The 57,088-nt window shown below is 56.8% G+C and carries 57 protein-coding genes (1 of these 57 cut by a window edge); 17 read left to right on the top strand and 40 right to left on the bottom strand.

Annotated elements, in window-relative coordinates; translation table 11 throughout:
• From KHU29_RS04225 to KHU29_RS04175, 11 genes are all read right to left on the bottom strand, one after another.
• Nucleotides 1-192: the 5' end (the start) of a MerR family transcriptional regulator gene (locus KHU29_RS04225; RefSeq protein ID WP_211451445.1), read on the bottom strand. Its footprint begins 216 nt before the window's first position; 192 of the gene's 408 nt are visible here — the first part of the coding sequence; it begins with the start codon at nt 190-192; its stop codon lies off the left edge, out of view.
• Nucleotides 189-572: an integration host factor subunit alpha gene (locus KHU29_RS04220; protein WP_484793070.1), complete on the bottom strand. Its 384-nt coding sequence runs from the start codon at nt 570-572 to the stop codon at nt 189-191. The genes KHU29_RS04225 and KHU29_RS04220 overlap by 4 nt, the downstream gene beginning before the upstream one ends.
• Nucleotides 573-746: 174 nt before the next feature.
• Complete coding sequence (gene pheT / locus KHU29_RS04215; protein ID WP_211451444.1) at nt 747-3,173, bottom strand: phenylalanine--tRNA ligase subunit beta; 2,427 nt, start codon at nt 3,171-3,173, stop codon at nt 747-749.
• A gap of 175 nt (nt 3,174-3,348) precedes the next feature.
• Nucleotides 3,349-4,365, bottom strand: a complete 1,017-nt coding sequence (gene pheS, locus KHU29_RS04210) for a phenylalanine--tRNA ligase subunit alpha (RefSeq protein WP_211451443.1) — start codon at nt 4,363-4,365, stop codon at nt 3,349-3,351.
• Between the two features lie 161 nt (nt 4,366-4,526).
• Nucleotides 4,527-4,886, bottom strand: a complete 360-nt coding sequence (gene rplT, locus KHU29_RS04205; RefSeq protein ID WP_014005489.1) for a 50S ribosomal protein L20 — start codon at nt 4,884-4,886, stop codon at nt 4,527-4,529.
• Between the two features lie 20 nt (nt 4,887-4,906).
• The gene (gene rpmI / locus KHU29_RS04200) at nt 4,907-5,104 is read right to left on the bottom strand and encodes a 50S ribosomal protein L35 (protein ID WP_061539612.1); all 198 of its coding nucleotides are present in this window, start codon (nt 5,102-5,104) and stop codon (nt 4,907-4,909) included.
• Nucleotides 5,105-5,309: 205 nt separating this feature from the next.
• Entirely contained in the window at nt 5,310-5,834 is a 525-nt protein-coding gene (gene infC, locus KHU29_RS04195) for a translation initiation factor IF-3 (protein ID WP_082814671.1), read from the bottom strand.
• 60 nt (nt 5,835-5,894) lie between these two features.
• Nucleotides 5,895-7,802: a threonine--tRNA ligase gene (gene thrS, locus KHU29_RS04190; protein ID WP_211451442.1), complete on the bottom strand. Its 1,908-nt coding sequence runs from the start codon at nt 7,800-7,802 to the stop codon at nt 5,895-5,897.
• A gap of 323 nt (nt 7,803-8,125) precedes the next feature.
• Nucleotides 8,126-9,610, bottom strand: a complete 1,485-nt coding sequence (locus tag KHU29_RS04185) for an efflux transporter outer membrane subunit (RefSeq protein ID WP_211451441.1) — start codon at nt 9,608-9,610, stop codon at nt 8,126-8,128.
• Nucleotides 9,611-9,646: 36 nt separating this feature from the next.
• Entirely contained in the window at nt 9,647-12,742 is a 3,096-nt protein-coding gene (locus KHU29_RS04180) for an efflux RND transporter permease subunit (protein WP_211451440.1), read from the bottom strand.
• Nucleotides 12,735-13,892 (bottom strand): efflux RND transporter periplasmic adaptor subunit, encoded by a 1,158-nt coding sequence (locus KHU29_RS04175; RefSeq protein ID WP_211451439.1) that lies wholly within the window; start codon nt 13,890-13,892, stop codon nt 12,735-12,737. Before KHU29_RS04175 ends, KHU29_RS04180 begins: the two co-directional genes overlap by 8 nt.
• A gap of 479 nt (nt 13,893-14,371) precedes the next feature.
• On the opposite strand from KHU29_RS04175, the gene KHU29_RS04170 reads away from it, so the two are divergent.
• The 10 genes from KHU29_RS04170 (at nt 14,372) to KHU29_RS04125 (ending at nt 22,810) form a co-directional block, all read left to right on the top strand.
• Nucleotides 14,372-14,803, top strand: coding sequence for a hypothetical protein (locus KHU29_RS04170; RefSeq protein ID WP_425514447.1), 432 nt, complete (start codon nt 14,372-14,374; stop codon nt 14,801-14,803).
• 88 nt (nt 14,804-14,891) lie between these two features.
• A complete protein-coding gene (locus KHU29_RS04165) occupies nt 14,892-15,176 on the top strand; it encodes a hypothetical protein (protein ID WP_211451437.1) in 285 nt (94 codons plus the stop codon).
• A gap of 132 nt (nt 15,177-15,308) precedes the next feature.
• The gene (gene soxR, locus KHU29_RS04160; protein WP_211451436.1) at nt 15,309-15,794 is read left to right on the top strand and encodes a redox-sensitive transcriptional activator SoxR; all 486 of its coding nucleotides are present in this window, start codon (nt 15,309-15,311) and stop codon (nt 15,792-15,794) included.
• A 385-nt stretch (nt 15,795-16,179) separates the two neighbouring features.
• Nucleotides 16,180-16,923, top strand: a complete 744-nt coding sequence (msrA, locus tag KHU29_RS04155; RefSeq protein WP_211451435.1) for a peptide-methionine (S)-S-oxide reductase MsrA — start codon at nt 16,180-16,182, stop codon at nt 16,921-16,923.
• A 125-nt stretch (nt 16,924-17,048) separates the two neighbouring features.
• A complete protein-coding gene (gene pssA, locus KHU29_RS04150) occupies nt 17,049-17,666 on the top strand; it encodes a CDP-diacylglycerol--serine O-phosphatidyltransferase (protein WP_211451434.1) in 618 nt (205 codons plus the stop codon).
• 131 nt (nt 17,667-17,797) lie between these two features.
• The gene (locus KHU29_RS04145) at nt 17,798-18,127 is read left to right on the top strand and encodes a hypothetical protein (RefSeq protein WP_211451433.1); all 330 of its coding nucleotides are present in this window, start codon (nt 17,798-17,800) and stop codon (nt 18,125-18,127) included.
• 129 nt (nt 18,128-18,256) lie between these two features.
• A complete protein-coding gene (gene otsB, locus KHU29_RS04140; protein WP_211451432.1) occupies nt 18,257-19,015 on the top strand; it encodes a trehalose-phosphatase in 759 nt (252 codons plus the stop codon).
• A gap of 33 nt (nt 19,016-19,048) precedes the next feature.
• Nucleotides 19,049-20,893: a glycoside hydrolase family 15 protein gene (locus KHU29_RS04135; protein WP_211451431.1), complete on the top strand. Its 1,845-nt coding sequence runs from the start codon at nt 19,049-19,051 to the stop codon at nt 20,891-20,893.
• A gap of 76 nt (nt 20,894-20,969) precedes the next feature.
• Nucleotides 20,970-22,346 carry an alpha,alpha-trehalose-phosphate synthase (UDP-forming) gene (gene otsA / locus KHU29_RS04130; RefSeq protein ID WP_211451430.1) on the top strand — a complete coding sequence of 459 codons (1,377 nt, stop codon included), beginning with the start codon at nt 20,970-20,972 and terminating at the stop codon, nt 22,344-22,346.
• Between the two features lie 260 nt (nt 22,347-22,606).
• Complete coding sequence (locus KHU29_RS04125; RefSeq protein ID WP_092357437.1) at nt 22,607-22,810, top strand: cold-shock protein; 204 nt, start codon at nt 22,607-22,609, stop codon at nt 22,808-22,810.
• A gap of 643 nt (nt 22,811-23,453) precedes the next feature.
• Here KHU29_RS04125 and KHU29_RS04120 read toward each other — a convergent pair.
• The 10 genes from KHU29_RS04120 to KHU29_RS04075 form a co-directional block, all read right to left on the bottom strand.
• Entirely contained in the window at nt 23,454-23,720 is a 267-nt protein-coding gene (locus KHU29_RS04120; protein ID WP_211451429.1) for a DUF1488 family protein, read from the bottom strand.
• A gap of 151 nt (nt 23,721-23,871) precedes the next feature.
• Nucleotides 23,872-24,291: a hypothetical protein gene (locus KHU29_RS04115; RefSeq protein ID WP_211451428.1), complete on the bottom strand. Its 420-nt coding sequence runs from the start codon at nt 24,289-24,291 to the stop codon at nt 23,872-23,874.
• Between the two features lie 118 nt (nt 24,292-24,409).
• A complete protein-coding gene (locus KHU29_RS04110; RefSeq protein ID WP_343216023.1) occupies nt 24,410-24,703 on the bottom strand; it encodes a DUF1294 domain-containing protein in 294 nt (97 codons plus the stop codon).
• Nucleotides 24,704-24,744: 41 nt separating this feature from the next.
• Nucleotides 24,745-25,932 (bottom strand): helix-turn-helix transcriptional regulator, encoded by a 1,188-nt coding sequence (locus tag KHU29_RS04105; protein ID WP_211451427.1) that lies wholly within the window; start codon nt 25,930-25,932, stop codon nt 24,745-24,747.
• A gap of 195 nt (nt 25,933-26,127) precedes the next feature.
• The gene (locus tag KHU29_RS04100) at nt 26,128-26,913 is read right to left on the bottom strand and encodes a sulfite exporter TauE/SafE family protein (protein WP_211451426.1); all 786 of its coding nucleotides are present in this window, start codon (nt 26,911-26,913) and stop codon (nt 26,128-26,130) included.
• Nucleotides 26,914-26,925: 12 nt separating this feature from the next.
• A complete protein-coding gene (locus KHU29_RS04095) occupies nt 26,926-27,897 on the bottom strand; it encodes an acetyltransferase (RefSeq protein WP_211451425.1) in 972 nt (323 codons plus the stop codon).
• Nucleotides 27,894-29,798: a sulfate adenylyltransferase subunit CysN gene (cysN, locus tag KHU29_RS04090; protein ID WP_211451424.1), complete on the bottom strand. Its 1,905-nt coding sequence runs from the start codon at nt 29,796-29,798 to the stop codon at nt 27,894-27,896. Before cysN ends, KHU29_RS04095 begins: the two co-directional genes overlap by 4 nt.
• Nucleotides 29,798-30,694 carry a sulfate adenylyltransferase subunit CysD gene (cysD, locus tag KHU29_RS04085; RefSeq protein ID WP_211451423.1) on the bottom strand — a complete coding sequence of 299 codons (897 nt, stop codon included), beginning with the start codon at nt 30,692-30,694 and terminating at the stop codon, nt 29,798-29,800. The genes cysN and cysD overlap by 1 nt, the downstream gene beginning before the upstream one ends.
• 150 nt (nt 30,695-30,844) lie before the next feature.
• Nucleotides 30,845-32,089, bottom strand: coding sequence for an NADH:flavin oxidoreductase (locus KHU29_RS04080; RefSeq protein WP_211451422.1), 1,245 nt, complete (start codon nt 32,087-32,089; stop codon nt 30,845-30,847).
• Nucleotides 32,076-32,576: an SRPBCC domain-containing protein gene (locus tag KHU29_RS04075; RefSeq protein WP_211451421.1), complete on the bottom strand. Its 501-nt coding sequence runs from the start codon at nt 32,574-32,576 to the stop codon at nt 32,076-32,078. Before KHU29_RS04075 ends, KHU29_RS04080 begins: the two co-directional genes overlap by 14 nt.
• A 293-nt stretch (nt 32,577-32,869) precedes the next feature.
• Here KHU29_RS04075 and KHU29_RS04070 point away from each other — a divergent pair, with 293 nt between their 5' ends.
• The 4 genes from KHU29_RS04070 (at nt 32,870) to KHU29_RS04055 (ending at nt 36,910) form a co-directional block, all read left to right on the top strand.
• Entirely contained in the window at nt 32,870-34,021 is a 1,152-nt protein-coding gene (locus tag KHU29_RS04070) for a DUF1214 domain-containing protein (protein WP_211451420.1), read from the top strand.
• Nucleotides 34,018-35,238, top strand: coding sequence for a sulfotransferase family protein (locus tag KHU29_RS04065; protein WP_211451419.1), 1,221 nt, complete (start codon nt 34,018-34,020; stop codon nt 35,236-35,238). Before KHU29_RS04070 ends, KHU29_RS04065 begins: the two co-directional genes overlap by 4 nt.
• Nucleotides 35,239-35,291: 53 nt before the next feature.
• On the top strand, nt 35,292-36,086 hold the full coding sequence (locus KHU29_RS04060; protein WP_211451418.1) for an SDR family oxidoreductase: 795 nt from the start codon (nt 35,292-35,294) through the stop codon (nt 36,084-36,086).
• 107 nt (nt 36,087-36,193) lie between these two features.
• Nucleotides 36,194-36,910 (top strand): EthD domain-containing protein, encoded by a 717-nt coding sequence (locus KHU29_RS04055; protein ID WP_211451417.1) that lies wholly within the window; start codon nt 36,194-36,196, stop codon nt 36,908-36,910.
• A gap of 156 nt (nt 36,911-37,066) precedes the next feature.
• On the opposite strand, the gene KHU29_RS04050 is transcribed toward KHU29_RS04055, so the two are convergent.
• From KHU29_RS04050 to KHU29_RS04035, 4 genes are all read right to left on the bottom strand, one after another.
• Nucleotides 37,067-38,104, bottom strand: coding sequence for an L-idonate 5-dehydrogenase (locus KHU29_RS04050; protein ID WP_211451416.1), 1,038 nt, complete (start codon nt 38,102-38,104; stop codon nt 37,067-37,069).
• 13 nt (nt 38,105-38,117) lie between these two features.
• Nucleotides 38,118-38,903 (bottom strand): SDR family NAD(P)-dependent oxidoreductase, encoded by a 786-nt coding sequence (locus KHU29_RS04045; RefSeq protein WP_211451415.1) that lies wholly within the window; start codon nt 38,901-38,903, stop codon nt 38,118-38,120.
• 93 nt (nt 38,904-38,996) lie between these two features.
• Entirely contained in the window at nt 38,997-40,556 is a 1,560-nt protein-coding gene (gntK, locus tag KHU29_RS04040; RefSeq protein WP_211451414.1) for a gluconokinase, read from the bottom strand.
• 38 nt (nt 40,557-40,594) lie between these two features.
• Nucleotides 40,595-41,947 carry a GntP family permease gene (locus KHU29_RS04035; RefSeq protein ID WP_211451413.1) on the bottom strand — a complete coding sequence of 451 codons (1,353 nt, stop codon included), beginning with the start codon at nt 41,945-41,947 and terminating at the stop codon, nt 40,595-40,597.
• A 365-nt stretch (nt 41,948-42,312) separates the two neighbouring features.
• Between KHU29_RS04035 and gntR the strand changes: the two genes are divergently transcribed.
• Nucleotides 42,313-43,362: an HTH-type transcriptional regulator GntR gene (gntR, locus tag KHU29_RS04030; RefSeq protein ID WP_211451412.1), complete on the top strand. Its 1,050-nt coding sequence runs from the start codon at nt 42,313-42,315 to the stop codon at nt 43,360-43,362.
• A gap of 26 nt (nt 43,363-43,388) precedes the next feature.
• On the opposite strand, the gene KHU29_RS04025 is transcribed toward gntR, so the two are convergent.
• From KHU29_RS04025 to KHU29_RS04015, 3 genes are read right to left on the bottom strand one after another with little or no spacing between them, the layout of a single operon-like run.
• Entirely contained in the window at nt 43,389-43,733 is a 345-nt protein-coding gene (locus KHU29_RS04025; RefSeq protein ID WP_211451411.1) for a DUF488 domain-containing protein, read from the bottom strand.
• A 45-nt stretch (nt 43,734-43,778) separates the two neighbouring features.
• The gene (locus KHU29_RS04020) at nt 43,779-44,144 is read right to left on the bottom strand and encodes a cupredoxin domain-containing protein (RefSeq protein ID WP_246541488.1); all 366 of its coding nucleotides are present in this window, start codon (nt 44,142-44,144) and stop codon (nt 43,779-43,781) included.
• A gap of 3 nt (nt 44,145-44,147) precedes the next feature.
• Nucleotides 44,148-44,696 (bottom strand): DUF4142 domain-containing protein, encoded by a 549-nt coding sequence (locus KHU29_RS04015; protein WP_211451410.1) that lies wholly within the window; start codon nt 44,694-44,696, stop codon nt 44,148-44,150.
• A 112-nt stretch (nt 44,697-44,808) separates the two neighbouring features.
• Between KHU29_RS04015 and KHU29_RS04010 the strand changes: the two genes are divergently transcribed.
• Nucleotides 44,809-45,501, top strand: coding sequence for a helix-turn-helix transcriptional regulator (locus tag KHU29_RS04010; RefSeq protein WP_211451409.1), 693 nt, complete (start codon nt 44,809-44,811; stop codon nt 45,499-45,501).
• Between the two features lie 32 nt (nt 45,502-45,533).
• On the opposite strand, the gene KHU29_RS04005 is transcribed toward KHU29_RS04010, so the two are convergent.
• The 6 genes from KHU29_RS04005 to KHU29_RS03980 all read right to left on the bottom strand — a co-directional run bounded on the left by KHU29_RS04005 (nt 45,534) and on the right by KHU29_RS03980 (nt 50,624).
• Nucleotides 45,534-46,583: a type II asparaginase gene (locus tag KHU29_RS04005; protein ID WP_211451408.1), complete on the bottom strand. Its 1,050-nt coding sequence runs from the start codon at nt 46,581-46,583 to the stop codon at nt 45,534-45,536.
• Between the two features lie 23 nt (nt 46,584-46,606).
• A complete protein-coding gene (locus tag KHU29_RS04000) occupies nt 46,607-47,341 on the bottom strand; it encodes an amino acid ABC transporter ATP-binding protein (RefSeq protein WP_211451407.1) in 735 nt (244 codons plus the stop codon).
• A 55-nt stretch (nt 47,342-47,396) separates the two neighbouring features.
• Nucleotides 47,397-48,356, bottom strand: a complete 960-nt coding sequence (locus tag KHU29_RS03995; RefSeq protein ID WP_211451406.1) for an agmatinase — start codon at nt 48,354-48,356, stop codon at nt 47,397-47,399.
• Between the two features lie 66 nt (nt 48,357-48,422).
• The gene (locus KHU29_RS03990; protein WP_211451405.1) at nt 48,423-49,085 is read right to left on the bottom strand and encodes an amino acid ABC transporter permease; all 663 of its coding nucleotides are present in this window, start codon (nt 49,083-49,085) and stop codon (nt 48,423-48,425) included.
• The gene (locus KHU29_RS03985; protein WP_211451618.1) at nt 49,075-49,755 is read right to left on the bottom strand and encodes an amino acid ABC transporter permease; all 681 of its coding nucleotides are present in this window, start codon (nt 49,753-49,755) and stop codon (nt 49,075-49,077) included. The genes KHU29_RS03990 and KHU29_RS03985 overlap by 11 nt, the downstream gene beginning before the upstream one ends.
• Nucleotides 49,756-49,769: 14 nt before the next feature.
• Nucleotides 49,770-50,624 (bottom strand): transporter substrate-binding domain-containing protein, encoded by an 855-nt coding sequence (locus KHU29_RS03980; RefSeq protein WP_211451404.1) that lies wholly within the window; start codon nt 50,622-50,624, stop codon nt 49,770-49,772.
• Between the two features lie 118 nt (nt 50,625-50,742).
• On the opposite strand from KHU29_RS03980, the gene KHU29_RS03975 reads away from it, so the two are divergent.
• Nucleotides 50,743-51,624: a LysR family transcriptional regulator gene (locus KHU29_RS03975; RefSeq protein WP_211451403.1), complete on the top strand. Its 882-nt coding sequence runs from the start codon at nt 50,743-50,745 to the stop codon at nt 51,622-51,624.
• Between the two features lie 24 nt (nt 51,625-51,648).
• Here the strand turns inward: KHU29_RS03975 and KHU29_RS03970 are convergent, their stop codons facing one another.
• The 6 genes from KHU29_RS03970 to KHU29_RS03945 form a co-directional block, all read right to left on the bottom strand.
• The gene (locus KHU29_RS03970) at nt 51,649-51,888 is read right to left on the bottom strand and encodes a CzcE family metal-binding protein (RefSeq protein WP_343216027.1); all 240 of its coding nucleotides are present in this window, start codon (nt 51,886-51,888) and stop codon (nt 51,649-51,651) included.
• A 142-nt stretch (nt 51,889-52,030) separates the two neighbouring features.
• Complete coding sequence (locus KHU29_RS03965; RefSeq protein WP_246541486.1) at nt 52,031-53,053, bottom strand: SIS domain-containing protein; 1,023 nt, start codon at nt 53,051-53,053, stop codon at nt 52,031-52,033.
• Nucleotides 53,034-54,146: an N-acetylglucosamine-6-phosphate deacetylase gene (gene nagA, locus KHU29_RS03960; RefSeq protein WP_211451401.1), complete on the bottom strand. Its 1,113-nt coding sequence runs from the start codon at nt 54,144-54,146 to the stop codon at nt 53,034-53,036. Before nagA ends, KHU29_RS03965 begins: the two co-directional genes overlap by 20 nt.
• Before the next feature lie 12 nt (nt 54,147-54,158).
• Nucleotides 54,159-55,292 carry a sialate O-acetylesterase family protein gene (locus KHU29_RS03955; protein WP_211451400.1) on the bottom strand — a complete coding sequence of 378 codons (1,134 nt, stop codon included), beginning with the start codon at nt 55,290-55,292 and terminating at the stop codon, nt 54,159-54,161.
• Nucleotides 55,293-55,339: 47 nt separating this feature from the next.
• Nucleotides 55,340-56,254, bottom strand: a complete 915-nt coding sequence (locus tag KHU29_RS03950) for an ROK family protein (protein WP_211451399.1) — start codon at nt 56,252-56,254, stop codon at nt 55,340-55,342.
• A gap of 5 nt (nt 56,255-56,259) precedes the next feature.
• Nucleotides 56,260-56,943: an N-acetylmannosamine-6-phosphate 2-epimerase gene (locus KHU29_RS03945; protein ID WP_211451398.1), complete on the bottom strand. Its 684-nt coding sequence runs from the start codon at nt 56,941-56,943 to the stop codon at nt 56,260-56,262.
• Nucleotides 56,944-57,088 lie beyond the last annotated feature (145 nt).

The following is a 57,088-nucleotide window of genomic DNA, read 5'->3' as shown; positions in this document are numbered from 1 at the left end:
CTCGTGGTGCTGGTAATAGCGACGGTTGCCACGCCGTTTAACCGGCTTAAGCTGGGTGAACTCCTGCTCCCAGTAGCGCAGCACATGCGGCTTGACGCCGCACAACTCGCTGACCTCGCCAATGGTGAAATAGCGCTTGGCCGGGATCGGCGGCAACACGACAAGCTCGGACTTACTCACTTTATCGTTCATGAATTAGTTTGGAGAACGGCGGCAAACTGCTGGATAGGCTGGATTGGTTGCAGGCTTGCGGCTTCAACCATGCCCTTGAGTTTTTGACTGGCGTGAAAAGTCACCACGCGACGCGCAGTGATAGGAATTTCTTCCCCGGTTTTTGGATTACGGCCCGGACGTTGCGGCTTGTCGCGCAATTGAAAATTGCCGAAACCCGATAATTTCACCGACTCGCCGCGTTCCAGCGCGTCGCGGATTTCATCGAAAAACGTTTCAACCATGTCTTTGGCTTCACGCTTGTTGAGGCCAACTTGTTCAAACAAAAGTTCAGCCAGTTCCGCCTTGGTTAATGTCGGCAAATTCTTTTCTGCCTGCGAACGGGCTTGCGCTTCACGCATCGCCCGATTCAGATCGGCGTCCAGAACGGATTGAAATTCTACAGTCTGCATATCATTCATTCTGTTGTTACGCCCCTGTCTTTTTGAGATTGCGGCCGCCGGTGCTGCGGGTATATCGCGTGCACCGGCATGTTGCTGCAGGTTTTATCATTACTAAAGCCATTCAATTACAGATCAGGTGCGCAGTTTTGCTGACGGCACCTTACCGACAGCCGCAATCAAAGCCGACATGGCGGCTTCTACGGTGTCTTCTTGAAGGGTATTTTCAGTATCTTGCAAGGTAAACCGGAAAGCAAGACTTTTTTCGTCATTTTCCAGCCCTTTGCCATGATATTCATCAAATAAAACAATGGCTTGCAGAATTCGGCAGGCAGGATTATGTTGCTGCTCAGCAGCAAAAACATCCAATAAATCCTGCGCATAAACCGCTTGTTTGACTACCACGGCGAGGTCGCGCACCACGGCCGGGAATTTCGAAATCTCGACATAAGCAGGCACTTGCCGTTGCTGCAACGCCAAGCCATCGACTTCGAACAAAACCGGCGCCAAAGGCAGTTCATATTTCTGTTGCAGACGCGGATGCAGCTCGCCGATGAAACCGACTACCTGGTCACCCAGCAGCACTTGCGCCGAACGGCCGGGGTGCAGCGCCGGGTGCTCGATTTTGGCAAAACGCAAAGCGGCAGGTGCAAACAAGGCTTCCAGGTCTGCCTTCACATCGAAGAAATCGACGGTACGGCTGGCCTGGCCCCATTGCTCGTCGGCTTGCGGACCGTAAGCCAAGCCTGTTACACGCTTAGGCTGATCGTATCCAGCCACCGCCAGCGGGCCGTTCTGAACTTCCTGGTTACGCATGTAGACGGCGCCGGTTTCAAAAATCCGGACCCGGTTCAGCTTGCGGTTGAGATTGTATTTGACGTTGGCAATCAGGCTTCCGACCAGCGTTGAACGCATTACGCCCATCTGGCTGGCGATCGGATTGACCACCTTGATCGGCGCCAGGTTGCCGGCAAAATCGGCTTCCCAGGCTTCTTCGACGAAGCTGAAATTGATCACTTCCTGATAATCCAGGTCGGCCAGCTGACGACGAATCGTAAACAGCGAACGCTGGTTTTCAGGCGCGATATACATGGCGTTAGGCGCCACCGGCGGCAAGGCCGGGATATTTTCAAAACCGTAGACGCGCGCGATTTCTTCGATCAGGTCTTCCTCGATCTCGATATCGAAACGATACGATGGCGGTGTCACGGAAAATACACCGCTCTCTTGCGTAAAGGCCAGGCCGAGGCGGGTGAAGATGTCGGCGATCTGGCTATCCGACAATGGCACGCCGATGACCCGGACCGCACGCGCGGTGCGGACCTTGACCGGATCGCGCTTGGGCAAATTGACGCTTTGATCGTCGACCGGGCCGACTTGCGTCTGCGGCGTACCGCAAATTTCAACCAGCAAGGCGGTGATGCGTTCGATGTGCTCAACCGTGGTCGCGAAATCGACGCCACGCTCGAAGCGATGACCGGCATCGGTCGAGAAATTGAAACGACGGGCGCGGCCCTGGATCGCTTGCGGCCACCAGAATGCGGCTTCCAGATAGATATTCTGCGTTTCCAGCGAGACCGCGGTAGCGTCGCCGCCCATGATGCCAGCCAGCGATTCGATTTGCCGGTCATCGGCGATCACGCCGATCCATTCGTCTACGCTGACGGTATTACCGTTCAACAGTTTGAGCGATTCACCTGGCTTGCCCCAACGAACATCGAGGCCGCCGTGGATCTTGTCGAGGTCGAACACGTGCGTCGGACGGCCGAGCTCCAGCATCACATAGTTGGAAATGTCGACCAGCGCCGAGATCGAACGCTGACCGCTGCGTTCCAGGCGCTGCTTCATCCAATGCGGGGTTGCTGCCTTGGCGTTCAAGCCGCGGATCACGCGGCCGGAAAAACGGCCGCACAAATCCGGCGCAGAAATCTTGACTGGCAAGGTTTCTGTGATGGTCGAAGCCACAGCCTTGAACACCGGTTGCTTCAGCGGGGTACCGGTCAGCGCCGATACTTCACGCGCCACACCCAGCACCGACAGGCAATCGGCCTTGTTCGGCGTCAGCTTGATGGTGAACTTGAGATCGTTCAGTTCGTAATAATCGCGGAAATTCTGGCCAACCGGCGCATCATCAGGCAACTCAAGCAAGCCGCCCTGGTCTTCCGACAATTTCAATTCACGCGCTGAACACAGCATGCCTTGCGACTCGACACCGCGCAACTGGCCGAGCTTGATCTCGAACGGCTTGCCATCCGCACCAGGCGGCAGGACGGCGCCGACCATGGCGCAAGGAACCTTGAGGCCGGGCCGTACATTCGGCGCGCCGCACACGATATTGAGCATGGTGCCGGTGCCGACGTCGACCTGGCAGACGTTCAGGCGATCGGCATTCGGATGTTTGGCGGTCTCGACCACCAGGCCGACCACGATATGGGTAAAGGGCGGCGCAACCGGCTCGACCTCTTCCACTTCGAGACCGGACATGGTCAGCAGATGGGACAATTCGTCCGAAGTCATCTTCGGATCGACCATGGAACGCAGCCAGCTTTCAGAGAATTGCATAGGTAAAACCTTCAAAAACCTGTATCAGGATTTTAGGTGACTATTCAGCGCTTGCAGAAAATCACCATCCGCGTCGTTCCCGCGAACGCGGGAATCCATCTTGCTTGGCAAACTGGATCCCCGCGTTCGCGGGGATGACGGAGTGGTGTTAGTGTTAGCACTGAACAGCGACAGTTTAATTAAATTGTTTCAGGAACCGCAGATCGCCTTCATAGAACAGGCGCAGATCGTTGATGCCATAACGCAGCATCGTCAGGCGTTCGATACCGGAGCCGAACGCGAAACCGATGAACTGTTCCGGATCCAGGCCCATGTTGCGCACCACGTTAGGATGCACCTGGCCGGCGCCGGATACTTCCAGCCAGCGCCCTTTCAGCGGACCGCTGCCGAAGGCAATGTCGATCTCGGCCGAAGGCTCGGTGAACGGGAAATAAGATGGACGGAAACGCACTTGCAAATCGTCGGTTTCAAAGAACGCCTTGACGAAATTCAGGTACACGCCCTTGAGGTCGGCGAAACTGATGTCTTCGGCGATCCACAAACCTTCAACCTGATGGAACATCGGCGAGTGGGTGGCGTCGCTGTCGACACGATAAGTGCGGCCCGGCGCGATAACCTTGATCGGCGGCTTGTTCATGCGCGCATAACGCACCTGCATCGGACTGGTATGAGTGCGCAGCAGCAGTTGCTTGCCGTCGCTGTCCTTGCCATCGATATAGAAAGTGTCCTGCATCGAGCGCGCCGGATGGTTCTCCGGGCTGTTCAATGCAGTAAAGTTGGTCCAGTCGGTTTCGATTTCGGGGCCGTCAGCCACATCGAAACCGATCGAACGGAAAATTTCTTCGATACGCTGCCACGAGCGCATCACCGGATGGATACCGCCTACGCCTCGGCCGCGGCCCGGCAAGGTGACATCGATCGCTTCGGCATTCAGACGCTCTTGCATCTGCGCGTTGGCCAATGCATCACGGCGCGCAGTCAGCGCGGCTTCGATCTGCTCTTTGGCCTGGTTGATGACTGCGCCCTGGACTTTGCGTTCATCTGCAGCCAGTTTGCCCAACCCCTTCATTTGCTCGGTGATCTGACCGGTCTTGCCGAGATACTTGGCCTTCGCATTTTCCAGCGCGGCGGCATCGGCAGCGGCAATGAAATCAGCTTGGGCTTGCGTTACTAATTGTTCTAGGGAGTTCATGCAGTTTTCCTGCTCCAGTGGAAGCCGAAATACGCCAATCTTTAAAAGACCGACGGTTAAAAACACAAACGGGGCACAAGGTGTTGACCTCTGCCCCGCTCGGGATTGCCACACTGCAGAATCAACCCTGCAGCGATGGCAAAACTACGTAAATAAATTACTTACGCAGCGATGTTGGCCTTGACTTGATTGACAATCGCAGCAAACGCTGGCTTGTCCATCACTGCCATATCAGCCAGAACCTTACGGTCCAGTTCGATCGAAGCACGCTTCAGACCGTTCATGAATACGCTGTATGTAACGCCATGCTCACGCGAAGCGGCGTTGATACGGGCGATCCACAATGCACGGAATACGCGCTTCTTGTTACGACGGTCACGGTATGCGTATTGACCAGCGCGCATAACCGCTTGCTTGGCTACGCGATAGACTTTACTGCGACGACCGCGGTAACCCTTGGCTTGCACCAAGATTTTTTTATGACGGGCACGAGCTGTAACCCCACGTTTTACTCTAGGCATAATAACTCCTTAGTATGAGGTTAAGCGTTCGGCAACATGCGCGAAACGGATACCATGTTGTGGTCATTGACCCCAACGGAACCGCGCAATTGACGTTTGTTTTTGGTGGTCTTCTTGGTCAGGATGTGGCGTTTGAACGCTTGACCGCGCTTGACTGTTCCACCCGGACGCACACGAAAGCGCTTTTTGGCGCTGCTTTTCGTCTTCATTTTTGGCATGACACTATCTGTCCTCTAGGGACAGCTCCTTTTTTAACATGATTGCAGGTGGCAACATATCGTTACGCTTGGATGCCTGCTCTCACTTGTTTAAACCCAGCTGAACGACAACCACAGCCAGATTTTGCAGGGTGGGCATTTTGCCCACGCGGAATTCCCATATTCGGGTACAACGCGTGGGCAAAAAACCTTGCCCACCCTACTACTACTTCTTCTTCTTGGGACCGATGATCATGATCATCTGGCGTCCTTCCATCTTCGGCCACTGCTCGACCTGTCCGTACGGCTCCAGGTCTTGCTTCAGACGTTCAAGCATGCGCACACCGATATCCTGATGCGCCATTTCACGACCGCGGAAACGCAGGGTGATTTTGACTTTATCGCCGTCCTCATCCAGGAACCGGGTCAAATTGCGCAGCTTGATGTTGTAATCCCCATCATCGGTACCCGGGCGGAATTTGACTTCCTTCACCAGAATGACCTTCTGCTTCAACTTGGCTTCGTGCGCCTTCTTCTGCTCCTGGTATTTGAACTTGCCGTAGTCCATCAGACGGGCTACCGGCGGCTGTGCCGTCGGCGCGATTTCCACCAGATCGACGTTTGCCTCTTCCGCCAGGCGGAAGGCCTCAGCCAGGCTGACGATACCGAGTGCTTCGTTCTCGACACCGGATAAGCGCAATTCTGGCGCAGTAATTTCGCCGTTGATGCGATGTGACTTGTCCGTAGCTATTGCAGTTTCCTTTAAAAATCAAATGATTAAGCCGTGCTCTGGCGCTTCGGGTTGCCCCGTTCAGGCTTTGGTGTCGACCTCGTTTTTGAGGCGCTCCACCAGTACGTCGATAGGCATTACACCCAGATCGACATTGCCCCGCGCTCGCACGGCCACTGTGTTTGCATCCCGCTCTTTATCACCGACAACCAGTATATAAGGCGGCTTCTGCAAAGAATGCTGCCGTATTTTATAGGTAATCTTCTCATTACGCAAATCGGTCTCTACTCTAAACCCTTGTTTTTTCAGCGTTTGTGCAACATTTTGAACATATTCCGACTGTGCGTCAGAGATATTCAAAACAACAACTTGCACAGGGGCAAGCCACAAAGGCATCGCACCGGCGTGGTTTTCGATCAGCATCCCGATAAAACGCTCCAGCGAACCGACGATGGCACGGTGCAGCATGACCGGTACTTTACGACCATTGTCTTCTGTTACATATTCTGAACCGAGACGGCCCGGCATCGAAAAATCGACCTGCATGGTACCGCACTGCCATGAACGGCCGATCGAATCCTTCAGGTGATACTCGATTTTCGGACCGTAGAAGGCGCCCTCGCCCGGCAATTCTTCCCACTCGGCGCCGGAAGCACGGATTGCTTCACGTAAGGAATTTTCAGCTTTGTCCCAGACGTCATCTTCGCCTACCCGCTTATCAGGGCGCAAAGCCAGCTTCACCGCCACTTCGGTAAAGCCGAAATCGAGATATACCTGGCGCACCAGCTTGTCAAAGGCGGCAACCTCGTCCTGCACTTGTTCTTCAGTACAGAAAATATGACCATCATCCTGGGTAAAGCCGCGCACCCGCATCATCCCGTGCAAGGCGCCAGACGGCTCATTACGATGGCACTGGCCGAATTCGCCGAAACGCAATGGCAAGTCGCGATAGCTATGCAAACTGGAATTGAAAATCTGGATGTGGCCAGGGCAGTTCATCGGCTTCAGCGCGTAGCTGCGGTTTTCCGACTCGGTTGTAAACATGCTTTCGCGGTAGTTCTCCCAGTGACCGGTCTTTTCCCACAACGAGCGATCCAGGATCTGCGGCGCCTTGACTTCCTGATAACCATTGTCGTTATATACTCGGCGCATGTACTGTTCGACCTGTTGCCAGATAGTCCAGCCCTTGGCATGCCAGAAAATCAGGCCCGGCGCCTCATCCTGGAAATGGAACAGATCCAGCGCACGTCCCAGCTTGCGATGGTCGCGCTTATCCGCCTCTTCCAGCATATGCAGATAAGCCTCTTGCTCATCCTTCTTGGCCCAGGCAGTACCATACACACGCTGCAACATTTCATTTTTTGCATCGCCACGCCAGTAGGCGCCGGCCAGCTTCATCAGCTTGAAGACCTTCAGCTTGCCGGTCGACGGCACGTGCGGGCCGCGGCACAAGTCGGTGAACTTGCCTTCTGTGTACAGCGAAACTTCCTGATCTTGCGGGATCGAGCCGATCAGCTCTGCCTTGTAGGCTTCGCCGATCGATTCGAAATAAGCGATCGCTTCGTCGCGCGCTACGACCTTACGGGTAACCGGCTCATCCTTCTTCGCCAGCTCAGCCATCTTCTTTTCAATTTCCAGCAAGTCTTCCGGTGTAAACGGGCGCTTGTAGGCAAAATCGTAGTAAAAGCCGTTTTCGATCACCGGCCCGATAGTTACCTGCGCATCCGGAAACAATTCCTTGACCGCGTACGCCAGCAAATGCGCCGTCGAATGACGAATCACTTCCAGGCCGTCGGCGTCCTTGTCGGTAACGATAGCCAGCTCGACATCGCGTTCGATCAGGAAAGAAGTATCCACCAGCTTGCCGTCGACCTTGCCGGCCAAAGCCGCCTTGGCCAGACCGGCGCCAATACTGGCGGCGACCTGCGCCACAGTCAGCGGCGCCTCGAATTGACGCTGTGAACCATCAGGAAGTTTGACTGCTATCATTTTGGGCCCCATATCGGCGGTCACTCTGGACGACGCCGGATTGAATTGAATTAAATTGAATTGACGCGTGCATTACAAAAATGCGGACGAAAAAAAACGCGGACCAGCCGCGCTTTTTTCATCATGCAGGTAGAAAAAGGCCTCGACTAGCGTCGCTCACAGATTGTGGTGGTAGTTCGCGGTGTCATAACCGGGATGCCTTTCTCGCTCTTACAGATGTTGAATTCGTTTTAATTGATCCGCCGCAAATAGTGACAACAGCGGCGACAACAGAATGCTACCGATCATACCAGAAAACGGGTGCAGCATGGCAAGTGAACGAGCTACTGTGTTGCTAATCTGCCTAAACTCTTATCGCCCCCGCGATTCCACCACCCTCCTCCCAAAGCTTGAAACAAGGCCGCCGTATCGGCAAACCGCGCCGCCTGCGCTTGCGCCAGATTGATTACCGCTTGCTGGTAGGTTTGTTGCGCCGCCAATAAAGTCTGCGGACTGGACGCCCCCAGCTGCACCGATTTTCGCGAGATATCAAGACTGTGCGCGGCAGCACGTTCGGCGATGGCCTGCGCCTGCAACGCATCGGCATCGTATTGCAAGGCGCGTAAACTGTCGGCAACGTTCTGGAAGGCAAGGATCACTGTACTTTTATACTGCGCCGCAGCCTGCTCCAGCAAGGCTTCCGAAGCGCGCTTCTTATGCAGCAACGCGCCGCCGGCAAACAAGGGTTGCGTCAGACCGCCAACCAGACTCCACAAACCGGTACCCGAAGTAAATAAATTCCCCATCTCCGCCGCCGCACTGCCGATATTTGCGCTCAGAGTAATCTGCGGCAGCATGTTTGCAGTAGCAACACCAACCGCGGCACTGGCAGCATGCAACTGCTCTTCCGCCGCACGCACGTCCGGCCGTTGCCGCACCAGGCTGGACGGCAGGCTGACCGGTAATTGCTGCGGCAGGCTGAGGCTGGCAAGATCGAACTTCTGCTCCAGCTCCTGGCTTGGGAAACGCCCGGCCAAAGCGGTCAAGCGATTCCGTTGTTGCGCCAGGGATTTCTGCAAGGGCGGCAAACTGGCCCGGGTCTGCGCCAGCGCCGCCTGTTGCGTCAGGACGTCGGCTTGGGCGACGTCGCCTAATGCATACTGACGCTGCAACAATTCAAGCAATTCCGCCTGGAGCTTAAGCACTTCCTGCGTCGCGGTTATCTGCGCTCGTAGTCCGGCTTCCTGTACTGCCGCAGCCACCACATTCGAGGTCAGCGTCAGGTAAGCCGCTTCCAGCAAAAACTTCTGCTGTTCAGCCTGCGCCTGCAAACCCTCTACCTGGCGCCGATTGCCGCCGAACGCATCCAGCGTGTAAGACACACTGACCTGCGCTGTGTGCAGATTGAATGGCGAAGTGCCCTGCCCGGCCGACTCCGGCTGCTTCTGCCGGGTCGGCGTCAGGCTGGCGTTGACGCTTGGGAAAAACGCCCCCTGCTGGACCGACACCTGTTCCTGCGCTGCACGCAGCGCCGCCTGGGCCGATTGCAAATCCGGGCTGGCCTTCAGTGCTTCTTCGATCACGGCATTCAATGCCGGCGAATTGAACAGCGTCCACCACTGGGCAGGAATGTCCATGCCATCGACAAACTGCTGTGTATCACCACCCACGGTAGCCGCGGCAGAGGTTTTTGCTTGCAGCGGCTCTTTGGTATATCCCTGCACCTGAGGCGCATCCGGCTGTTTAAAATCCGGCCCGGCCGCGCAGCCTGATAGTGCCATTAGCACCGCCAGCGCTGAAGCCTTGAGTTTAAAATCAATTGCGCTCATGTTTTCACCTGCTCAAGATTGGTTCGATCGTCCGCTCTAACGGCCGTCATTTTCTTTGCTTATCCCGCGACGTTTTTCAATCCAGCGCTCCAGCGAGTAATAGAAGGCAGGCAGGATGAACAGCGTCAGCAGGGTGGCGACAATCAGGCCGCCCACCACCACCGTTGCCAAACCGCGCTGGACATCGGTGCCGACACCGGTGGCCAGGGCCGCCGGCAGCATGCCTACCGAGGCCACGGTTGCCGTCATCAGCACCGGCCGGAAACGTTCGAAGGCGCCCGCCAGAACCGCTTCCAGCAACTCCACGCCTTGCCGCCGGACCCGATTGATATTGGATACCATGATGATGCCGTTCTGCACCGCCACGCCAAACAACGCAATGAAACCGACGCCGGTAGCGACGTTGATCGTGCCGCTGGTAACCCGCAACGCGATCAAGCCCCCTAGTGCAGCCAGCGGCACCACGCCCAGGATCAGCAATGCTTGCCGCAGCTTGCCGAAACCCGCATATAAAATTATCGCCATCAAACCCAATACCAGGCCGAATACCAGTATCAAGCGCGATTGCGCCCGCTCCTGGTTCTCGAATTGCCCGGCCCATTCGAGACGGTATCTGGTTTTATCGAATTGCACTTTCTGCGCCACCTGGGCTTGCGCGTCCTTGTAATACGACGACAAATCGCGATCCGCATAGTCCAGGCGAACGGTCAGCTGGCGATGCGTATTCTCATGGGCAATCGTGCTCTCGCCGGTGGTGGTGCGGATATGCGCCACCTGCGACAGCGGAATCCGCGCGCCGCCAGCAGTAGTCAACAACAAATTTCCCAGCGCTTCCGGATTATTGCGGCTGCTCTTGGGGAAGCGCACCGTGACGTTATGCACCTTGTCCGCCACAAACAACTGGGTGACTGGCGCGCCGCCGATACCGGTTTGAATCAGATTAGCGACATCGGCCACGTTAATCCCCAGGCGCGCGGTGGCAGCACGATCAATGTCGATCGACACCTGCGGCACCGGAGGCTCCTGGAAAATCGCCACGTCGGCAGAACCTTTCACGCCATGCAGCACCTCGACGATTTGATTGCCGATACGGCGCAGCTCCTTGAAATCGTCGCCATACACGCGAATTACCAGCGGACTGTGCGCACCGCCCACTGCATCGTTGACGCCATCGCTGATCGGCTGGCTGATACCGACTGAAAAACCAGGCAGCTGCGACAGACGCGCGTTGAGCCGGCGTACAAATTGTTCCTTGGTTTCACCGTCGGGCCAGGTGCTGTACGGTTTCAGGCCTACCGGCACTTCCATATGCGACGGCGTCCACGGATCGGTGCCGTCATCGCTGCGGCCGAGCTGGGTCACCGCATACGACACCTCAGGGAACTCCAGCAACGTGCGGCGCAATTCGCTAGCCATCTCGCTACCCTTTTCCAGCGACAGGCCCGATGGCATTTGTACCTGCAGCCAAAGCGTGCCCTCATCCAGGTTCGGCATGAATTCACGACCGGTAGCGGCGCCTAATACGATCACGGCGACTAGCGCTGCTGCGCCAATCCCATACGAAACGACGGGATTGTCCAGCAAGCGACCCAGGGCTTTCCGGTAGCCGGCGCTGAGCCATTCAAGCGGCTTGTTATGAAAAATCCGGCGCGGCTTGTGCAATGCCATATAGGCCAGCCCGGGCACCAGCACCAGGCTGCACAACAAAGCCCCGATCAATGCGTAGGCTACGGTGAAAGCCATCGGCGACAGCAATTTTCCTTCGGCGCGCTCGAAAGCGAACAGCGGCAAATAGGCGACGATAATAATCAAGGTAGCGAAGAAAATCGGCCGGATCACTTCGGTGGTGGCATCGCGCACGTCAGTCTCGGTCAGTTCAACCTCAGGCCTGGCTTCGCGCCTGCGCAAGATCGCCTCGGTGACCACGATCGCGCCATCGACAATGATGCCGAAGTCAATCGCCCCCAGAGAAAACAGGTTGGCCGGCATCTTGGTCAGGTACATCATGATGAACACCGTCACCAGCGCCAGTGGAATCGTCACTGCAGCCACCAGCGCGCTGCGCGGGCTGCCAAGAAACAGAATCAGGACGATGCAGACCAGGCCGATACCCTCCATGACGGTATGGCCGACCTTGTGGATGGTCAACTGGATCAAATCATCGCGATCGATATACGGCACGATCTTGACATCCATAGGCGCCAGCTGCTTTTGCAGCTGATCTACCTTGGCATGCACATCCTTGATGACTTCCGATGCATTCTGATACTTCAGCAGTTTGACGATGCCCTGGATAGTGTCGGGATTATTGTTTTTTCCGAGAATGCCCTGCCGTTCCTGGTGGCTATATTGCAGCTTGCCCAGATCACGCACCAGCACCGGCACGCCATTGGTTTGCTTGACCACCACGTTGCCGAGGTCGGTCAGGCTGCGCATCAGGCCGATGCCGCGCACGACATAACCCTGTTCGCCACGCGTGATGCGGCTGCCGCCGGCGTTGGCGTTATTGTTGCTGATGGCGGTGGTCACGTCCGACAAAGCTACGCCAAAACGGTCCAACTGCTTCTGATCGACTTCCAGTTGATACTCCATCGTCAGGCCCCCAAAGTTGCCGACTTCAGCAATGCCGGGAACTTGCTGCAACTCCGGGATCACGATCCAGCGCTGGATCTCGGACAGCTCCATCAGATTCTTGCTGTCGGATTCCAGCGTATAGCGATAGATTTCGCCGGCAGGACTGGTCACAGAATCCAGGCTGGGTGTGATACCGGCAGGCAGAGCGGCTTGCGCGATGCGTTCGGTGACGCGCTGGCGCTCCCAGTAGTCTTCCGCACCGTCCTTGAATGTCAGCGTAATCAGCGACAAGCCGAAAGTGCTGGACGACCGCATGTGCACCAGTCCTGGCGTACCGCTCAAGTGCCGTTCCAGCGGAATGGTGACCTGCTGCTCGATTTCCTCGGCAGCCAGGCCTGGCACTTGCGTGGTCACTTGCGCGGTTACATCGGATAACTCGGGATAGGCCTCGACCGCCATCCGGGTCCACGAGTAATAGCCGAACAATGTCACCATCAGTGTCACCAGAATGACGGCATAGCGTTTTTGCAGGCAATAGCGAACAATATTGTTAATCATTGAGCAATACTCCGCCCTTGATCACAACCCGGTCGCCAACCAGCAATCCTTTTTGGATCCGCACACTACCATCTTCTTCGTTGCCGGTTTCTATCGTGCGTCGTACAAATGTCCAGGGAGCGACTTCCACGAATACAGTTGTGTTTTCGTTATTCATCAATAGGGCCGATGGCGGAATTACCGGCGCCGAAGCCTGCGCCACTGCAAAAGACGCATTGGCAAACATGTTCGGCTTGAATTTTCCATCCGTATTGGGAACGCTGATACGCACCTGCGCCCTGCGCGTATCTGCTTGCAGCACATCGCTGATAAACGCAACGTTGCCGTGGAACTGTTCGCCCGGATAAGCCGGCAAGCTGATGCTCGCCGGCTGTCCTTTCTTGATCGACGACAGTCTGTTTTCCGGTACGCTGGCGGTGATCCAGACCGTGTCCAGGTTGGCAATCGTCATCAGAACGGCATTCGGATCGTTGGCGGTTTGCCCGGCGCCGATGGCCAGGGTGGTGATACTGCCGGAACTCGGCGCTACCAGATTCAGACGCTGACCACCGCTGTCAGCGGCGGTTGCACCACCGGCACTGAGCGATTTGAGACGCGTGTCGGCGCGCGCGAATTCTGCCTGCGCCTGGACATAAGCACTTTCGGATTGCTCCAGATCCTTTGCCGCACCGGCGCCAGCCTGTTGCATGCCGCGTTGCCGCTCCACTATCCGCTTCGCCAATTGCAACGCATCACGGGCTTTTTGCAAATCCGCGGTAGCCTGGGCAAAATCGCCGGAAGTCATCACCAGCAGCAACTGTCCCTTGCGAACGCGATCGCCAAGACCCACTTTCAACTCAAGCACTTTGCCGGCAACCGGCGGCAGGATATTAATGGTGCGGGCAGGATCTGCCTCTACCTGCGCCGGCAACTCCAACGCATGCGCGGCATCCAGCGATGCCACCGTTTGGACCGCAATGCGCTGCCGCAAGGGTGAATGCTGCGGGATTGTGATGCGGTCGCCCTGCCTGGTGAAATTCGCGGCCGGTTCACTATTGGCGGCGTTGCCGGAAGCCTTGCTGCCGGACTCTATGAAAGCAAGTCCGCCGGCGATCAATATGCTGACGGCAAGGATCGCCAGAGGTTGGCGTTGAAAAAGAGAATTGTTCATGATCGTGCTCGCGCTTGTGCTCAAGTTAAGAGATTGTTTTTCACGTCAGCCCCTAGCGGTGTCGCTATGCAGAGGGCGGGTAGTCATTTTTTTCAACCGGGATAGCTGCCAGAAATTGCTGGCGATACCGGCTTTTGTCAGCGCGACTGAAAAGTGGCGCACGGAGCTCGCGTGCGGCGACATGACATGCATGCCATTCGCCGCGGCTCTGGAAGGTGGGCATTGAAAGCCCCACCAATCTGGGACTCGTACAGGCTACAGAGCTATTCTGTCAAAAACCTGAAGGGAAGCTGACAAAATCCTGACAAACCGGATATATCGGCAAATCGCATATGGATATCCGGGCGCATGCCCCAACTATTGAATAAATGTAATCAATTGCATCATTATTTGATTAATAAACAATCACACGTATAGTTGACGCAACTCAACACCAACTCAATACCGATACATCAATAGAAAATGATTATGAGATGAACATAAAACGTATGCTCTGCGCAGTTGCACTTGCCGCCGTTAGCGCCGCCGCCCTGATGCCAACCCAGGCGATGGCCCAGGTTGGCGTGAACATCATCATCGGTACGCCGCCACCGCCGCCACGATACGAAGTGGTGCCGCCGCCGCGCTATGGTTATGTGTGGGCGCCCGGATATTGGAACTGGGACGGCCGTCGCCATGCCTGGGCTGGCGGCCACTGGGAAAGAGCGCGCAACGGATATATGTACAACCGGCCGGAATGGCGACAGGGACGCAACGGCTGGGAACTACGCCGCGGCGGCTGGGAACGTGGCGGTCACGGACGGCATGATGACAGGCGGTATAACGATAGACGGCATGACCACAGAGGGCACGGCGACAGGCGCGATCATCATGGAAACGGCAACCACGGCAATGGCCGGCATGATCGTTAATCAGCACAGTCAAGCTATGCAACAGCAGGCAAAGGCCATGGTCGGCGCCTGCATCGGATAAACCGACAATTTAAAGGCAACCATGACAATGAATAAAATCCTTATCGCTGCAATGCTGCTGACGACTGCAAGCCTATCCACTGCCCAGGCGCAAGACGCAGGCGCGCGCGTATCGCTGGATGCAGGAAAACCGCAAGCCAGCGAGGAATGCCGGCGTTTGCAGGAACGCGTGAGCGAACTCGACAGAATGGACGACGAGCGCGTTGCCCGCGGCGGACGCACCGGCGCTCAGCAAAGCCCGGTACAGACCAAGGAATGGATAGACAAAGAACGCAAAGATGCAAAGACAAAAATGTTCTTTGCCAAGTGCTAGAAATCCAAAAACTGCGCAAAAAACTGCGCGAAAAAACTGCGGCCTGAAAATTTCAGCATAGATTCCCTGCCCCACAGCGGACACCTCAAAGTTCAAGTAGACTTGAAGTCGATTACTTTTCGAGGAATCCGGATGAGCGAGATATTGATCACTATCGGCGAACTGGCGAAACGGTCCGGCGTGGCCGCAAGCGCCTTGCGTTTCTATGAAGAGCAGGGACTATTAAGCAGCAAGCGTGAGACAGGACGGCAACGGCAATTTTCCCGCGATGTATTGCGCCGGGTAGCGTTCATCCGGGTGGCGCAGACAGTGGGCCTCAGCCTTGACGAAATCAAGACAGCCCTATCGACATTGCCGCAAAAGCGCACGCCGACCAAGCAAGACTGGGAGCAATTATCGCGCTCCTGGCATCCCGTGCTGCAACAGCGCATAGATACGCTGACGGCACTGCGCGATCAGCTTACATCGTGCATCGGCTGCGGCTGCCTATCACTTAAAAAATGCGCGCTATACAATCCTGAGGATGCCGCACACCGGCGCGGAACAGGGCCGCGCTATTTATTGGGAGACGATCCAACCAAGGTTCTGGTCGAGGATGATACGGATGAATATAATTAGGCTCGATTAAATATCCGCGATGCCGGTGTGCGGATTCAGGCAAGAGTAAATCCACATCCGGCACATGCGGCATAATCAAATACGCATACCAGGCAGGCCCATCTGCGCGGCTTAACGGGCGCAGGTAAACGAGTTCATGTGCTAACGCCGGCCATACGCCCTCTTCCAGACGACAACACAAAACGACAAAGTGGTGGAAGCATGTTGTCACGAAAAAATTGACAAAACAATAATAAACTCCAGACACATCCCAACCGCAAAGCCAAGGTGTAAGCTAAGACTTGGAAATCTGCTGATATGGGATGCATCCCTCGTAAGGAAATCCAGACTTTGCCGACTAATCACCAGCTCCGCAAAACTTACCCTGCCAAAAAGGATGGATGTCATGGATAACTTATCAACAAAAGCCAGGCAAGCTTCTGCTACCCCCTGGATCAAAGGATTGCTGACGGCATGCGGACTCGGGTTGCTCCTGTTGCTTGGACAAAATCTGGCGTTGTCGTCGGAAGCGGCGAAAGTCGTGCCCCCGCCCGCTAGCGATGAACAGGTTTCCGGCGCTGAGCACTCGGCAACCGCAGTCTTCGCAGGCGGCTGTTTCTGGGGTGTGCAAGGCGTTTTCCAGCATGTGCGCGGGGTCACCGATGTCGTCTCTGGTTATGCAGGCGGCGGTCGCGATACGGCCCGATATGATCGGGTCAGCGAGGGCGATACCGGACATGCGGAATCTGTGCAAATCACTTACGATCCGAAGCAAATCACTTATGGCAAGCTACTGCAGATATTTTTCTCGGTTGCCCATGATCCTACCGAACTGAATCGTCAGGGGCCCGATTCCGGTACCCAATATCGCTCGGCAATTTTTCCCGCAAACGACATGCAGCGCAAGATCGCACAGGCTTACATCGGGCAGATCGACAAAAGCAAGGTATTCGGCAAGCCACTGGCGACGCGTATAGAAACCTTCCACGGCTTCTATCCTGCCGAAGCCTATCACCAGAATTTCCTGACACGCAATCCCAGCTACCCTTACATCGTCGTCAACGACTTGCCCAAGATCGATGATCTGAAGCGCTTGTTCCCCAGCCTGTATGGCGCTCAGCCGGTACTTACCAAGGTTGCATCGCGTTAGATTGAACTGCCAGATCGAACGCCGGCTTTAGATTGGAATGCCGCATGTGATAAATTCGGTGTGGGCTGTATTCTTGATCGCCCACCTATCTCTCTTATCGCATTTATCGCATCCGGATTCAATTAATGACCAAACCTAAGCCTTTTTCAATGATTCGCGAATTTCACCTCGCCGACTGGTTCACGCTCAGCAACGCGTTTTGCGGCGTCGGCGCCTTGTTTTCAGTGATGACGTATCTGCAGACGCGCGAAGTGCTGCACATTTTCATTGCATGCGGCTTGATTCCGGCAGCGCTGGTATTTGACATACTCGATGGCCGCATCGCGCGGTGGCGCGCTCAAAGCTCGGCCATGGGGCGCGAGCTGGATTCACTGGCCGACATCATTTCGTTTGGCGTCGCACCCGCGGTGATTGCCTATGGCTGCGGCATGCAAGGGCTGGTGGATCGCATCATCCTGGTATTTTTTGTCGCTTGCGGCGTATCGCGCCTGGCGCGTTATAACGTCACCTCTGAAAAACTGTCCGAAGGCGGCGACAAAGTGAAATACTTTGAAGGCACGCCCATTCCCACCTCATTGCTGTTAGTCATGGTGCTGGCCGCAGCTGCCTGGCACGACGCCTTGGGCGAACAACTGTGGCTCGGCGTGATTTATGTCGGAGGTTTTCAGTTTCATCCCCTGGTGTTGATGTTTGCCGCTTCAGGAGCTTTGATGGTGAGCCGGATCCGGATCCCGAAACTATAAGACATAAGACTCAGGTAATTTCGAGGTCATTTTGCGGAGTCGTGTTCCCCTGTCATAAAATTTCCCAAGATTCCCACTAGCGGACACAATAGGTCTACACTAAAAGCTAACGCAACTGGGGGAGTTACATCATGACCGACATCGATCCCAAGAGCAGTTTCCGAGGACTGCCGTTGACCCCGGAGCAAGACGCAGAAGTCAGGCACTACATCACGGTAAAAAAGCGCCATGGCGAGCCGTGGGACACGCCGGAGCTGAGCGCCATGCTGAGAGACATGCTGGAGCCGCCGACCGAAGACGACGATGAAGACGAATTCGGCGCCAACCTGAGTCTGGAGCAGACCAAAGCCGTGGCAGAGCGGGCTGCAGCAGCTATTGAAGATATCGTCGACCCCATCGAAGCCAGCGAGGAACGCAATGCCGCGATGGAATCGGAAGCGATGAAGATACAAATGCGCTGACCCGGTGGCGAGGCGTCTGCCGCGCCACCGGGCCGCTTGCGGCCAATCTTCGATTTTGCTCCAATGATAAATTGACATCAGTAATTTTTATCATGGGAACTAATCCGTCATTATTCCACCATACATGACATGCCCCTACAAAATCGTGACTACGACTTTGCAGCCGATGCGCTGTTTCTGGATTTTGACAATACGCTGGTCGATTTCGCTCCGCTGCCGGAAAGCGTCATGCTGCCGCCAGACTTGATAACAACTTTGCAACGACTGCAACAAGCTGCAAACGGCGCACTGGCCATCATCAGCGGCCGCCCGCTGGAACAGATCGATCATTTCCTCTCGCCCTTGCGTTTGCCTGCGGCCGGTGTCCACGGCACCGAGCGGCGCAGTGCTGATGGGCGCGTGGTGCAACTGCCGGTGCCGGACATCAAACGTTTGCTGGCCTATCTGCAACCGCTGGCAACGCAGCATGCCGGCTTGCTGCTGGAGGTTAAACGTGGCGCACTTGCATTGCACTACCGCCGCGCTCCGCATCTGGAACAGATTTGCGTACAAGCCATGAATCAAGCCTTGACCCACGATCAGGGATTTATGCTATTGCGCGGCAGTATGGTGGTCGAAGCCAAAGCGGCCGATGCCGACAAAGGCAAGGCAATTGCAGCATTCATGAATGAAGCGCCGTTTGCCGGCCGTCGCCCGGTGTTTATCGGCGACGACATCACCGATGAAGCCGGCTTCGCCTGGGTCCAGTCGCAGCAGGCAGGCGGCCTCGGCATCAAAGTAGGTACAGGTCCGAGTCTTGCATATGCACGTATCGCCAACCCGGCCGCGGTACGCGGCATGCTGGCGCATGTGTTGGAGCACCCGGGGCACCCCAGGCACCAGCATTAGGGCAACCGCAATAAACTGAACGCGAAGGAAATCATGACCAAGCCACCCACCGAAACGTTGGTCGCTGCAGCAGAGATTGACAGCGGCGCAATCCCATCCACCTCATCCCTCGACCTCGCCGTCATCGGCAATTGCTCCCTCAACGCCTTGATAGATAAACTGGGACGCATGGTCTGGTGTTGTTTGCCTCGCTTTGATGGCGATCCTGTCTTTAACGCCTTGCTCGATCCTACTGAAAACGGCAGCCTGTGGAGTTTCGAGCTGGAGAATTTTTCAAATAGCGAGCAGTGGTATGAACCGAACACCGCCGTGCTGCATACCCGCCTGTTTGACACCTTGGGACAAGGCGTGGAAATCACCGACTTCGCCCCGCGCTTTCCCAGCCGTGGCCGCTTCTTCCGCCCCTTGACCGTGGTGCGCCGCCTGCAAGCACTGAGCGGCGCGCCGCGGCTGCGCGTTTTATTGCGCCCGCGTTTCGACTGGGGCCGCGAAATACCGGCAATCACGCGCGGCAGCAATCACTTGCGTTTTGTCGGATCGGAACAAACCCTGCGCCTGAATACCGATGCCCCCATCAGTTATCTGCTGGCGGAAACCGCATTCGTAGTCAGCCGGCCATACAATTTCATACTGGGGCCGGATGAGACCCTGCTCCATGGCATCGGCGACACCGCCAGAACCTTCGAGCAGGAAACCCTGACGTACTGGCGCGGCTGGAGCCGCGCACTGGCCACGCCTCTGGAGTGGCAATCCGCTGTGATTCGTGCCGCAATTACCCTGAAACTGTCCTTGTATGAAGATACCGGCGCAATCGTCGCCGCCATGACTACCAGCGTGCCGGAAGCGCCTGGCAGCGCGCGCAATTGGGACTATCGCTATTGCTGGCTGCGCGACGCATTTTTTGTAGTGCGCGCGCTCAACAGTTTGTCTGAGCTCGGCACCATGGAAGACTATCTGCGCTGGCTAGGCAATGTGGTCGTCAGAAGCGCCGGTGGTCACGTGCAGCCTTTGTACGGCATCGGACTGGAGCAGTCGTTACCGGAAATGACCCTCGATCACCTGCCGGGATATCGGCATCATGCGCCGGTACGCGTCGGCAATCAGGCTTATGAACATTTCCAGCATGATGTCTATGGCAATATCGTACTCGGCGCAGCGCAATCGTTTCACGATGAACGGCTGCTGCATCGTTCCGGCGTCGAACAATTCCTGCATCTGGAGGCATGCGGCGAACGCGCGTTTGCGCTCTATGACCAGCCGGATGCCGGCATGTGGGAGTTGCGCACGCGTTCGCGCATCCACACTTCATCGGCGTTGATGAGTTGGGCCGCCTGTGACCGCCTGGCTAAAATCGCAGCCAAACTGGAACTCAAGGAACGCGCCGCTTGTTGGCAGGAGCGTGCTGAAATCATAGGAAAACGCATCCTGGCCGAAGCCTGGAATGAAGAACGGCAGACTTATGCCGAAAGTTTCGGCGGCCGCGATCTCGACGCCAGTGTGCTGCTGATGGTAGAAGTGGGCCTGGTTGAGCCTACCGACAAGCGCTTCATCGCCACCGTCGACGCCCTGGAAAAATATCTATGCGACGGCCCCTACATGCGGCGCTACGAAGCACCCGACGATTTCGGCCGGCCGGAAACGGCATTCAACATCTGTACTTTCTGGCGCATCGATGCGTTGGCGCGCATCGGCCGCAAAGAACAGGCGCGCGAGATTTTCGAGAGCATGCTGGCCACCCGCAATCATGTAGGTCTGCTGTCGGAAGATACCCATCCCGTCACCGGTGAGATGTGGGGTAATTTCCCGCAGACCTATTCCATGGTCGGCATCATCAACTGCGCCATGCGCTTGTCGGCAGCGTGGGAGACTGCCATCTGAACGCCTTTATCCAGCATCGGCAGCACCGTCACCGGATTCGCATTACCTGCTTCAAGAACAAGAAAGGAAACTGCCTATGTCGCGCCTGGTAGTAGTATCCAACCGGCTTGCCGATCCACGCAAGCCGGCCGCAGGAGGTCTGGCGGTGGCGTTGGGCGAAACCCTGAAAAAAACCGGCGGTCTCTGGTTCGGCTGGAGTGGCGCTGTGATCAAGGAAGGCACACCCGGTGAAGGAGAACTGCGTGTGCATCAAGCCGGGCCGGTGACGCTGGCCGAAATCGATTTGTGCCAAGAGGATCACGACGCCTATTACCGCGGCTATGCCAATGGCGTGTTGTGGCCGATATTCCATTACCGGCTGGATCTGGCCCAGCTGGAGTCCGGCTATCTGGCCGGCTATCGCCGCGTCAACCATCTGTTTGCACGCAAGCTGATGCCACTGCTGAAGCCAGACGATATGATCTGGATTCACGACTACCACCTGATCCCGCTGGCGGCGGAACTGCGCGCCATGGGCTGCGATAACCGCATCGGCTTCTTCTTGCATATCCCGCTGCCGCCGCAACAAATCCTGGCGGCGATTCCATCGCATGAATGGCTGATGCGGGCGCTGTTTGCCTATGATTTGGTGGGTTTCCAAAGTGAAGCGGATTTGCTGAATTTTTCCAATTACGTGAAGGCCGAAGCCACCGCCGAAACCGTCGGCGTCGGCCAGTTCCGCGCCTTCAACAGCACCGTCCAGGCCGGTGCGTTTCCGATCGGAATCGACGTCGATGACTTTCTCCGGATGGGACGCGCGCGCGAAGCGCAGGAAACCTATGAGACCACATGCAGCGAATATTCGCGGCGGCGCTTGCTGATCGGCGTTGATCGCCTTGATTACTCGAAAGGACTGCCGCAACGGATCCGCGCATTCGGCGAACTGCTCAACGCTTATCCGGAAAACCGGCATAGCGCGACGTTGCTGCAGATAGCGGCGCCGAGTCGCGAAGATGTGGACGCTTATACCGACATCCAGCATGAACTGGAAAGCCTGTGTGGCGCAATCAACGGCGACTACGGCGATCTCGACTGGATGCCGATACGCTACATCCATCGCGCCGTTGCGCGCCGCCGCCTGCCCGGCCTGTATCGGGCTTGCGACGTGGCGCTGGTGACGCCGCTGCGCGATGGCATGAACCTGGTAGCCAAGGAATTCATCGCAGCCCAGGATGAAGCCGATCCCGGGGTACTGGTGCTGTCTCGATTCGCCGGCGCCGCAGAACAATTGAAAGAAGCGCTGCTGGTCAACCCCTATGATATTCCGGGCACCGCCCAGGCCATCCAGCGCGCCTTGCAGATGCCGCTGGCCGAACGCCAGACGCGGCATGCCGCGCTATTGGCCAATGTTCGCAAATACGATGTCCACTGGTGGTGCCGGAAGTTTTTGCAATCGCTGCAAAATGTGCGCTGAAGCGGGCGCAAATGTCACCCATGCAGCTGCAGCGATTATCTAATCGACATCAAATAATCAGGCTGCAATATTTATTTCGACAACTTTCTTGGCTAAACCGGAAGTTTTGGAGGATACTCATTGATGTCGAGGGCAAAAAATGCGACGACAGCACCGAAGCTTGTTTCCGCCCGGCCCGCGGCACTACGTTAGTAACGTACAGAAGCAATTTCTCGACGCTACCAGCCTAGGCTCGCAGCTAACACATTTGAAAGATTATTATGGCAACAGGTACTGTTAAGTGGTTCAACGATTCCAAAGGCTTCGGTTTCATTACACCGGACGATGGTGGTGAAGATTTGTTCGCGCACTTCTCCGCAATCCAGATGGATGGCTTCAAGACGCTCAAAGAAGGCCAAAAAGTGAAATTCGACGTTACAGACGGTCCAAAAGGCAAACAGGCATCCAACATTCAAAATCCTTGAAAATCGATTCCAGACCAAGGATTACGAATAGGAAACCTCGGAAGCTTTTCTGTAGCTGACGAATAAAAAGCCTGGCGGCGAGAAATTCGCCAGGACAAGGCTGGATGCCTCTCGCTGATTCCGCTCACATGCGGATCAAACAGATGGCTCCAGACATGGCATGCGGCAAGCAAGACTGAGAGCCGCGACACACTTCCATTGCCGCGACGTTTACCAGCAAGTTTTATCAGCAAGTTTTGCCAACAAATTTCTACTGCGCGGAATTTACGCGCCGCAGTGGTGCTCCTTCGGATATTCCCCTAAGTACTGCTTTCCTAAACACTACTTCCCTACGCACTGCTGTCTGGATCTTATTTTCTGGATTTGACGTATTGCATCTCGCAAGTTTGCGTTGCCTGGTCTTTAAGGAAGAGTTGATTCCCGCTCACGCATGATTCCATCCAGGTACGCTTGTCGTAAGTAAGCCCCAGAAATACTGCTAACGCGATGATGGCGCATCCTATGATTATGGCGATTGGCAATTTCATATGGCTCAGGTTATGTGGCGTTGAATATAAAAAAACAGCCGGCCTCGTTCACCAAGGTCGGCAGGTCTCAATATTACTGGAAATGGTGCGAGCCGGTCCCGGCTCTTGAAAAAAATCTAATCGTTAAAATCGGCAGCCAGCAACGTTACGCCGTTGCGGCGCCCGGTTGCCCTGAGCTTGTGGGCAAGCGCAATCTGGATCTCGATCTTGTGACCGCGATAGGTCGCAAGCCGGTCTTCCGGTTGCGGCCCCGCATAGAATTTATTATCCAGACATTCTTTTGTGACATTGCATTTTGTCAGCTTGTTATCAATGACAACTGGAATGATGACGCTGTCCGACTTTGGATCGTGAGCAATTGCGCCGAGAAAGGAAATCCGCATTTTCTTCTCTCCTGAAAATAGGTGGCAAAACCGCAACGCCCACCTCTGACGCCAATGTCATAAACATCGTCGTGCTCGCGATGGGGCTGAGAGAATAAGACAACGCCCCCATTTAGCAAGTTCAAATCCGGATACACAAATCTGACGCAGGCTATTTTCGATCCGGCACAGTCAGTTCATGCAACACGCCGCCCTCAAGTACGCTACCGCTAGTGGTACCTTCGCCATTTACCCGGCGCTGACACGCATCCTTGTCATCGGGAGGCAAGGCGTTGCACCTTAACGATGCATTTTGACTATCTGCCGTCGGATCGTCACGGAGGTGCCCTCTTCTGGCCTCTTGCAGAGCCGCTCCGGCCTCCTTCAGGCAAGTCGCGCGCGACTGGTTCGACTGTCCGCTGGTGCATACCGCTCGTTCCGCCTGATAGCGTGCATTCGCATCTTGTGGATTCGTGGCAGCCATGGCTACCCACGAGGCGCTTGATATGAACAGCACCAGCAGCAACAGCCGAGCCGAACTACGATTGAAACAGGCAGCTGTTGAGCTAAAAAGATTTCGGTCATTTGGCATGATGATCTCCAAACTAAAATTTGAATCTACCGAAAACAGCAGCTGCCGTATGTGCGCTACCGAGCTTTGTGCGTATTTCCCTTTCACTCAGGTAAATCCTTGCTATGAATCACCGCCTTTACGTCCACAGGGCGACGAGCGATTGCAGAAAACCAGAACCGGTCTTTGCAATAAGCCAGCCGAATGCACAGCAATTGAGAATGACGGTAGCCCAGAATACTGTTTGAAACTCTTCCTTCCGGGATTTGTGGCGTACAATTTTCTGAGCCAGTAAAGCACCTGGCCAGCCGCCAACCAGCTCCAGCATGTGCAACGTGCCCTCTTTGGTTCTCCACCGCTTGTTCTTTGCTGCATACTTATCGAAGACATACGCGAGAAAGGCAATCGCGCCTGCAGTCGCTGGACCGGGCACGCACCTGGCGCCTTGCGTCGAGCCGGTTGACAGGTCAGAACTTACACGAGTGAAACCACACTGCTGAGCAAAGTCTTCATCAGCGTGGCCTGACGCGTCGCGCCGGTTTTTGCGAAGATACCGCGCAGGTGGGCGCGCACGGTATTTTTCATGATGCCGAGCTCCTCTGCCGCCTCGTCAAGCGTCAAGCCGTCAGCCATGAGCATCGCCAGTTCGGTTTCGGTGCGCGTCAATCGGAACAGCTTGCGCACGGTTTCGCGCGAGGTATGCGAGGCACTGACCGGATCCCGGACGAACACGGCGACTGCAGGCCGACGTTTTCCTTCGTCCGCGCAATAGTTCAGCGGGATCGCGCGAATCAGCACGCTCAACGGCGCCTTGCCGGAAGACCGGGACAACGTCATCACTTCCACCGAAGCGCTGGCCCCGCCAAGGTGATTGGCCAGGGCGAGCCGGATTGCCTTTTGGAATTTGCGATTATCGATCGGACAATGCGCCTCGAGCACGCCCTTGTTGACCAGGACGCCGTCCTTTTCCGTAATCATGCCGTCTGCCGCGCCGTTACTCTTCAGCACATGGCCGCCCTCGTCCAGAATCACGGTGCCGATCAGCATCCGGTCCATCGTGCCCGCATAGAGCGACCGTTCAGACTCCACCACGTCCAGCTTCGAATGCAGGTCTACCGCTCTTTTGAGATGCGGCAGCAACACCGCAATGAAAGCCTTCTCGGCTGCCGAATAGTCGCTTGCGCCATGTCCCCGGCAGACGAAGAACGCGCACTCCACGCCATCGGCGGTACGGATGTTTGCCGCCAGGATGTAGCGCAAATCCAGCGGCTGCAGATACTGCCGGTAGAACTTGTGGGCACACCATCCGTCCACCCCGAAAATTTCATCCGCCGTGAATACCTGATCGTTCGGCAAGCCGATGAATGGGCATTGCGCATAATAATCGGTGCTATATGACGGCTCGCCCGGCAGCAATGCACCGAACACGGAGGCATTGACGATCAGCCCCGGGCGAGTGCTGGCTGGCGTACGCAGCACCAGCGTTGCAAAACTGGCTTGCAGTTGCTGCCGGATGAATTCAAGCGAGCTGGACCACGGGGTTGCCTCCATCGGCCCCTGATAGATCAGGCCAAGGAGCATGCTCAATTGCTCGGACGGCAGTGCGGCAATTTCAAAAAGGCGGGTTCCGCTGGCGCGGACCTCGGCGGTAGTCGTCAACATGTTCACTATCTCCTTGGAACATGACTGGGGAAATCAATTATTTCGGCTTTTTTGTCTTGGACAATAATAGTTGTTCTACCTGATCGCGAATCGTCCGTTTAGCGTAGATGGCAGCGATAAATAACGGACGACAAATATCATTTAGACAAAACTGCTTTGACCGGAGAATCGCACAGCGGCCGTTCCGACCTACCTTCAGCCCGCCACCAGAAGCCGCCCACCGACCGCCAGTAAAATCACCGCGAGCGCATTGCGCATATAACGATCGGCGATTCTGTTGCTCAATAACGCACCGGCAATGACACCGGGAAGCGAACCGAGCAGCAGTGAATTCAAGAGTGCGAAATCGACATTGCCGAGCGTGAGATGACCAAGGCCGGCAACCAGCGTAAGCGGTATCGCATGCGCGATGTCGGTGCCGACGATCTTGACCGGCGTCAGACGATAAGGGTAGAGAAAGGCCAGCATTACTGCGCCAAGCGCACCTGCTCCGACCGAGGTGAATGTGACAAGGAATCCCAGCAATGCCCCGGCGGCCACCGTCAGCATCGGTTGCGCCCCCTTGAAGCGTGCCGGCGCCACAGTGCGCAGCCGTTGCCCCAGCTGATGGAGCCTGGATTTGAATAGCATCGCCAGACTGCACAGGGCGAGCGTAGCGCCCAGCGCTTGCAGGATCAGGGTGTGCATGCTCTGGTCCAGATGGGAGTGCCTGATGAGTAGCAACGTCAGTCCCGCAGCGGGCAAACTCCCCGATGCGAGCCGGCGCAACACCAGCCAGTCGATCGTGCCGGCGGCGCCATGCACCCAGCCCCCTGCTCCCTTGGTGATCGAGGCAAACAGCAGGTCGGTTCCGATTGCCGTTTGCGGCGCGACGCCAAACAGCAAGATCAGCAAAGGCGTCATCAGCGCGCCACCGCCGACTCCGGTAAAGCCGACCAGCAAACCGACCAGAAAGCCTGCAAACGGGTTGAGCAGATTCATCTCGATACCTGCCTATGCCATGCCAAAGCACGCTTCAAACCGGCCGGCGAAGCGCTCAAGCTCATTTGCCGGCAGATGATTGATGCCACCTGCCAGCTTCCTGCCACCGCCCGTATCGAAGGCCCGGCAAAAATCAGCTGCGCCAACCGGGCTATGCGTTGGCACCCGAACGCTCACGGTAAAACCGCCACGGCTTTGCGGCGACAAGATGCCGAGTGCGCAGTCCGGCTGTGCCAGCATCAGCTCGTTGGCGAAGACGCCGATGGCACGCCGCGCCCACGCTTCGTCTGGCAGGCGCATCAGCATCGCTCCCGGCACTTGCCGCAGCGGCGCGAGTCTGCGGGCCTGGCACATGTCTTCTTCGTAACCGGCGGCGAGCCGCGCGTAGGCCTCCGAATGCGCGGCGAACATCAGCGGATCGGTAAAAGGCAGCATCGATTCGGCCAGATCGACGGGGTCGAAATGCAGATCGGCGACTGTCTCGCCATAAGCGTTGTAATTCAGACAGATGCCGAGTCTTTCAAGAGTCGCGGCCTGATGCAGATCGAGCCCCGCCGCGCGCGCCATCGCGTTTGCCACTTCAGGCAAGCTGTCGCCGAACGCTGCGACGATGGCCCAGTAGCGATGACGGCCGTCAAGATAGCGGTCGACCAGGATACTGGTGCAGACTTCAGCGGCCTCTTCGATGTATGGCGCAAAGCAAGGATGCCGCGGCAGTTCGCCGGCGTGATGATGATCGAAATAGCGCAACGATGCACCCGCCTGTATCAATCGCAATACATCGGCCCGATTTTGATCATGTGAGATATCGAGCACGGTGATCTCATCGCCCACCTCTGCATCGATGCGCTGCAGCAGCTTGATGTCGCGTTTGACCCCGGTCACCAGTGTCGCTTGTTGCAGCAGGTGCGGCTCGGCCAGCCGCAGTTGCTGCAACGCGCACAAGCCGTCTGCATCGCCGTTGAATGCGTAGTAATGGCTCATGCGAGCACCCCGGCGGCAATCAGATGGGCAACGATCAGTTCGGCCGCCTGCTCCGGCGACTGGACCGTGGTATCGACCCGGATCTCCGGATTCTCAGGCGGTTCGTAAGGCGAATCGATACCGGTAAAGTTCTTCAGCTCACCGCGACGCGCTTTCTTGTAGAGTCCCTTCGGATCTCTCTGCTCGGCCACGCTGATCGGGGTATCGATGAATACCTCGAAGAATTCATCCGCTGCCACCAACTCACGCGACATTCTGCGTTCAGAGCGGAATGGCGAGATGAATGACACCAGCACGATCTGGCCGGCATCCACCATCAGTCTTGCCACTTCTCCGACGCGCCGGATGTTCTCGACCCGGTCCGCTTCCGAGAATCCAAGATCCTTGTTCAGCCCGTGCCGCACGTTGTCGCCATCGAGCAGATAGGTATGCTTCTCCAGCGCGTGCAGTTTTTTCTCAACCAGGTTGGCAATCGTCGACTTGCCGGCGCCCGACAATCCCGTGAACCAGATCACGCAAGGTTTTTGTCGCTTGAGAGCTGCGTGCGCTTGCTTGTTGACGTCGATTGCCTGCCAATGGATATTCTGCGAACGGCGCAAAGCAAAATGCAAGAGTCCGGCGCCAACCGTATTGTTGGTCAGGCGGTCGATCATGATGAAGCCGCCGGTATCGCGATTTTCCTTATACGGATCAAACGCGATCGGCTGGTCGAAATTCAGATTGCAGACTCCGATTTCATTCAAGTCCAGTTTCTTCGCGGCGAGATGCTCGAGCGTATTGACGTTGACCTTGTATTTTGGCGCGGCGCCGGTGACCGTCACCGTCTTGGTGCCGATCTTCAACAAATAGGGACGCCCTGGCATCATCGGTTCATCGCTCATCCAGACGATGGTTGCCTCGAACTGGTCCGCCACCCCGGCCGGCGCTTCAGTGGTCACCAGAATGTCGCCGCGGCTGATATCAATCTCGTCTTGCAGCGTAATCGTGACCGATTGCCCCGACACCGCACACGCCAGATCGCCATCGCCTGTGACGATCCGTGCGACGTTGCTCTCTCGGCCGGATGGCAATACACGCAAGCGATCGCCAGGCTTGACGCTGCCGCCCACCACGATACCGGAATAGCCGCGAAAATCCAGGTTCGGACGATTGACCCACTGCACCGGCATGCGAAACGGCCCCGATTCATCGGCCGAATCCTCGACTTGTACATCCTCCAGATGCGCCATCAGCGTCGGGCCGGTGTACCACGGCGTATTGGCGCTTAATTCCGTGATGTTGTCGCCCTTGAGCGCCGACATCGGAATCGTCACTATATTCTTCAGGCCGATCTCGGCGGCAAACGCACGGTATTCCGCATCGATCCGCTCAAAGATCTCCTGTGAGTAATCCACCATGTCCAGTTTGTTGATCGCCACCACGATATGACGAATCCCGATCAGGGACGCCAGATAGCTATGGCGCCGGGTCTGGGTCAACACGCCTTTACGGCCATCGATCAGGATAATGGCGACGTCTGCGGTGGAAGCGCCGGTAAACATGTTGCGCGTATATTGCTCATGCCCCGGTGTGTCGGCCACGATGAACTTGCGCTTGTCGGTGGAGAAGAAGCGATACGCCACATCAATGGTGATGCCTTGTTCGCGTTCGGCCGCAAGTCCATCCACGAGCAAAGCGAAATCAAGGTCGCCGCCTTGGGTGCCGACCTTCTTCGAATCTATTTCCAGCTGGCTCAACTGATCTTCGAACAGCATCTTCGATTCATACAGCAGGCGCCCGATCAGCGTGCTCTTGCCGTCGTCAACGCTGCCGCAGGTGATAAAGCGCAGCAGGCTCTTGTTCTCGTGCGATGTCAGATATTGCCCGATGTCCTCGGCAATCATGTCGGATACGTGTGCCATCAGAAATACCCCTCTTGCTTCTTTTTCTCCATCGAACCGCTGGAATCGTGGTCAATCAGGCGGCCTTGCCGTTCGGATGTGCGGGCCAGCAGCATTTCCTGAATAATCGCTGTCAGGCTGTCGGCTTCACTTTCGATCGCGCCAGTCAACGGATAACAACCGAGCGTGCGAAAGCGCACCTTCCGCATTTCAGGAACCTCACCCTGCTTGAGCGGCATACGCTCGTCGTCGACCATGATGAGCGTGCCGTCGCGCTCCACCACCGGCCGCTCCTTCGCCAGATACAGCGGCACGATGGGCACATTGTTCAGATAGATGTACTGCCAGATGTCGAGCTCGGTCCAGTTTGAAATCGGAAATACCCGAATACTTTCACCTTTATTCTTGCGCGCGTTATACATGCGCCAGAGTTCGGGACGTTGTAATTTTGGATCCCAACGGTGTTGGGCGGAACGAATCGAGAAGATGCGTTCCTTGGCGCGCGACTTTTCTTCATCGCGCCGCGCGCCGCCGAATGCCGCATCAAAACCGTATTTGTCGAGCGCCTGCTTCAAGCCTTCGGTTTTCCAGATGTCGGTATGAACGGCAGAGCCATGGGTGAACGGATTGATATTCTTTTCAACCCCTTCAGGGTTGACGTGGACAATCAATTCAATCCCCAACTGCTGCGCCATCTTGTCGCGGAACGCAATCATTTCCTTGAATTTCCACGTCGTGTCGACATGCAATAACTTAAACGGTGGCTTAGCCGGGTAGAACGCCTTCATCGCAAGATGCAACATCACGGCACTGTCTTTGCCGATGGAATAAAGCATCACCGGGTTCTCACATTCCGCCACCACCTCTCGCATGATGTGAATGCTCTCCGCCTCAAGGCGCTGCAAGTGGGTCAACATCGATAGTCTCCTTTGAGTTCGCCGGACTTGATGATTGAAGTCTCGTGCGTTAAGCAAAGAATACTGATGGCGCCATATTGAATCTTCGTCTGACCAGACTAAAAAATTGGCGGATTGGCGTGCAACCGCAACGATGCCACGCCAGGCGGACTACCCATCCGCGGCAAGCATGCGTGTGAGCGCGGGATCGTTCGGTGTGCGGAGAATGCAACTCACGCCAGCGGGATCGTAGATCTTCGCAACGCACGCGTTGCAGCTGTTGCAGGCGGATTGCTTCACAGCGCCGGTGCGGAAATGTTCGGGCAGCGCCGGATCGTGGATCAGTGCCCGCGCCAGGGCTACGCAGTCGAAACCTTCGGCCATTAGCTGTTCGACACCGGCCAGCGATTTGACGCCGCCGACAAATGCGAGCGGCATTCGCACCGCCTGCCGGATCACGCGCGAATCCTCAAGGAAATACAGTTCGCGAAATGTCAGGTCGCGCGGTGTGCGTTTTTCCAGCATTGTCACGCCGAAGCGTGCCAGCGCATGTGGCGCGGCAACTTTCATTTGTGCGGTCGGCAATGGGCTGCCGAACAGCGCCCACGGGCTCTCGACGTTGCGGCCACCACTCAGCGTGAGCAGATCGGCGCCCTCGGCTTCGAGAATGCGCGCGGTCACCGCCGAGTCCTGTGCACGATTGCCGCCTGCCACGCCGTCGCTCACGCTCAGCTTGCAGGTAACTGCCAGATGCGCGCCGACGGCGTCTTTTACCTGGCGCAATACCTCTACGGGAAAGCGCGTACGTTGTTCGGTCGAACCGCCGAAACCATCGCGCCGGCGGTTGCTCAGCGGTGACAAGAATTGGTTGAGCAGATAGCCGTGACCCATATGAATTTCGACTGCATCGAAGCCGCACTCGCGCGCAAGGCGCGCGGCGTCGGCGAACTGAGCAGCGACGCCGGCCATATCGGCTTGGTTCATGGCGCGCTGGAAAAACACCCCGTACAGCATGCCAAACGCATTCAAGCCTGCCGATGCAGTGGGCGCGCTGCGGCGTCCGCCGTGGCGCATCATCGTGAACGAACCCGCGTGAGTGATCTGCAGGCAAGCAGCGGTGCCTTCGCGATGCACCGCATCGGTGAGTACCCGCAGATGCGGTACCACGTCCTCGTGCATGTGCATCTGATGCGGGAAAGTCAGGCCGTCGCGCGCCACGGCGGCGTAGGCAACGGTAGTCATGCCGATGCCGCCGGCAGCGAGGTCACGATGATGCTTGACGAGCGCGCGGGTAGGCAAGCCAGTGGGCGTCATGCCTTCATTGGCGCCGGCCTTGATAAAACGATTGCGTAGCGTGATCGGTCCAAGGCTGACTGTCGAGAATGGTGACACCGGTGTCGGGTTAGTATCGCGCATGGTGTTGCTCTTGTATAGCCGTAGTGTCCTGATACAGCGACTCCGCCCGCACCTTCAGACTACGCGCTACCGCGTCGAAGCCTTGCCGCACCCATTCCCCATGCTGCTCCATCACGGTAGGCGCGGTCGGTCCCAGGAACAGATCGGTCGTGAAATAAGTGCACGTCGCGGCGCCGGTCGCCTCGATATACTGGTCGCGCCGGGCCGCATCCGGTGAATGCTCGGAAGGCGACATCTCCCATGACAGCTGCCGCGGGCGGTCGAAAGTCGCCAGGTGTTCAATCACATGAACCAATTCCCCCGGCTGACCTGGATTCGGTAAAAACAGATTCACCGGCTCCCCCATTTTCAGAGTCGATTCCACCCGCACCGTGTAAGGATTCCACTGCGGGTAACTATCCAGGTCCACCAGCACATCCCATACCAGCGATGCAGGCGCATTGATCTGTACTTTAATTGACGTAACGAGGTATTTTGAATCGGACATGCAAGTCTCCTGGGAATGTGTCGATACTGGATTGAAAGCGTATCCACTCATATTGACAGTCCATAGATTCACAAACCTCGTCTGGTCGGACTAGCTATTCTTGACGCGCCGCAATATAGCTTTTGCAAAAAGCCCGGCAATCAAATTGTTAGTCCGACCGGACGAAGAGAAGCCTGCCCGCGATTGCTATGGTGCTGTGTCCAGGAGACATCCGCACGAATGTCCACTCTCATCAACACCTGGAAAAAGTATCTAAAACAAACCGTGAATGCACGGATGACAGGAGAATCGGCATGGCGAAAAATGACAACCGCAATAACAGAGACAGTGACGGTGACGGCGACAGCGACATCGCATCGCAACTTCTCTCCGGAGAAACGTGGGCAAGCTTCTGCGATTCGCTCAAACACAGCGGACAACAAATCCTGAGAGCCGAGGCGCCGCACGATGCATTTACCCATGCCGAAGGCTTCCGCTACCTGACCCGATTGTTACGCATCGGCTTGGAAATGCATGTCGAATTTGCCGATGCCGATTTCCCCGGCTTCCTGGTCCCGTCGCATGAAACTGCCAAGATCGGCGCCGACAATCCGGACAATATGTATCAATATGCGCGCCTGAACGGCCGCAACGAATACCGCGTACGGGGGCATCGAGGCAGCGTTTCCTACCTCAGTTTCGGCAGCCAGAAAGGCGGCTACGAGACCGATGGAAAAATGGAACAAACCGGCTTCATCGACGCCCAGCGCCTGCAGTTCGAAGCAGATGGCAGCTTCGAACTGATCCTCAGCCAGCAGCCGCACAGCGGCAACTGGCTGCCGCTGGAAGCCGCGAGCAACGCGCTGGTAGTGCGCCAGACCTTCCTCGACCGCCGCACGGAAAAGCCGGCGCAGCTGAAAATTGAACGGATCGGATCGGATGCGAAGCCGCAACCGCTCGACCCGGTGCAATTGCATGCGGGCCTGCAAAACGCTGCGCGCTTTGTCGAGAACACATCAAAACTGTTCGCAGACTGGGCTCAGGGCTATCGGGCGCACCCCAACCAGTTGCCTCCGGCGAACCAGGCAATATGCCAGGCGGTAGGCGGCGACCCCAATATTTTCTACTACCACTCGTACTGGGAACTGGCCGATGACGAAGCGCTCGTTATCGATGCCGCCTCTGTGCCGGCCTGTGATTTCTGGAATCTGCAAATCAATAATTATTGGATGGAATCCCTCGATTATCGCCACCACAACATTTGCATCAATAAACACTCGGCGCATTACAACAACGACGGCGGCATCACGCTGATTCTTTCCCAGCGTGATCCGGGACGGCCCAACTGGCTGGAAACCGCCGGCCACCGCAACGGTACCATGTGCTTGCGCTGGGTCGGCGCGGCGCAACCCGTCCATCCGACGACCCGCGTCGTCAAACTCGCATCTCTGTTGGAGGCAGCATGAGCACCGATACCGTAGCAGCCCCCCTGCTTGACGCCGAGCATTTGCTGACCCTTGCCACCGAGCGTGCGCGCGGATTGACCGATTTCGGCGACGGCAACTACCGCACAGCGCTGCAAGTAATGTGCAAAGCCTTGAATGAAGAAGCCGGTCTTTCGCTGCAAGGCCGAACCTTGTTACACGAGAGGTTGCTCGCGCAACTCGTCAATCGCCTGGTCATCGAAGATTACTGCAAACGTTATCCGGAGATTCAGCAACAACCCATCGGCGATCCGGTCGTTATCGTCGGTTTGCCGCGCACCGGCACCACCTTGCTGCAACGGGCGCTGGCGGTCGACCAGCGGTTTTATTCTGCGGCATGGTGGGAAACCCGTTACCCCGCGCCGCTACCCGGCCAGCCAGTGGAAAATCCGGAGCAGCGTATTGCATTGGCCTGCGGCGAAGTGGCGGCGATGATCGAATACATTCCGCAGATTCTGGCGATTCATCCGTTAGACGCGATGCAGGCGGACGAAGAATTCATGCTGATGGAACACGCGTTCATGTCGGCGATGGATTCCTACGCGAACGTGCCGAGCTATACCGCGTGGCTCGCACAGCAGGATCGGACGCCGGTTTATCAATACCTGAAAAAGACGCTGCAGTTCCTGCAATGGCAAAAACTGCAGCGCGGCGCCCCTGCTGCGCAGCGCTGGATACTCAAGACGCCGCAGCATTTACATACGCTGGAGCTGTTACTCAAGGTTTTCCCACAAGCGAAAGTGGTGCTGACGCATCGCGATCCTGCGCAAACCATCCCATCGCTAGCCAGCTTTGCGCATACTTTATGGAAAATGTACGCAGATCAGCCTGACGCCAAAGTGGTAGGCCATCAGTGGAGTTCGCAAATGCAGCATGCTGTCCATCATACGATGGCAGTGCGCGCCACGCTGCCGGCTGAAAATTTTCTCGACATACGCTTCGAAGACACCGTCTCGAAACCGTTGAGCGTGATCGAATCGGTATACCGTTTTGCCGGCATTGCATTTCCTGATGAAGTCCGTGCCGCCATTCAGACATGGCTGACGCAGAATCGCCGCGACCAGCGCGCAGCGCACGACTATACGCTGGCGCAGTTCGGCCTGGGGGAAGAACAACTCAAACAGGATTTCGCAGCGTACCGCGAGCGTCACATTCTGTCCGCAGCGGCTGCACCTGCTGCTGCACTTGTGGCGCGCTGAATTACATCACAGACAACATTACAGACAACATCACATCACTGGAGACATAAAAAATGTTATTACGAGACAAAGTGGTCATTATTTCCGGCATCGGTCCCGGCCTGGGCGTCAAGCTGGCCATCGAGGCGGCGCGCGAAGGCGCGCGAGCAGTCGTACTTGCAGCACGGACTGCAGCCAAACTGGACGAGGCCGAGCAGCGTATCCGCGCACTGAACGTCGATTGCGAGGTGTTGAAGATGGTGACAGATATCACCGTGCGCGACCAATGCAAGGAACTGGCAGCGCAGACGGTCCAGCGCTTTGGCCGGATCGACGCCCTGGTGAATAGCGCTTTTGTCCATGGCAACTTCCCCGAGGCGATCGAAAGCGCCGACCTGGATGCCTGGCGCGCCGTATTCGATACCAATGTGTTTGGCACCATGACATTGACGCAGGAAGTCGTGCCGCACATGAAAAAACAAGGCAGCGGCGCCATCGTCATGATCAATACCCAGGCTACGCGCAAGCCTTTTCCCGGCGAAGGCGGCTATGCGGCATCCAAGGGTGCGTTGTCGGTAGCCGTCAAGTATCTGGCCAGGGAACTCGGGCCGCACGGCATCCGCGCCAATAGCGTCTATATGGGCTGGATGTGGGGTGCGCCGGTCCAGGGCTACATGAAACAAACGGCGGCAGAGCTTAACCTGCCGGAAGCCCAGCTGGTCGCGCCGATTGCCGCCAATATCGCACTCGGACGCTTGCCGACCGACGATGACTGCGCCAAGGCGGCATTGTTTCTGGTATCCGACTACGCCAACGCAATCAGCGGCGCGGCGCTCGATGCTAATGGCGGCGATTTCATGGCGACCTGATCTGCTTCCCTGGGATTAAAGCTGTAAAGCCCGACCGGGAATTCAGGACCGCCGCCGAAGGCGGTCTTTGACACAATTAATTAACTGTCGATAAAGGAATTCAAGAAATGGAAAAAGTCGTCTATCTGTTATGGCGCGATGCCCAGACCAGCCAGGAAGAATTTAGCCACATGCTGCGCACCGACGTAGCCGACAAACTCATCGCTATCGGCGCACGCGGCTTGCAAGTGAATGTAGCAGACCAGGCCGTCGAATCTGCCGCCAAATTGCGTCAAGTGAACACCCGTCCTCCAATCGATGGCTTCCTGTCACTGTGGGTAGACAGCGCAATTGAAAAATTGCGTCAGCCGTTCGATGTAGTGATCGCGGATGCAGTGGCAAGGATGGCTGGTTATCTCGTCACCGAATCCCAGCCGATTCGCAACACGCGTTACCCATCGATCGCCGGCGAGCGTACGGCCGGCTTTGCGCAACTGGCGTTCCTGAAACGGCCGCCACGGCTTGCGCCCGATGCCTGGCTGGACATGTGGCACAACCACCATACGCAGGTAGCGATCGATACCCAAGACACCTTCTTGTATGTGCAAAACGTGGTGATACGTTCACTCACTCATGCTGCACCGGCCTATGATGCTATTGTCGAGGAATGTTTTCCGGCCGCAGCCATGACGGATCCGTATGCATTCTTTAATGCAGTCGGCAACGAAGACAAATTCCAGCGCAATGTAGGTGCGATGATGGAGAGTTGTGGACGTTTCATCGATTTCGACAAAATCGACGTGATACCAAGCAGTCAATACATCGTAAAATCGCCGGCAGCCTGACGACAGGATCACACACAAGTAAATGTGCGTGTCACCACGGTTTGCCGCAGTTGACCGGGGGCAAGAAAAAACCTGTTTCTTTCGAGACAGGCTTTTTAATAGCAGCGCCAGTGACGTGGCTATGAGAATCCTGAACGGGACAACCAGGCGAAGTCGTCAATTGAAGCTTAGCTGAACCTTCATCATCTTCGAGCGGTCGCCGGCAATCTCGAAAGCTTCCACCGATTGCTCGAATGGATAGGTGGCAGAGATCAGCGGCTTCACATCGACCAGGCCTTTATTCATTAATTCAACCGCTAGTGCGAATTCTTCATGGAAGCGGAAAGCACCACGCCACTCCAGCTCCTTGCCGACCAGCAGATTGGCAGGAAAATTGATATCGCCGCCGAGGCCGACCTGCACGATGATCGCGCCTGGTCGCAAGGCGTCAAGCGCGCCGCGCAAAGCCTGCTGGTTGCCGCTGACTTCGAACAACACGTCGAAACTGCCCTTGTCCTTGGTGAAGGCGGCCAGCGCATCCGGTTGTTGCCCGACATCGATGGCTTGATCGGCGCCGACCTTGAGTGCTGCTTCCAGAGGCATCCTGGCGACATCGGTCACGACAATCTGCAAAGCACCGGCGCGGCGTGCGGCAATCACCGTCAAAGCGCCAATCGGGCCGCAACCGGTGATCAACACGCGTTTGCCGAGCAGTGCGCCGGCGCGGCGTACCGCGTGCAGAGCTACCGATAGCGGCTCGGCCATCGCGGCTTCACCGTCGCTGACGTTATCTGTGACGACATGCGCCTGTGAGCGCTCGATCACAATCTCCTGGCGGAAGGCGCCCTGCACGTGCGGCGTACGCATCGCGCTACCGTAAAAGCGCATGTCGAGGCAATGGTTCTGCTTGCCTTCCTGGCAGTACTTGCACCGGCCGCAAGGCAGGCTGGGGCTGACCGAAATGCGCGTGCCCGGCGCAAGGTCATTGACCGCCGAACCCGTCTCGGCAATCACGCCAGATACCTCATGGCCCAGCACCATCGGTTCCTTGATGCGCACCGTGCCAAAACCGCCGTGGTGATAATAGTGCAGATCGGAGCCGCAAATCCCGCCAGCCTTGATCTTGACTTTCAACTGATCCGGCTGCAGTTCACCGGTTTCCAATTCCTGTACGCGTAAGTCGCGCGGTGCATGAATCACAATTCCTTGTTGCATGATATTGCTCTCCTTATAAAGTAGCCGTGACGCCGCCATCGACGTACAGGATATGACCGTTGACGAACTTCGATGCATCGCTGGACAAGAACACCGCTGCCCCGACCAGGTCTTCCACATCGCCCCAGCAGCGCGACGGCGTGCGTCCGACCAGCCATTCGGTAAATTTCTGGTCGGCGATCAGCGCCGCATTCATTTCAGTCTTGAAATAGCCCGGCCCAAGGCCGTTGACCTGCAAGCCGTATTTGCCCCAGTCGATCGCCATCCCTTTGGTAAACATTTTCACGGCGCCTTTGGTGGCGGTATAAGGGGCGATGTTCGGGCGTCCCAGCTCGCTTTGCACCGAACAGATATTCACGATCTTGCCGCGGCCGCGTGGAATCATGTGTTGCGCGACAGCCTTGGCGACGAAGAACACGCTGTTGAGATTGGTCTGGATAAGTTCGTGCCAGTCGGATTCCTTGAATTCTTCCAGCGGTGCGCGGCGCTGGATGCCGGCATTATTGAACAGGATATCGATGGCGCCGATTCCGCTTTCTATTTTTGCGACCGCAGCCTCTACCGAAGCCGACGATGTGACATCGAAGCAGGCTTCATGAATCGTGTAGCCCTCGCTGCGCAACTGCGCCGCCACGCGTGCCAGCTTGTCCGCATCGCGGCCATTGAGCACGATGGAGGCGCCGGCAGCAGCCAGGCCACGAGCTAGCGCGAAGCCGATGCCACCGCTGGAACCGGTGATCAGCGCGAGCCTGCCGGACAATGAGAAACTTTGCAAACCTGCTGGTAATGTTGCTGTCATTTTGTCTCCTTGATGGGTGCCGTGGTAGCCGTGGTAGCCGTGGTTAGCGGTCGCTAGCAGCGATGAGAGAGATGGCCGCCTTGATTACGATGGTTACGCCGGTGTGCATTGGCGTTGAAACTCCGCCAGCGCCTGGTACTCCTGCTGCAGCTTGCCGGGAATCGACATGAAAATCGGACGCAGGCGATCGTAGACGGCGACGTTGGCAGGAATCGGCACGTGGCGATTGGTCGATCCCACCATGTCGGAAATCACATCAAGCGACGGCGCCATGCCCAATGCATACAAGCCCAGTACCGCCGCACCGAGGCAGGACGATTCGACGCTTTCCGGCACCACCACTTCGCGGTTGAAAATATCGGCCATCATCTGGCGCCATAAGGCAGAACGGGCAAAACCGCCAGTCGCCATCATCCGCTTGGTCGGGCCGATCAAGTCTTCCAGCGCCGGCAAGATACCGTACAGATTGAAGATCACGCCTTCCAGTGCGGCGCGGATCATATGCTGCTTGCCGTGATGCAGCGCCAGTCCGAAGAACGAGCCGCGCAAATCGGCATTCCACAGCGGCGCGCGTTCGCCCGCCATGAATGGATGGAACAGCAAGCCGGCGGCGCCGGGCGGAACCAGTTCGGCGATACGGGTCAGCGCGTCATAGGGATCAACCTCGGCACTGCGGGCTGCAGATGCTTCGGCCGTGGCCAATTCATCGCGCACCCAGCGAAAGATATTGCCGCCATTGTTGACCGGCCCGCCGACCACCCAATGCCGCTCAGTCAGCGCATAACAGAAAGTACGGCCGGACGGATCGGTGAGCGGTTTGTCGATCACGGTGCGCATCGCACCCGAGGTGCCGATAGTGACAGCGACCTGCCCCGGATGAATGGCGTTGACGCCGAGGTTGGACAGCACGCCGTCGTTGGCGCCGATCACGAATGGCGTATCGGCAGGCAATCCCAACTGGGCGGCAAGAGCGACATCCAATCCATGGACATGGTGCGTGGTCGGAACCGGTTCGGACAACTGCCCGGCGCGGATTCCCAGTAGAGTCAGCGCATCTTTATCCCAGTTCAACTCTTGCAGGTTGAACAAGCCGGTGGCCGAAGCAATCGAATGATCAACCAGCCACTTGCCGAACAAGCAGAAAAAAACATACTCCTTGACGCCGACAAAACGCGCGGCGCGGGCAAATACGTCCGGCTGATCATGACGCAGCCACATCAGCTTGCACAATGGCGACATCGGATGGATCGGCGTGCCGGTGCGCCGGTAGATTTGAATGCCGTCGAATTCGTCACGAATGCGTTTGGACCACTCGCTGGCACGGTTGTCGGCCCAGGTGATGCTGTTGGTCAGCAAACGGTTGTCGCTGTCGAGTGCGATCACGCTATGCATTGCGGCGCTGAAAGACACCAGCGCGATGCGGTGATTTCCCGCCTGTGCCGGGTGGACTTCGCGGGCTGCCTTGACCGCCTCGGCAATCGAGGTCAGCACCGCCTGGTAAATCTGTTGCGGTTCCTGTTCCGCCATGCCAGGCGCCGAACACAATAATGGATACTCAACCGCGTGCTGGGCAACAACCCGCCCTTCCAGGGTGAATACGACCGTTTTGGTACTGGTGGTGCCGATATCGACGCCGAGCATGAAATTTGACATAGGATGATTCGTATACCGTCATCTCGCAGAAGCGTTTATCAGACGACCAGATTGAGTAACATGATAAAAATAATGGCGACTACCGAGATGATGGTTTCCATCACGGTCCATGTCTTGAAGGTTTCACCGACGCTCATGTTGAAGTATTCCTTGACCAGCCAGAAACCGGCATCGTTGACGTGCGACAGGATCAACGATCCCGCGCCGGTTGCCAACACCAGCAACTCACGGTTGGTGCCTGGAATCAAAGCCACCAGTGGCGCCACGATGCCTGCACCGGTAATCGTCGCCACCGTCGCCGACCCGGTTGCCACCCGGATCACGCCGGCCACGAACCATGCCAGCAGCAAAGGCGAAATTTGTGCATGCACCGCCAGTTCACCGATGGCAGTACCGACGCCACTATTGACCAGCATCTGCTTGAATCCGCCGCCGGCGCCGATGATCAGCACGATCGCCGCGGTTGGCGCCAGACTCTGATCGACAAACTTCAAGACTTGCTGGCGAGTGAAGCCGCGTGCCAGCCCGAAGGTGTACATCGACAACAGCAGCGCCGCCAGCAATGCCACGATAGGATTGCCGATAAAATCCATCAAGTCGCGCAGGCTGCTGCCGTCTGGCAGCGCAATATCGACGAAAGTCTTCAGCAGCATCAGGAAAACCGGCATCAGCACGGTAACCAGAGTGATGGCGAAACCAGGCAGATTTTTCGTTTCCGGTTCGCGCGCCAGCTGCGCCATCAGCGCGTCAGATGGCTTGACGTCTACATGCCTGGAGATGAAAGCACCGAACATAGGACCGGCGATGATTACTGTCGGCAAACCGACGATCAGGCCGTAAAGAATGGTCTTGCCGATATCCGCGCCGAAAATGCCGATAGCCAGCAGCGGCCCCGGATGCGGTGGCACCAGCCCATGCATCACCGACAGGCTGGCCAGCATCGGCATGCCGATCTTGAACAATGGCACGCCGGAACGCCGGGCCACGATAAACACCAGCGGGATCAGCAGCACGAAGCCGATTTCAAAGAATAGCGGAATGCCGACCAGGAAGGCACCGATCATCATCGCCCAGTGGACACGATCCTTGCCGAAGGCGCGTACCAGCGTTTGCGCGATCTGGTCTGCACCACCCGACTCCGCCATCATCTTGCCGAGCATGGTGCCCAGGCCAAGCACGATACCGACAAAACCCAGCACGCCGCCGAAACCGTCCTGGAAAGACTTGACGATCTTGGGCAAAGGCATGCCCGAGATCAGGCCGAGAAAACCCGAGGTGATGATCAGTGCGATGAAGGGATGGATGCGCAGACGCGTGATCATGATGATCAGCGCCAGGATTGCGAGAAATGCGTTCAACAGCAATGTTGCGTCGTTGCTTAAACCCAGCATGAGGATGTCTCCGAAGTTGATAGGCACGCGGGGCATGATCAGCATGTACAAAGCGGCTACAAGACCGACCACCACAGCCAACGTGTTCACTATCTTGCGTAGTGTTTTAAAAAATATTTTAAAAAAATATGATGCAGCGCGAGGATCGGTAAATAAATCAACGGGCAAATGTTAGCGTTAACATCGAGGGGCGATGATAACGCTACCAAAATTTATATGTCAAATCATTTTTATGAATATCAGGTGGATTCTCTGGCCGATCCCAGGCCGATCTCAGGCCGATTCGTGCAGACAAATGCTGCCAATCGGCTGTCGGCAACCGGGTGAGAGTATGATGATGGCAAACTTGAACTATTCAGCCAACCATGAGCAAGCCCGTAGTCGCAAAACCCGCAATCAAACCAGCCAAAGGCAGCCGCACCACAGGCCGCGCCACCATAATCGACGTCGCACAGCAAGCCAAAGTCAGCGCGATGACTGTTTCGCGCGCGCTGAAAACGCCGCACCTGGTGCAGCAAGGAGCGCGCGACCGGATCGCCGCTGCGATCAAGAAACTCGGCTATGTTCCCAGCCAGGCTGCCAGCACGCTGGCCTCGGCGCGCTCACAAGTGATCGGCGTGCTGGTGCCTTCGCTGACCAATGCTGTATTCATCGAAACCTTGAGCGGTATCCGCGATTACCTGTCGCAAGCCGGCTATCAGTTCCTGATCGGCGAGACGGGGTATTCGAAACTCAAGGAAGCGCAGTTGATCTCCACCTACATGGCACACGCCCCGGATGGCTTCCTGCTATCCAGCGTGGGCCAGCACGAAATCCTGCGGCAACAACTGGCCACCTGCAATATCCCCGCAGTGCGCATGTTCGACCTCGGCAAGAGCAACAGCGAAATGACTGTCGGCTTTTCGCAGACCAAGGCCGGCTATGCGGTGGCCCGGCATTTGATCGAGCGTGGTTATCGCCGTCCGGCGTTCCTGGCGGCGCAGCTCGATCCACGCATGATGAAGCGCCGCGAGGGATTCCGCAAAGGCTTGGAGGAAGCAGGACTGGATCCGAATGTGGAAGCGCTGCTGTCGACCCCGACCACGGTCGACATGGGGGCGCAGCTACTGAGCCGGATCCTGGAATCGAACCCGGATTGCGACGCCGTCTTTTGCTGTAACGACGATCTGGCGCTGGGCGCGCTGTTCGAATGCCAGCGGCGCGGCATCAAGGTGCCGCAGCAGATGGCAATCGCCGGCTTCAACGACTTGTCCTGGGCCGCCTGCGCGACACCGTCGATCACCACCATCATCACGCCACGCTATGATATCGGCTACAAGGCGGCTGAGCTGCTGATACGTCAGCTAAAAGGCGAAACCATAGAAAAAGGCCGCCTCGATCTCGGGTTCCAGCTGGCTGTGCGTGAAAGTACGTAATCCATAATAATCCATAACGCATAACGTTACAGCTTCTCAAGGAAATTCTGGATGACAATCGCATGATTGCAATCCTTGCTCTTCGCACCGTAAAGTAGCGTAACCTTGCTCGCACCGATCTTCTCTGAGAACGCCGCGACGGCCGGATTCTTGCGCATTTCATCGGTGTAACGCCGTTGAAATTCGACCCATCGCACCGGATCGTGATCGAACCATTGCCGCAGCGTCGTGCTGGGAGCAATGTCTTTTTCCCACAGGTCGATGCGTGCTGCAAGCTTCGATAATCCGCGCGGCCAGAGGCGATCGACGAGGATGCGCATTCCATCATCGGGCGCGGGTGGATCATAGGCACGTTTGAGATGAATCGGCATTGCCGGGGCTTCCTGTTTTCGAGGACGTCAGAAAATATTCGGCTTTCATTTCACCACCAGCCGCCCCTTCATGGTCGGATGGAAGGTACAGATATAAGGAAATACGCCTCTCACCGTTGCCTTGAATTTCCACGAGCGGCCGGAACCGATTTCCTTCGAGTCGAAACGGTGGTTTTCCGCGGTAACCGTATGCGGAAAGGCATCTTTGTTGCTCCATACAATAGTGTCGCCCGCATTGACCTCGATTACCTCAGGGGAATATTTCATCCCCTCGATGATGATGACATGACTTGCTGGCTGAACACCAGCATCTGCCCCCAACGCCGCGCCGGCGCATACGCAAAGCAGCAGAGCTGAAGCAATCCGTTGACCTCGCCAACCGGCGCAGTTTGAAAAGGCAGACATGTTCATGCTCTATTTCATTGATGCTTGAATTTCTTTGGCGTGCTGCAAATGGGCATCGATTGCAGGCCGGACTTTCGTGATCAGGTCTTTCAACTCGGCGTTCTGGGCGCTGGGCAGGAGAGTCTTGTCAATCGCATCCAGCACCGCTTGATGATAGGTAACCTCGTGGTCGACATAGGCCTTGTCGAATGCCTTGCCCTTAAGCGAGTGAAGGGTTTTCAGGTTCTCCACGCCACCCTCTTTGAGGCTCGTGCTTGTTGCGCTCTCCTCTGGCGTGACATGCAGCTTGGTAACTAAAGCAGTGGCCTGCTTGTTGACGCCGGAATGGTCGGTAATCATGCGCTGCGCAAATTCTTTTACTTCCTTGTTATGCGATTTCGACTTGGCCACCCTGCCGGCATTGATATCCACTGTATTGGCCGCGACCACGATTCCGGCAATCTGCGCATCGCTCGGCGCTGCCGACTGCGCCATTGCTACCGTAGTTCCCAAGGCCAACACGCCTGTGATCAAGGCGCTTATTGTCCGGCTTACTACCGGATTCAGTACTGTGTTCATTTGGAGCCTCATCATCTGGTTAAAAATTCAGAATAATCACATTAAAACACTTTGTAAAGCCTTTTATGTTTTAAGTAGACCTGTCATAATGAAGCCAGATGCAAGTTGAAAGATGGAAATGACTGACATGATAGGAGTGCGGCACAGGGAGTTCCTTGAGCTGCTGATCAAAAACAAAACCGGCCTGACGGTTGATAATTTCTCCAAGGCGCTCGGCATAACCCGTACAGCGGTCAGGCAACACCTGGCCTCGCTGGAAGCCAACACGCTTGTGACGAAAAGCATTACCCGGCCATCCGGAGGACGCCCGGAACAACTTTATATATTGACGGAAAAGGGAAACAATTCCTTCCCCCGCCAATACTCCTGGTTTGCGCAATTGCTGATTGGCATGCTTGAACAGGAAGCCGGCGAAGAAGGCGCCGGCGAACGGCTGGCCGCCTTGGGTGAAAAAGTCGCGAAACAATTGCGCGCCAACGAAGCGGCAGGAGAAAACCTGTCAGTGTCAGGCCAGGTGGAGAAGCTTGCTGCGCTCATGGAAGAGCTTGGCTACAGGGTCAACCGCAATGCGCCGGCCAACATAAAGGGCATTCCGGTTATCGAAGCCGACAATTGCGTGTTCCATGACTTGGCAGAAAAACACCCGCAGGTGTGCCGCTTTGATCTTGCCCTGCTCTCTACATTTACCGACAGCAAAGTCGTGCATGAGGCATGCATGGTGAAAGGCGCGAATGTTTGCCGTTTCAGGTTCGATACGGACGAGCCGGAGTCAATTTCGTCAATTTCGGCGCCCCCCGCTAAATAACCGTCTCAAGGGCAGCGCCCTTCCTTGGTAACTTAATAACGATCGAAATATCGTTGCACGACGCGAAAATCGCGCGTCCGGCCCAACGCCAGCATCAGCAGCATGCGCGCCTTCTGCGGGTTGAGCGAATCTGCAGCGACCAAGCCGAGCAACTCATCATCGGCAGATGATGTGACGATGCCCTGCCCTACCCGGCTTGATCGCACAAACATGACACCTTTCCGCCTGGCTAGTTCTGCGCCCGAACGGGCTGCCGGCGACAAGCTGCCATTGCCGGTCGCGGCAAGCACGATACCCTTCGCGCCGGCGTCGATCGCCGCCTGATAGAGATGCGTTCCGGCCCCCTGATAGTCGTAGAGAATGTCGACTTGAGGCAACTCGCCGATCTCAGCCAGGGAGAATTCCGTGGCCAGCGTATGCAACCGCGTCGGCGTGTTGAAGAAATGCACTACACCACCGGCGACGTCACCGAGGTTGCCTTGTTCGGACGAACGGAAGGCATCGGTCATGGTGGTGCAGGTTTTGCTGATGTAACGCGCAGCACCGATCCGATCGTTGAGCATCACCAGCACACCTTTGCCGCTTGCCTCAGGACAGATTGCCAGCCGAAACGCGTTATACAGGTTGAGCGGACCATCCGCGCTCAGCGCCGTGGCCGGCCGCATTGCACCAACCAGCACGACGGGCTTGGCAGTCTTGAGCGTCAGGTTGAGAAAATATGCCGTCTCTTCGAGCGTGTCGGTTCCATGCGTAATCACCAAACCGTCAACCTCAGAATCTAGCAACACGGCCTCGGCGCGCCTTGCAAGGACCATCAGCATGGCATTGTCGATCTCGTGGCTATCGACATTGCAAATCTGCTCGCAACGGATGTCGGCCAGCCCCAGCACCTGAGGTACGGCGGCCAACACGGCATCGATCGTGGCGGTCACCTTGTAATCGTGCAATTGCGTCGCGCTGTCCGCCGACGAAGCAATCGTGCCGCCCATACCCATCAGTACGATCCGGGGCAGCCTGCGATGCGGCGATAATTTTTTGTCGTTGTCTAATGCGCCGGATTCGCCGGGAGGAAATGTATTCATCGGATCAGACCTCCGGTTACGAATCAATGCTGCAGAATCCTCGACAGGAACTCCCCTGCCCGAGGTGAACGGATACCGGGGTTGCCGAAAAACTCATCCTTCCCGCAGTCCTCGACAATTTTCCCATGATCCATGAAGATTATCCGATTACTGACTTTCCTGGCGAATCCCATCTCGTGCGTCACACACATCATGGTCATGCCTTCATTGGCGAGTTGTACCATGACGTCAAGCACCTCGCCGACCATTTCCGGGTCGAGTGCCGAAGTCGGTTCGTCGAATAACATCACGATCGGGTCCATGCTCAACGCACGCGCGATCGCCACGCGCTGCTGCTGCCCGCCCGAAAGCTGTCCGGGGAATTTGTCCTTGTGCGCCATAAGGCCAACCCGGTCCAGCATCTTCAAGCCGCGGGTTCTGGCATCGTCCTTGCTGCGATTGAGTACATTCACCTGTGCCAACGTGAGATTCTCGGTGACCGACAGATGCGGGAACAACTCAAAGTGCTGAAACACCATGCCGACGCTCGAGCGCAGCCTGGGCAGATTGGTCTTGCGGGTGGCGACGCTGACGCCGCCGATGTGGATGTCGCCCTTCTGGAAAGGCTCCAGCGCATTCACAGTCTTGATCAGTGTGCTCTTTCCTGAACCGGACGGGCCGCAAACCACCACCACCTCGCCCTTCTTGATAGTGGTTGTGCAGTCGGTTAATACCTGAAAATTGCCGTACCACTTAGAGACATTTTTAATTTCGATCATTGTGCGTCCGGATCAAAAGATGAAGATAGTGAACTGGCCTGAGACGGCGTCGATATCATTTGTCGAAGTAGCCGGCCTTGATCGTCGAACCGATCAGATTGACGATCAGCCGCCCCGCGGTAACGCAGGTCAGTTTGCTGGCATTGTCCTTGGATGGCTGGATTTCAACGATGTCCATCCCGACCACGCGCCCCTTTTTCACCAAACCGTGGATCAGCTTGCGAGCCTGCACGAAACTCATGCCGCCCGGCGCCGGACCGTCGACTGCCGGCATGATCGTTGGATCCATGCCATCGGCGTCGATCGACAAATAGTAGTTGCCGCCATCGGGAATCCGCGCCAGCACCGCATCCATGCCAACGTCGTGCAATTCGTAGGCAGTGATGATGTCGGCGCCGTAGCGGCGGGCCACCTCGAGATCTTCGGGCCGCGCACTGCCCTGCGCCCGCAAGCCGATCTGCACGATGCGGACCACATGCTTCATTTCCGACGCGCGGCGGATCGGGCTGGACAAACCTTCTGTGACGCCATTAACATCGTCGCGCCAGTCAAGATGGGCGTCGACATGCACTAATGTGATCGGCCCGGTCTCACTGAACGCACGCAACACAGGCGTGGTAATACCGTGATCACCGCCGAGCACGATCGGCAACCCGCCGCCCTTCAGAATCTGGCGCACCGCCAGTTCGACGCGCCGATAGTGATCTCCCGGTTTCGCCAGATCCGGGATGACGTCGCCGCAATCGACAAATCGAATGTCTTTGCGCCCTTGAAGCAACGGACCGTCGATATCGAAATCATAATGGTCAGGTGCGCGCACGATACGGTCGGTGACGTCGCGAATCGCTTGCGGCGCGTTGGTCTGGTCATTAGTGAAAGACCTGGCGCCATAGGCCGAGCCGAACGGCATGCCGAGCACGGCGATATCCGCCTGCAGGTTTTCCAGGTCGGTCACCAGTTCGGAATAGAGTAGCGTTGCATGCCCGGTGCGTGGGGCGACAGTCAGTTTTTCCATCAAATTCTCCAGTTGTTCAAGTTGCGATTATCAAGTTGCGATAATCAAGTTGCAAAAAAAAAGCGATCAGCGGTGGTTCCAGCGGCGCACGCGCCTTTCCATGGCGTGCCCGAAGGCATCCAATACCACGCTGACTCCCCAATAGATAAGTGCGGTCATGCCAAGCACCTCAAGATAGGCGAAGGTGTCGGCGGTCATCAGATTGCTCTGGTAGGTCAATTCCGGCAGGCTCATGACGGAGAACACTGCCGTATCCTTGAACATCATGATCGTCAGGCTGACGGTCGGCGGAATCAGGAAACCGAAAATCTGCGGCACCACCACATGACGCTGGATGTGCCAGCCGGACATCCCCAGCGACAGCGCCGCACGCACCTGCCCCTTCGGTACGCTACGGAACGCGGCGCGCAGGATTTCACAGAAGTAGCCCCCCGTATAAAATACCGTGGCGCCGATCGCGATGGAAAACGCCGATGACTGCAGGCCCAGTTTGGGCAAGCCGAAGAACGACAGGTACACCAGGATCAGGAACGGGATGTTGCGCACCAGTTCAACATAGCCAAGCGCCGCCGCACGCAATAGCTTGTGCCGTGAATCGGCCATGTAAGCGGCCGTCGTACCCGCTGCGATACCCAGCGGAATACCGATGGCGCTAACGGTCGCGGTAACCCTCAAACCTTGCAGCAAGGCTGGCGTCGCGTGTTCGACGACGTTGAAATCAATGAACATTGGGAAGCAGCCTGGAAAAGTGACGTTCGATGCGTCGTGAAACAGACGAGACGCACCACAGCATGACAAAATAGACCAGCGCGGTAGCGGCAAACACTTGCAGCGGCAGATCGCTCTGCAACGAGGCATTACGCGCCACAGTCGCCAACTCGGTGACCGCAATGATTGACAGCAGCGACGAAGCCTTGAGCAATACCGTGTATTCGTTAGTGAGCGGCGGTATGGCCCGGTGGATTAGCTGCGGCAACAGGACATGACACCAGACTTGCCAGGGCCGCATACCGAGCGCACGGGCAGATGCGGCCTGGCCACGCGGGATGGTTGATAGTGCGCCGCGCATGATCTCGCTCACATAGGCAGTAGTGTTGAGCGCCAGCGCCAGGATGCCGGCGCCAATCGGAGAGATGTTTATGCCTAGCAAAGCCGGTATGACGTAATAGGCAATCAACAGCTGGATCAGCAATGGCGTACCGCGCATCGCGCTGACGTAGACGATAACCACGGTGCGCGCGATGGTCCCGCCGACCACCCGTACGATCATCAGCAGCACCCCCAGTACGATTCCGATCACGAACGCGCAGCTACTGGTGTAAAGGGTCACACCGGCGCCCTGCACCACGCCATCGAAGAACGGCTTGAGAGCGCCGTACCAATTGATCCACTCGCTCATCATGATTGGCTCGCTTAGAGTGCGCCTTTGGGGAGATACCCCGAAGTCGGCAGACTCAGCGGTTCGCCGAACCATTTCTTCTGAAGCTCGGCCAACTTGCCGCTGGCGCGCATTTCCTCCAGCGTCTGGTTGATGAAGGCACGGATCGCAGGATCCTGCGGATTGGCGACCCACGCTAACAGTTTAGGCTCACCGACCTCGCCGATGGTCTTGAATGCTCCCGGCTGGTGTCGCATCTGCACCGACAACACATTCGACGGAATCACACCGATGTCCAACGTCCCATTGCTCAACGCCACGCTGACGTCGGGATAGGCCTGGAACAGCTTGAGTTCGGCAAAGCCCTTGCCGGACTTCGCTTTCAGCTGACGCTCAAACTCCTGAATCATCGGTTGCGCCAGCGAGCCCATCTGCGTACCTACTGTCTTACCAACCGCATCGTCGGGCCTGGCAATCGTTTTATTGGTTGAATTGACAACGAACAGCGAATGCACGATGCCGACCGGACTGCTGAACGCGAAACGCTTGGCGCGCTCTTCCGTGATGCCTACGCTGGTAGCGACAAAGTCGAATTTGTGCGACATCAGCCCCGGCAGCAGGCCCTGGAATGGCAGGTTCAACTGCACCAGCTTTACGCCCAGCTTGCGTGCCATGTGCTCAAGGATATCGTGGCCGTAGCCGACGACGACGCCGTTCTCCACGAATTCGTAGGGCTCATATGCCGCCTCGGTGCCAACCGTCAGTTGGCCGCGGGCTTTAATATCCGCCAGGGTGCCGCCTTCAGCCAGCGCCAGCGTGGGCATGCATACGGCTAAAGCTGTGACTATGGCGGCCTTGATGATGCTGCGTCGATTCAGTTTGATATTCATGTCGTCTCCAGGGTTATCTGTTCTTTTCGAATCTGTGAATTAATTCTAGTAGACGGCAAAGGAGATGAAAAATGATTCTTTTAGTGGTATGGTCTCAAAAAACGATACCTTTTAAATTATGAGCCAACTCGACTTCGATGAACGTGACCTGCGCTCGCTGCGCATCTTCTGCACAGTTGCCGAAGCGGGCGGATTTGCTGCTGCCGAGCAACGACTTAACATGTCGAAAGCGTCGATCAGCCGCCATATCCGGATGGTTGAGGAGCGCTTGGGGGTCCGGCTTTGCGAGCGTGGGCCGGCGGGCTTTAAACTGAGCGCAGCCGGCGTCGTCGCGTTGGATCTGGCGTCAGTTGCGCTTAAGTCGCTGGGGCGGATACGGCCGGAAATCGATTCGGTGCGAGGGGTACTGTCCGGCACCCTGTCGATCGGCATGTCCGAGCAACTGCTGACGCACCCGGACTGCCGTATTCCGGAAGCGCTGGCAGAGCTCAAACGGCGTGCGCCTGACGTCCAGCCGGAAGTCGTCGCGATGACTTTTGCAAACCTCAGCCAGGCTCTGCGCGAGCGTCGGCTTGAGGTCGCAATCCGAGGGATGTACAAAAGCGACCCGCTGTTCAACTACCGTGCCCTGTTCGTCGAAATTCATCGCGTCTATACCTTGGTGAACGCTACGCATAGGAAGAGCTTACTGCCGGTGGTCTACCGCCCCCATCCCTTCGTCGAACAAACGCTGGCCGTACACGGTTATGAGCGCGGCCCGGATGCCGGTGGCCTGGAAGCGATCGGGCTTTTAGTCGCGACCGGCAACTACGCCGGCCTGCTGCCGGAGCATTACGCAAACATGGTTGGACAGCGCTATGTATTGGAAGCGCTTGCCGATGGTCCCGTGTTTCACAACACGATCTGCGCCATCACCGAAGCATCGCGCCCGCTGACCCGTCGCCTGGAGTTGTTCCTCGATATCCTGGACGAACTCCATGACTGCCATCCTGGGCAATGAGCCAGGTGGCCAAAGAAAATTTTCTTATTTACCGTGCGCGGCACCGCCAGAATCGCTACCGCCAAGACCATCCGGATTGATACCCATGTAGGCCATCACACTACGATTCAACACGCCTGCCGGTGCAATGCGCGCCAGATCAAAACTCCGTATCGGACCATCGAATGCCCATCCGAATGTTTTGTCGCCCACCGCGAACCTGATTGTTTCGCCGCCTGTCACGCTGACATATCTGGTATCAGGATTAAAAGTGACCGCAAATATTTTGAATAAAAAAGAGCGTCCGATTTTAATTGGACGCTCTTTTTTTTTGCATGACTAAGACTGCGTAAAGTTGCAGCACCATCTTTCGGGGCGATGATTCAATCGCCCTGCGCACGTCTGCAGTACCGACAGTCGTTTTACTTCAATTTGTTTTGGTTACCTTGGACAGGTGACGCGGGGTATCGGGGTCGTAACCTCGCAAGCGAGCCAGCGCTTCTACCATCGGGTAGAAGCTTTGAATGGCCAGGATCGGATCCAGCTCAGGTTCATCGGCGACGATCAATGTCAAGTCGCGTTCGGCCACATCGTCCGGCGCAGCCAACAGCACGTGCGCGCCGCGCATGCGCATTTCCCTGGCGGTCGCAATCAGGCTTTCTTGCGCCGGACCACGGGTGGCAAATATCAGAATCGGATAACCGTCGTCGATCAATGCCATCGGGCCATGCTTCACCTCTGCGCTGGAAAACGCTTCTGCCTGGATCGCGCAGGTTTCCTTGAATTTCAACGCCGCTTCCATCGCTACCGGATGACTCCATCCGCGCCCCAGGACCATGATCCGATCGGCTCCCTTCAGTATTTCAAGCGCTGCGCTCCAGTCTTCCGTGGCGGCACGCGCAAGTTGCTCCGGCAACCGCGCAAGGGCCGTCAGCATGCCTGCGTCGTCGGCCCAATGCGCCACCAGTGCCGCACCGGCAGTCAGGCTGGTGATGAAACTCTTTGTGGCCGCTACACTCTTTTCCGGCCCGGCGGCAAGCGGCAATACCCACTCGCTGGCTGCTGCCAATGGCGAAGCAGAATCATTGACCATGGCGACGGTGGTGGCGCCGCCGTCACGCAGATAACGAATCGGACCAAGCAAGTCCGGGCTCTGCCCTGATTGCGACACGGCGACAGCCAGCACATCTGTGGCCTCGATCGGTGAGCGGTAAAGAGTGATCAATGACATTGGCAGAGAAGTCACCAGTTTTCCCAGCCGCGCCATCACCAGGTAGGCGAAATACGCCGAGGCATGATCGGAGCTGCCGCGCGCGATGGTCACGACCGAGCGTGGCGGCTGTGCCCGCAACCTGGCGCCAAGGCGAGCAAAACCGGATTCGTTTTCCATGAACTGGGCGGCGACTGCCTGCGCCGCCGCGCGTGCCTCATCAAGCATGAGTGATGTCAATTGATTCTCCTTCTATGTAGACCGATTTAAGATTCAGATTTTTATCCATTACCACCAGGTCGGCCCAACAGTCCGGCGCCAGCCGGCCGCGGTTGGTAATGCCGAGGAAGCGCGCCGGATTGGCGGAAAGGCGATTCGAAGCGTCATCGACTGCCAGGCCGATGTTGACCAGATTGCGCAATGCCTGATCCATGGTCAGCGTGCTGCCGGCCAGCGTCCCGTCCGCCAGCCGGACGCCGCCCAGGCATTTGGTGATTGTCTGGCCGCCCAACATGTATTTGCCATCTGGCATACCGGCAGCAGCGGTCGAATCGGTGACGCAATACAAGTGCGGAATACAACGCAATGCGGTGCGGATTGCACCCGGATGGACATGCAGCAGGTCAGGAATAATCTCGGCAAAATCGGCATGCCCTAACGCAGCCCCGACCATGCCTGGTTCACGATGATGCAACCCTGTCATCGCATTGAACAAATGCGCAAAACTACTGGCGCCGCGTTCCAGTGCCTCTACGCCTTTTTCATAACTGCCCAGCGTATGCCCTAACTGCACTCTGATACCGTCCTTTACCAAGATTTCGATCAACTCGGAATGACCCGTCAGCTCCGGAGCAATCGTCACTATCTTCACCGGCACGATCTGGTTGTAACGATGCACTTCTTCCGCTACTCCGCTCCGTGCAAAATTCGGTTGGGCGCCGAGCTTTCCGGGATTGATATACGGCCCCTCCAGATGGACGCCTAGCATCCGCGCGCCACCCGCTGTACGCTGCTGGTGCATCGGCGCCAGATCGTCCAGCGCACGCGCAATCTCATCGCCGGGTGCTGTCATGGTAGTTGCCAGGAACGAGGTGGTTCCATGCAATGCGTGCATGCGCGCCACTTTCGCGCCCGCACCATTGGCCTCCATAATGTCAACGCCGCCGCCGCCGTGAACATGCAAATCTATGAATCCGGGCAGGATGAAATCTCCGGCATTGGCATCAGGATGCACCGGCACGCCGCTGATATGCTTGATACGCTCGTCGAAAGTCAGTTCCCCGTGCACCCAGCCATTCGGGGTCAGGATGTTTCCGTTAAGTTGCATGCTCATCTTTTTCTCTTGTCAGAATAGGTCTGTGGTTTCTCGAACCGGTTCCGACGTTTCCACCAGCATCGGTGTCAGCAAAGCCTCGGCAATGCGTTGCGACACGGTTCCGCGGTAAGCGCCGCTGGACCAGTGAATATGAATCGCGTCGGGCGCGGTGGTGCGGCCATCGGTCAATTCGGGTATTGAATGACATGAATAATCGATGTCATGCGGATCGCGATAATGCATTAGATTTGTCTCCTCCGGTTCGCCATTTTTTTGAAACCGTAAATCAAGAAAATGCATCTGTTCAGGCCGTTGTCGCGCCAGCGCGCGGTAGCCATCCATCACTTTGCGATGATCGGGATTCCATTCGTCCCACCAATGGGTGGCCAGCACGTTGATCCACGGTAGCCGCTGCCAGTCGCCACTGACGAATTGCGCCTTCAAATCAGCCAGGCTGGTTCCGAGGCGATCTACCATCTCGGTAAAACTGGCCTGGTGCCAATCGGCATGCAGACCACCGCTATTCGCATCGCTTTCGCCTTGAATCCAGACCATGCCCAGCAAGCGATTGGCAGGGTTGGATTCCAGGGCAAAACGAATACGCTGACGCATATCCAGATACAGCGGCGCAGACGCCCCGGCCCAAGCCATTGCGCCATCTCGCTTGGTGTCAGGCAGGTTCGGATAGTTGTACACAGCCCGGCCGACACTAGCGCCAGGCTGTGTTCTCAAATCGCACAAGGCCGGATCGCGGTAGCGCCTCGGCTCGCCGACGGTCATGCCGGCGCCGCCGTGAGCCTGCGGCAGCAGCAAGATGCCGGCGTCGTCAGGCAGATAGCGCAACAAGCGCTGTGCGATGTAAGTACCTGGTCCCACGGTACCGGAACGCCTCAAATCTTGATTGCCATGCAAATTGGCGAAGCGCAAATCCTGCACATGATCCAGTACATGGCCCGCATCCAGCAATTTGTTCCAGCGATCCTCATATACGCCGTCGGGACGCACGCCACGGTAGCGCCCAAGCTGCTTGATTCTGGGCGATAACTGCAGATCTGCTTCCGGCGGCAATGCTTCGCCAAAACCTTGCGCATTCGACTGTCCTGCAATCACCAGCACATACCAGCGAGCGATTTCCCTTGGCTTTCCTGACCATGCTTGCGTCACAACATTTTCCTCAAACAAAAACCCGCTATCAGCGGCATCGCGAATCTTTACGAATTTTCAACCGAATTTTCAACCGAATTTTCAACATTCGTTGCCAACTGCATGATGCCGATCAGGCCCGCATCCGGTCCCAGCATGGCGGCGCTAACCGGTACCTGCATCAGGTTCGGCGCATTCGCCAGCGCAAGGCGAATCCGATGCAGCATGCCGTCGGCCAGGCCGACGCTGCCGCCGATCACGATCTCCGACAAATCCAGCGTCATATGCAAATTGCTGATTGCTTCGGCCACAGCCTTTGCCGCATTGTCGATGATCGCTTCCGCCCTGGGATCGGTCAAAGCCAGGCTGAACAGCTCGGCGCTACTCATCGTCCGGCCAAACATGGCGCTGGCCTGCCGCCCGAGTGCCGTGCCGGATGCAATTTTTTCCAGGCAGGACTGGCGGCCGCAACCGCAGCGCAAATCGTCATCGGTCGGCTGGCATGATACGGTTGTGTGACCAACGTGCCCAGCCAGTCCATGCGGGCCGATACGCAATTGCCGATCCAGCACCAAGCCACCACCGACACCGGTAGAGAGCGTGATGAACAATAAATTATCGGGAGAATTCTGCGATACGGTGGTCTGGCGGGCCTGATATTCGCCCCAGGCGGCAGCCTGACCGTCGTTCATCAAGATCAACGGACAAGCAAAGCGTTCAGTAAGACGGTCAGCCAGCGGAAAGCCATCCCAAAAAGCAATGATTTCCTGATTCACCGAATGCACTTTGCCATCGTTGATATAACCGGTTGCCGCCACCGCCACCTGCTCTGGCGCCGGCCATCCCAGCACCAACTGGCCGATGACTTCCATGAAACCGACCGGATCGGTCGCCATCGGTTGTTGACGACGTTCGATGACCTGGCCGTTCTCTACCCATGCAGCGGCGATTTTCGTTCCGCCGATATCGATTGCGAGCAGCATGCCGATTAATCCCGGACCACGGCCTGGTTCATCGATTCAATGAACCATTGGGTAATGTGTTCGATACGGGTAATCGCCGATCCGACCGTCACCGAAAATGCGCCATGACGCAGCGCATCGGCTGCCTCCGCGGCCGTGCGAATCCGGCCTTCCGCGACCACTCTTGCGCCAGCGTCTGACAAGCTGCGCACAAGCGCCAGGTCAGGTGCATCTTCGGGCTGATCAGAGGTCTCATCGGTATAACCGGACAGTGTGGTTCCGATCAAATCGCAGCCCAGCGCCAACGCCGCCAGGCCATCTGCTTCAGTCGAGCAATCAGCCATGGCCAAACGTCCGGCCTTGTGTACTCGCTGCAGCAGGCTCTCCACGCTTGCAGGACGAATCCGGTCCGTACCGTCGAAAGCGATGATCGCCGCACCGGCATCAATCAAATCCTCAACGTCTTGCAGATAGGGAGTAATACGTACCGGGCTATCGGCCAGATCGCGCTTCACAATGCCGATGACCGGTACATTGACGGCAGCGACCACGGCACGCACATTGTCAGCCCCTTCGATGCGCAGGCCACCGGCTCCGGCGGCGGCAGCCGCGCAGGCCATCGCGACGATGATGTCTTGCCTGTCCATCGGGCTGTCCGGCACCGGCTGGCAAGACACGACGAGCTTATTTCTGAGTTGTTCGATATTCATATGAAGATAAATACTTAAGGAATCTCTGATTAAGTAAACGCCCGACCGCATTGAAGCGTTAGACGAGGTATTCGAAACAAATTTGGATGAAGCCCATGAAACAAACGACACTTGCCATTGCTGGATTTGACAAATACGCGAAGAC

Origin of the sequence: Collimonas antrihumi, from assembly GCF_018304965.1 — a bacterium.
GTDB lineage: Bacteria > Pseudomonadota > Gammaproteobacteria > Burkholderiales > Burkholderiaceae_D > Collimonas > Collimonas antrihumi.
The sequence above is the reverse complement of the archived record's forward strand: the minus strand, read 5'-3'. Positions and strand labels throughout refer to the sequence as shown.

Bases quoted from the DNA above. Each gene is read 5' to 3' on its own strand.
- KHU29_RS04015 (WP_211451410.1), bottom strand. From the start codon at position 44,696: ATGAACACAGTACTGAATCCGGTAGTAAGCCGGACAATAAGCGCCTTG.
- otsB (WP_211451432.1), top strand. From the start codon at position 18,257: ATGCCCCTACAAAATCGTGACTACGACTTTGCAGCCGATGCGCTGTTT.
- rplT (WP_014005489.1), bottom strand. From the start codon at position 4,886: ATGCCTAGAGTAAAACGTGGGGTTACAGCTCGTGCCCGTCATAAAAAA.
- KHU29_RS04105 (WP_211451427.1), bottom strand. From the start codon at position 25,932: ATGTTGACGACTACCGCCGAGGTCCGCGCCAGCGGAACCCGCCTTTTT.
- KHU29_RS04175 (WP_211451439.1), bottom strand. From the start codon at position 13,892: ATGAACAATTCTCTTTTTCAACGCCAACCTCTGGCGATCCTTGCCGTC.
- KHU29_RS03980 (WP_211451404.1), bottom strand. From the start codon at position 50,624: ATGAATATCAAACTGAATCGACGCAGCATCATCAAGGCCGCCATAGTC.
- pssA (WP_211451434.1), top strand. From the start codon at position 17,049: ATGACCAAACCTAAGCCTTTTTCAATGATTCGCGAATTTCACCTCGCC.
- rpmI (WP_061539612.1), bottom strand. From the start codon at position 5,104: ATGCCAAAAATGAAGACGAAAAGCAGCGCCAAAAAGCGCTTTCGTGTG.
- KHU29_RS04080 (WP_211451422.1), bottom strand. From the start codon at position 32,089: ATGCGCGATACTAACCCGACACCGGTGTCACCATTCTCGACAGTCAGC.
- KHU29_RS04180 (WP_211451440.1), bottom strand. From the start codon at position 12,742: ATGATTAACAATATTGTTCGCTATTGCCTGCAAAAACGCTATGCCGTC.
- cysN (WP_211451424.1), bottom strand. From the start codon at position 29,798: ATGGCACACGTATCCGACATGATTGCCGAGGACATCGGGCAATATCTG.
- KHU29_RS04075 (WP_211451421.1), bottom strand. From the start codon at position 32,576: ATGTCCGATTCAAAATACCTCGTTACGTCAATTAAAGTACAGATCAAT.
- pheS (WP_211451443.1), bottom strand. From the start codon at position 4,365: ATGAACTCCCTAGAACAATTAGTAACGCAAGCCCAAGCTGATTTCATT.
- KHU29_RS04000 (WP_211451407.1), bottom strand. From the start codon at position 47,341: ATGATCGAAATTAAAAATGTCTCTAAGTGGTACGGCAATTTTCAGGTA.
- KHU29_RS04115 (WP_211451428.1), bottom strand. From the start codon at position 24,291: ATGCCAAATGACCGAAATCTTTTTAGCTCAACAGCTGCCTGTTTCAAT.
- KHU29_RS04220 (WP_484793070.1), bottom strand. From the start codon at position 572: ATGCGTGAAGCGCAAGCCCGTTCGCAGGCAGAAAAGAATTTGCCGACA.
- KHU29_RS04020 (WP_246541488.1), bottom strand. From the start codon at position 44,144: ATGAACATGTCTGCCTTTTCAAACTGCGCCGGTTGGCGAGGTCAACGG.
- KHU29_RS04100 (WP_211451426.1), bottom strand. From the start codon at position 26,913: ATGAATCTGCTCAACCCGTTTGCAGGCTTTCTGGTCGGTTTGCTGGTC.
- KHU29_RS04025 (WP_211451411.1), bottom strand. From the start codon at position 43,733: ATGCCGATTCATCTCAAACGTGCCTATGATCCACCCGCGCCCGATGAT.
- gntK (WP_211451414.1), bottom strand. From the start codon at position 40,556: ATGTCAAATTTCATGCTCGGCGTCGATATCGGCACCACCAGTACCAAA.
- nagA (WP_211451401.1), bottom strand. From the start codon at position 54,146: ATGAGCATGCAACTTAACGGAAACATCCTGACCCCGAATGGCTGGGTG.
- KHU29_RS04005 (WP_211451408.1), bottom strand. From the start codon at position 46,583: ATGAATACATTTCCTCCCGGCGAATCCGGCGCATTAGACAACGACAAA.
- KHU29_RS03990 (WP_211451405.1), bottom strand. From the start codon at position 49,085: ATGTTCATTGATTTCAACGTCGTCGAACACGCGACGCCAGCCTTGCTG.
- KHU29_RS04135 (WP_211451431.1), top strand. From the start codon at position 19,049: ATGACCAAGCCACCCACCGAAACGTTGGTCGCTGCAGCAGAGATTGAC.
- KHU29_RS04125 (WP_092357437.1), top strand. From the start codon at position 22,607: ATGGCAACAGGTACTGTTAAGTGGTTCAACGATTCCAAAGGCTTCGGT.
- KHU29_RS04070 (WP_211451420.1), top strand. From the start codon at position 32,870: ATGGCGAAAAATGACAACCGCAATAACAGAGACAGTGACGGTGACGGC.
- msrA (WP_211451435.1), top strand. From the start codon at position 16,180: ATGGATAACTTATCAACAAAAGCCAGGCAAGCTTCTGCTACCCCCTGG.
- otsA (WP_211451430.1), top strand. From the start codon at position 20,970: ATGTCGCGCCTGGTAGTAGTATCCAACCGGCTTGCCGATCCACGCAAG.
- KHU29_RS04050 (WP_211451416.1), bottom strand. From the start codon at position 38,104: ATGCAACAAGGAATTGTGATTCATGCACCGCGCGACTTACGCGTACAG.
- KHU29_RS04120 (WP_211451429.1), bottom strand. From the start codon at position 23,720: ATGCGGATTTCCTTTCTCGGCGCAATTGCTCACGATCCAAAGTCGGAC.
- KHU29_RS04145 (WP_211451433.1), top strand. From the start codon at position 17,798: ATGACCGACATCGATCCCAAGAGCAGTTTCCGAGGACTGCCGTTGACC.
- KHU29_RS03995 (WP_211451406.1), bottom strand. From the start codon at position 48,356: ATGGAAAAACTGACTGTCGCCCCACGCACCGGGCATGCAACGCTACTC.
- KHU29_RS03945 (WP_211451398.1), bottom strand. From the start codon at position 56,943: ATGAATATCGAACAACTCAGAAATAAGCTCGTCGTGTCTTGCCAGCCG.
- cysD (WP_211451423.1), bottom strand. From the start codon at position 30,694: ATGTTGACCCACTTGCAGCGCCTTGAGGCGGAGAGCATTCACATCATG.
- KHU29_RS04165 (WP_211451437.1), top strand. From the start codon at position 14,892: ATGAATAAAATCCTTATCGCTGCAATGCTGCTGACGACTGCAAGCCTA.
- KHU29_RS03975 (WP_211451403.1), top strand. From the start codon at position 50,743: ATGAGCCAACTCGACTTCGATGAACGTGACCTGCGCTCGCTGCGCATC.
- KHU29_RS04035 (WP_211451413.1), bottom strand. From the start codon at position 41,947: ATGCTGGGTTTAAGCAACGACGCAACATTGCTGTTGAACGCATTTCTC.
- soxR (WP_211451436.1), top strand. From the start codon at position 15,309: ATGAGCGAGATATTGATCACTATCGGCGAACTGGCGAAACGGTCCGGC.
- thrS (WP_211451442.1), bottom strand. From the start codon at position 7,802: ATGATAGCAGTCAAACTTCCTGATGGTTCACAGCGTCAATTCGAGGCG.
- KHU29_RS03985 (WP_211451618.1), bottom strand. From the start codon at position 49,755: ATGAGCGAGTGGATCAATTGGTACGGCGCTCTCAAGCCGTTCTTCGAT.
- KHU29_RS04095 (WP_211451425.1), bottom strand. From the start codon at position 27,897: ATGAGCCATTACTACGCATTCAACGGCGATGCAGACGGCTTGTGCGCG.
- KHU29_RS04055 (WP_211451417.1), top strand. From the start codon at position 36,194: ATGGAAAAAGTCGTCTATCTGTTATGGCGCGATGCCCAGACCAGCCAG.
- gntR (WP_211451412.1), top strand. From the start codon at position 42,313: ATGAGCAAGCCCGTAGTCGCAAAACCCGCAATCAAACCAGCCAAAGGC.
- KHU29_RS03950 (WP_211451399.1), bottom strand. From the start codon at position 56,254: ATGCTGCTCGCAATCGATATCGGCGGAACGAAAATCGCCGCTGCATGG.
- KHU29_RS04010 (WP_211451409.1), top strand. From the start codon at position 44,809: ATGGAAATGACTGACATGATAGGAGTGCGGCACAGGGAGTTCCTTGAG.
- KHU29_RS04045 (WP_211451415.1), bottom strand. From the start codon at position 38,903: ATGACAGCAACATTACCAGCAGGTTTGCAAAGTTTCTCATTGTCCGGC.
- KHU29_RS04060 (WP_211451418.1), top strand. From the start codon at position 35,292: ATGTTATTACGAGACAAAGTGGTCATTATTTCCGGCATCGGTCCCGGC.
- KHU29_RS04065 (WP_211451419.1), top strand. From the start codon at position 34,018: ATGAGCACCGATACCGTAGCAGCCCCCCTGCTTGACGCCGAGCATTTG.
- pheT (WP_211451444.1), bottom strand. From the start codon at position 3,173: ATGCAATTCTCTGAAAGCTGGCTGCGTTCCATGGTCGATCCGAAGATG.
- KHU29_RS04185 (WP_211451441.1), bottom strand. From the start codon at position 9,610: ATGAGCGCAATTGATTTTAAACTCAAGGCTTCAGCGCTGGCGGTGCTA.